This is a genomic window from Streptomyces sp. NEAU-sy36 (assembly GCF_013423905.1).
GTDB classification, from domain to species: domain Bacteria; phylum Actinomycetota; class Actinomycetes; order Streptomycetales; family Streptomycetaceae; genus Streptomyces; species Streptomyces misionensis.
Map to the genome: position 1 here is coordinate 5,534,002 of NZ_CP058977.1, position 55,021 is coordinate 5,589,022.

Annotated in this window: 52 protein-coding genes and 3 tRNA genes (2 of these 55 running past the window's edge); 27 read left to right on the forward strand and 28 right to left on the reverse strand. The window is 73.1% G+C overall.

The window, feature by feature from the left end; genetic code table 11:
- The 4 genes from HZZ00_RS24135 to HZZ00_RS24150 form a co-directional block, all read right to left on the reverse strand.
- Positions 1-238: the 5' portion of a hypothetical protein gene (locus HZZ00_RS24135; RefSeq protein WP_180328421.1), read on the reverse strand. Its footprint begins 494 nt before the window's first position; only the first 238 of its 732 coding nucleotides appear in the window; the start codon lies at positions 236-238; its stop codon lies off the left edge, out of view.
- Between the two features lies 1 nt (position 239).
- Positions 240-773: an RNA polymerase sigma factor gene (locus tag HZZ00_RS24140; protein WP_180328422.1), complete on the reverse strand. Its 534-nt coding sequence runs from the start codon at positions 771-773 to the stop codon at positions 240-242.
- Between the two features lie 370 nt (positions 774-1,143).
- Positions 1,144-1,217: transfer RNA gene (locus tag HZZ00_RS24145), tRNA-Pro, on the reverse strand.
- A gap of 84 nt (positions 1,218-1,301) precedes the next feature.
- Positions 1,302-1,853: a hypothetical protein gene (locus HZZ00_RS24150; protein ID WP_180328423.1), complete on the reverse strand. Its 552-nt coding sequence runs from the start codon at positions 1,851-1,853 to the stop codon at positions 1,302-1,304.
- A 130-nt stretch (positions 1,854-1,983) separates the two neighbouring features.
- Here HZZ00_RS24150 and HZZ00_RS24155 point away from each other — a divergent pair, with 130 nt between their 5' ends.
- Positions 1,984-2,328: a cupin domain-containing protein gene (locus HZZ00_RS24155; protein ID WP_180328424.1), complete on the forward strand. Its 345-nt coding sequence runs from the start codon at positions 1,984-1,986 to the stop codon at positions 2,326-2,328.
- Here the strand turns inward: HZZ00_RS24155 and HZZ00_RS24160 are convergent.
- Complete coding sequence (locus HZZ00_RS24160; protein WP_180328425.1) at positions 2,325-3,356, reverse strand: LacI family DNA-binding transcriptional regulator; 1,032 nt, start codon at positions 3,354-3,356, stop codon at positions 2,325-2,327. The two genes, HZZ00_RS24155 and HZZ00_RS24160, sit on opposite strands and share 4 nt — an antisense overlap.
- 130 nt (positions 3,357-3,486) lie before the next feature.
- On the opposite strand from HZZ00_RS24160, the gene HZZ00_RS24165 reads away from it, so the two are divergent.
- Together HZZ00_RS24165 and HZZ00_RS24170 are read left to right on the forward strand one after the other, a co-directional pair.
- Positions 3,487-4,638: a Gfo/Idh/MocA family protein gene (locus HZZ00_RS24165; protein ID WP_180328426.1), complete on the forward strand. Its 1,152-nt coding sequence runs from the start codon at positions 3,487-3,489 to the stop codon at positions 4,636-4,638.
- A gap of 49 nt (positions 4,639-4,687) precedes the next feature.
- Complete coding sequence (locus tag HZZ00_RS24170) at positions 4,688-5,692, forward strand: Gfo/Idh/MocA family oxidoreductase (protein ID WP_180328427.1); 1,005 nt, start codon at positions 4,688-4,690, stop codon at positions 5,690-5,692.
- Between the two features lie 40 nt (positions 5,693-5,732).
- Here the strand turns inward: HZZ00_RS24170 and HZZ00_RS24175 are convergent, their stop codons facing one another.
- From HZZ00_RS24175 to HZZ00_RS24200, 6 genes are all read right to left on the reverse strand, one after another.
- Positions 5,733-5,924, reverse strand: a complete 192-nt coding sequence (locus HZZ00_RS24175) for a hypothetical protein (RefSeq protein WP_180328428.1) — start codon at positions 5,922-5,924, stop codon at positions 5,733-5,735.
- A gap of 123 nt (positions 5,925-6,047) precedes the next feature.
- Complete coding sequence (locus HZZ00_RS24180) at positions 6,048-6,476, reverse strand: nucleotidyltransferase domain-containing protein (protein WP_180328429.1); 429 nt, start codon at positions 6,474-6,476, stop codon at positions 6,048-6,050.
- Positions 6,473-7,375 carry a sugar phosphate isomerase/epimerase gene (locus HZZ00_RS24185; protein ID WP_180328430.1) on the reverse strand — a complete coding sequence of 301 codons (903 nt, stop codon included), beginning with the start codon at positions 7,373-7,375 and terminating at the stop codon, positions 6,473-6,475. The genes HZZ00_RS24180 and HZZ00_RS24185 overlap by 4 nt, the downstream gene beginning before the upstream one ends.
- A 2-nt stretch (positions 7,376-7,377) precedes the next feature.
- A complete protein-coding gene (locus HZZ00_RS24190) occupies positions 7,378-8,277 on the reverse strand; it encodes an ATP-binding cassette domain-containing protein (protein ID WP_180328431.1) in 900 nt (299 codons plus the stop codon).
- 3 nt (positions 8,278-8,280) lie between these two features.
- Positions 8,281-9,345, reverse strand: a complete 1,065-nt coding sequence (locus HZZ00_RS24195) for an ABC transporter permease (RefSeq protein ID WP_180328432.1) — start codon at positions 9,343-9,345, stop codon at positions 8,281-8,283.
- Positions 9,342-10,361 carry a sugar ABC transporter substrate-binding protein gene (locus HZZ00_RS24200; RefSeq protein WP_180328433.1) on the reverse strand — a complete coding sequence of 340 codons (1,020 nt, stop codon included), beginning with the start codon at positions 10,359-10,361 and terminating at the stop codon, positions 9,342-9,344. Before HZZ00_RS24200 ends, HZZ00_RS24195 begins: the two co-directional genes overlap by 4 nt.
- A 346-nt stretch (positions 10,362-10,707) precedes the next feature.
- Here HZZ00_RS24200 and HZZ00_RS24205 point away from each other — a divergent pair, with 346 nt between their 5' ends.
- The 3 genes from HZZ00_RS24205 to HZZ00_RS24215 are packed head-to-tail and all read left to right on the forward strand — an operon-like array spanning position 10,708 to position 13,876.
- Positions 10,708-12,021, forward strand: coding sequence for an ABC transporter substrate-binding protein (locus HZZ00_RS24205; RefSeq protein WP_180328434.1), 1,314 nt, complete (start codon positions 10,708-10,710; stop codon positions 12,019-12,021).
- A gap of 8 nt (positions 12,022-12,029) precedes the next feature.
- Positions 12,030-12,992, forward strand: a complete 963-nt coding sequence (locus HZZ00_RS24210; RefSeq protein WP_180328435.1) for a carbohydrate ABC transporter permease — start codon at positions 12,030-12,032, stop codon at positions 12,990-12,992.
- Positions 12,989-13,876, forward strand: coding sequence for a carbohydrate ABC transporter permease (locus HZZ00_RS24215; RefSeq protein WP_180328436.1), 888 nt, complete (start codon positions 12,989-12,991; stop codon positions 13,874-13,876). Before HZZ00_RS24210 ends, HZZ00_RS24215 begins: the two co-directional genes overlap by 4 nt.
- Before the next feature lie 75 nt (positions 13,877-13,951).
- Here HZZ00_RS24215 and HZZ00_RS24220 read toward each other — a convergent pair whose 3' ends face one another.
- From HZZ00_RS24220 to HZZ00_RS24230, 3 genes are all read right to left on the reverse strand, one after another.
- Positions 13,952-15,010: a CU044_5270 family protein gene (locus HZZ00_RS24220; RefSeq protein WP_180328437.1), complete on the reverse strand. Its 1,059-nt coding sequence runs from the start codon at positions 15,008-15,010 to the stop codon at positions 13,952-13,954.
- Entirely contained in the window at positions 15,007-15,639 is a 633-nt protein-coding gene (locus HZZ00_RS24225) for an RNA polymerase sigma factor (RefSeq protein WP_180328438.1), read from the reverse strand. The genes HZZ00_RS24220 and HZZ00_RS24225 overlap by 4 nt, the downstream gene beginning before the upstream one ends.
- Before the next feature lie 115 nt (positions 15,640-15,754).
- Positions 15,755-16,774 carry a LacI family DNA-binding transcriptional regulator gene (locus HZZ00_RS24230; RefSeq protein ID WP_180328439.1) on the reverse strand — a complete coding sequence of 340 codons (1,020 nt, stop codon included), beginning with the start codon at positions 16,772-16,774 and terminating at the stop codon, positions 15,755-15,757.
- A gap of 224 nt (positions 16,775-16,998) precedes the next feature.
- On the opposite strand from HZZ00_RS24230, the gene HZZ00_RS24235 reads away from it, so the two are divergent.
- The 3 genes from HZZ00_RS24235 (at position 16,999) to HZZ00_RS24245 (ending at position 22,373) form a co-directional block, all read left to right on the forward strand.
- Positions 16,999-20,202 (forward strand): glycosyl hydrolase 115 family protein, encoded by a 3,204-nt coding sequence (locus tag HZZ00_RS24235; RefSeq protein ID WP_180328440.1) that lies wholly within the window; start codon positions 16,999-17,001, stop codon positions 20,200-20,202.
- Positions 20,203-20,219: 17 nt separating this feature from the next.
- A complete protein-coding gene (locus HZZ00_RS24240; protein WP_180328441.1) occupies positions 20,220-21,557 on the forward strand; it encodes an SGNH/GDSL hydrolase family protein in 1,338 nt (445 codons plus the stop codon).
- A gap of 135 nt (positions 21,558-21,692) precedes the next feature.
- A complete protein-coding gene (locus HZZ00_RS24245; protein ID WP_180328442.1) occupies positions 21,693-22,373 on the forward strand; it encodes a pyridoxamine 5'-phosphate oxidase family protein in 681 nt (226 codons plus the stop codon).
- A 62-nt stretch (positions 22,374-22,435) separates the two neighbouring features.
- Here the strand turns inward: HZZ00_RS24245 and HZZ00_RS24250 are convergent, their stop codons facing one another.
- Positions 22,436-22,819, reverse strand: a complete 384-nt coding sequence (locus HZZ00_RS24250; RefSeq protein ID WP_180328443.1) for a helix-turn-helix domain-containing protein — start codon at positions 22,817-22,819, stop codon at positions 22,436-22,438.
- A gap of 159 nt (positions 22,820-22,978) precedes the next feature.
- Here HZZ00_RS24250 and HZZ00_RS24255 point away from each other — a divergent pair, with 159 nt between their 5' ends.
- A complete protein-coding gene (locus HZZ00_RS24255; RefSeq protein WP_180328444.1) occupies positions 22,979-23,707 on the forward strand; it encodes an alpha/beta fold hydrolase in 729 nt (242 codons plus the stop codon).
- A 194-nt stretch (positions 23,708-23,901) separates the two neighbouring features.
- Here the strand turns inward: HZZ00_RS24255 and HZZ00_RS24260 are convergent.
- Positions 23,902-23,975, reverse strand: a tRNA-Pro gene (locus HZZ00_RS24260).
- Between the two features lie 107 nt (positions 23,976-24,082).
- Here HZZ00_RS24260 and HZZ00_RS24265 point away from each other — a divergent pair.
- Both HZZ00_RS24265 and cobF read left to right on the forward strand, forming a co-directional pair.
- The gene (locus tag HZZ00_RS24265) at positions 24,083-24,589 is read left to right on the forward strand and encodes a DUF309 domain-containing protein (protein WP_180328445.1); all 507 of its coding nucleotides are present in this window, start codon (positions 24,083-24,085) and stop codon (positions 24,587-24,589) included.
- Between the two features lie 58 nt (positions 24,590-24,647).
- Positions 24,648-25,421 (forward strand): precorrin-6A synthase (deacetylating), encoded by a 774-nt coding sequence (gene cobF / locus HZZ00_RS24270; protein WP_180328446.1) that lies wholly within the window; start codon positions 24,648-24,650, stop codon positions 25,419-25,421.
- A 9-nt stretch (positions 25,422-25,430) separates the two neighbouring features.
- Here the strand turns inward: cobF and HZZ00_RS24275 are convergent, their stop codons facing one another.
- Positions 25,431-26,267 carry a cobalt-precorrin-6A reductase gene (locus tag HZZ00_RS24275; RefSeq protein WP_180328447.1) on the reverse strand — a complete coding sequence of 279 codons (837 nt, stop codon included), beginning with the start codon at positions 26,265-26,267 and terminating at the stop codon, positions 25,431-25,433.
- A 60-nt stretch (positions 26,268-26,327) separates the two neighbouring features.
- Between HZZ00_RS24275 and HZZ00_RS24280 the strand changes: the two genes are divergently transcribed.
- Positions 26,328-27,170: a TIGR01458 family HAD-type hydrolase gene (locus HZZ00_RS24280; RefSeq protein ID WP_180328448.1), complete on the forward strand. Its 843-nt coding sequence runs from the start codon at positions 26,328-26,330 to the stop codon at positions 27,168-27,170.
- On the opposite strand, the gene HZZ00_RS24285 is transcribed toward HZZ00_RS24280, so the two are convergent.
- The 3 genes from HZZ00_RS24285 to HZZ00_RS24295 form a co-directional block, all read right to left on the reverse strand.
- Complete coding sequence (locus tag HZZ00_RS24285; RefSeq protein ID WP_180328449.1) at positions 27,167-27,946, reverse strand: sulfite exporter TauE/SafE family protein; 780 nt, start codon at positions 27,944-27,946, stop codon at positions 27,167-27,169. The two genes, HZZ00_RS24280 and HZZ00_RS24285, sit on opposite strands and share 4 nt — an antisense overlap.
- Before the next feature lie 65 nt (positions 27,947-28,011).
- Entirely contained in the window at positions 28,012-29,520 is a 1,509-nt protein-coding gene (locus HZZ00_RS24290; RefSeq protein WP_180328450.1) for a long-chain fatty acid--CoA ligase, read from the reverse strand.
- A gap of 77 nt (positions 29,521-29,597) precedes the next feature.
- Complete coding sequence (locus HZZ00_RS24295; protein ID WP_180328451.1) at positions 29,598-30,785, reverse strand: thiolase family protein; 1,188 nt, start codon at positions 30,783-30,785, stop codon at positions 29,598-29,600.
- Positions 30,786-30,927: 142 nt separating this feature from the next.
- Between HZZ00_RS24295 and HZZ00_RS24300 the strand changes: the two genes are divergently transcribed.
- The 4 genes from HZZ00_RS24300 to HZZ00_RS24315 all read left to right on the forward strand — a co-directional run bounded on the left by HZZ00_RS24300 (position 30,928) and on the right by HZZ00_RS24315 (position 33,356).
- Entirely contained in the window at positions 30,928-31,737 is an 810-nt protein-coding gene (locus tag HZZ00_RS24300) for an alpha/beta hydrolase (protein WP_180328452.1), read from the forward strand.
- Between the two features lie 105 nt (positions 31,738-31,842).
- Positions 31,843-32,319, forward strand: a complete 477-nt coding sequence (locus HZZ00_RS24305) for a DNA starvation/stationary phase protection protein (protein ID WP_180328453.1) — start codon at positions 31,843-31,845, stop codon at positions 32,317-32,319.
- Between the two features lie 42 nt (positions 32,320-32,361).
- Positions 32,362-32,712, forward strand: coding sequence for a DUF3140 domain-containing protein (locus HZZ00_RS24310; RefSeq protein ID WP_180328454.1), 351 nt, complete (start codon positions 32,362-32,364; stop codon positions 32,710-32,712).
- Positions 32,709-33,356 carry an endonuclease gene (locus HZZ00_RS24315; RefSeq protein ID WP_180328455.1) on the forward strand — a complete coding sequence of 216 codons (648 nt, stop codon included), beginning with the start codon at positions 32,709-32,711 and terminating at the stop codon, positions 33,354-33,356. The genes HZZ00_RS24310 and HZZ00_RS24315 overlap by 4 nt, the downstream gene beginning before the upstream one ends.
- A gap of 173 nt (positions 33,357-33,529) precedes the next feature.
- On the opposite strand, the gene HZZ00_RS24320 is transcribed toward HZZ00_RS24315, so the two are convergent.
- Positions 33,530-34,384 (reverse strand): Cof-type HAD-IIB family hydrolase, encoded by an 855-nt coding sequence (locus HZZ00_RS24320; protein WP_180328456.1) that lies wholly within the window; start codon positions 34,382-34,384, stop codon positions 33,530-33,532.
- 125 nt (positions 34,385-34,509) lie between these two features.
- On the opposite strand from HZZ00_RS24320, the gene HZZ00_RS24325 reads away from it, so the two are divergent.
- The 5 genes from HZZ00_RS24325 (at position 34,510) to HZZ00_RS24345 (ending at position 39,666) form a co-directional block, all read left to right on the forward strand.
- Positions 34,510-35,358, forward strand: a complete 849-nt coding sequence (locus HZZ00_RS24325; protein ID WP_180328457.1) for an SAM-dependent methyltransferase — start codon at positions 34,510-34,512, stop codon at positions 35,356-35,358.
- A 34-nt stretch (positions 35,359-35,392) separates the two neighbouring features.
- Positions 35,393-36,796, forward strand: a complete 1,404-nt coding sequence (locus HZZ00_RS24330; RefSeq protein WP_180328458.1) for a glutamine synthetase family protein — start codon at positions 35,393-35,395, stop codon at positions 36,794-36,796.
- A gap of 2 nt (positions 36,797-36,798) precedes the next feature.
- Positions 36,799-37,977, forward strand: a complete 1,179-nt coding sequence (locus tag HZZ00_RS24335) for an amidohydrolase family protein (RefSeq protein ID WP_180328459.1) — start codon at positions 36,799-36,801, stop codon at positions 37,975-37,977.
- A gap of 16 nt (positions 37,978-37,993) precedes the next feature.
- Positions 37,994-38,521, forward strand: coding sequence for an NUDIX hydrolase family protein (locus tag HZZ00_RS24340; protein ID WP_070029604.1), 528 nt, complete (start codon positions 37,994-37,996; stop codon positions 38,519-38,521).
- A gap of 347 nt (positions 38,522-38,868) precedes the next feature.
- On the forward strand, positions 38,869-39,666 hold the full coding sequence (locus HZZ00_RS24345) for a hypothetical protein (protein ID WP_180328460.1): 798 nt from the start codon (positions 38,869-38,871) through the stop codon (positions 39,664-39,666).
- Between the two features lie 74 nt (positions 39,667-39,740).
- Here the strand turns inward: HZZ00_RS24345 and HZZ00_RS24350 are convergent, their stop codons facing one another.
- Together HZZ00_RS24350 and HZZ00_RS39130 are read right to left on the reverse strand one after the other, a co-directional pair.
- A complete protein-coding gene (locus HZZ00_RS24350; protein WP_180328461.1) occupies positions 39,741-40,406 on the reverse strand; it encodes a chaplin in 666 nt (221 codons plus the stop codon).
- Between the two features lie 222 nt (positions 40,407-40,628).
- The gene (locus HZZ00_RS39130; RefSeq protein ID WP_180328462.1) at positions 40,629-42,605 is read right to left on the reverse strand and encodes an FAD/NAD(P)-binding protein; all 1,977 of its coding nucleotides are present in this window, start codon (positions 42,603-42,605) and stop codon (positions 40,629-40,631) included.
- A gap of 129 nt (positions 42,606-42,734) precedes the next feature.
- On the opposite strand from HZZ00_RS39130, the gene HZZ00_RS24360 reads away from it, so the two are divergent.
- The 3 genes from HZZ00_RS24360 to fxsT all read left to right on the forward strand — a co-directional run bounded on the left by HZZ00_RS24360 (position 42,735) and on the right by fxsT (position 48,861).
- Positions 42,735-43,043 carry a trypco2 family protein gene (locus tag HZZ00_RS24360; RefSeq protein ID WP_070029600.1) on the forward strand — a complete coding sequence of 103 codons (309 nt, stop codon included), beginning with the start codon at positions 42,735-42,737 and terminating at the stop codon, positions 43,041-43,043.
- Between the two features lie 130 nt (positions 43,044-43,173).
- Positions 43,174-44,658, forward strand: a complete 1,485-nt coding sequence (locus HZZ00_RS24365) for a hypothetical protein (RefSeq protein WP_180328463.1) — start codon at positions 43,174-43,176, stop codon at positions 44,656-44,658.
- 273 nt (positions 44,659-44,931) lie between these two features.
- A complete protein-coding gene (gene fxsT, locus HZZ00_RS24370) occupies positions 44,932-48,861 on the forward strand; it encodes an FxSxx-COOH system tetratricopeptide repeat protein (protein WP_180328464.1) in 3,930 nt (1,309 codons plus the stop codon).
- 140 nt (positions 48,862-49,001) lie between these two features.
- Here fxsT and HZZ00_RS24375 read toward each other — a convergent pair whose 3' ends face one another.
- The 4 genes from HZZ00_RS24375 to HZZ00_RS24390 all read right to left on the reverse strand — a co-directional run bounded on the left by HZZ00_RS24375 (position 49,002) and on the right by HZZ00_RS24390 (position 52,523).
- Positions 49,002-50,858: an HEXXH motif domain-containing protein gene (locus tag HZZ00_RS24375; RefSeq protein WP_180328465.1), complete on the reverse strand. Its 1,857-nt coding sequence runs from the start codon at positions 50,856-50,858 to the stop codon at positions 49,002-49,004.
- Positions 50,859-50,894: 36 nt separating this feature from the next.
- Entirely contained in the window at positions 50,895-51,059 is a 165-nt protein-coding gene (locus tag HZZ00_RS24380; protein ID WP_180328466.1) for a hypothetical protein, read from the reverse strand.
- Between the two features lie 127 nt (positions 51,060-51,186).
- A complete protein-coding gene (locus HZZ00_RS24385) occupies positions 51,187-52,248 on the reverse strand; it encodes a trypsin-like peptidase domain-containing protein (RefSeq protein WP_180328467.1) in 1,062 nt (353 codons plus the stop codon).
- 201 nt (positions 52,249-52,449) lie between these two features.
- Positions 52,450-52,523, reverse strand: a tRNA-Pro gene (locus HZZ00_RS24390).
- Between the two features lie 126 nt (positions 52,524-52,649).
- Between HZZ00_RS24390 and HZZ00_RS24395 the strand changes: the two genes are divergently transcribed.
- Entirely contained in the window at positions 52,650-53,357 is a 708-nt protein-coding gene (locus HZZ00_RS24395; RefSeq protein WP_180328468.1) for a transketolase, read from the forward strand.
- Positions 53,358-53,425: 68 nt separating this feature from the next.
- Positions 53,426-54,349, forward strand: coding sequence for a transketolase family protein (locus tag HZZ00_RS24400; protein WP_180328469.1), 924 nt, complete (start codon positions 53,426-53,428; stop codon positions 54,347-54,349).
- Positions 54,350-54,385: 36 nt separating this feature from the next.
- On the opposite strand, the gene HZZ00_RS24405 is transcribed toward HZZ00_RS24400, so the two are convergent.
- A protein-coding gene (locus tag HZZ00_RS24405) for an MFS transporter (protein WP_180328470.1) crosses the window boundary here: on the reverse strand, positions 54,386-55,021 show its final stretch. Its footprint extends 675 nt past the window's final position; only the last 636 of its 1,311 coding nucleotides appear in the window; its start codon lies beyond the right edge, outside the window; the stop codon is at positions 54,386-54,388.

Here is a 55,021-nt window from a genome sequence, read left to right on the forward strand (position 1 = left end):
GCTGCGGGTGTCCGGCCGCACTCCCGCCGGGGGACTGCGCTGGCTCCTGGGCGGCAAGCACGTTGGCGATGACCGTGAGCTCTTGGCGGAGCGTGGCGAGGTCGGCGCGGGCCGCGCGGTACTCGGACATGCGGTCCGCGTCAGGGTATGCCAGGCGGGGCATCGGTTCGTCCAGAATTGCGGCCATCAGCGGGTCCGCCTCTCCGTGGCCGTCGGCCCCCATGTTTTCGGCGGTCACGTCATACCACCTCTTCCGCGTGGAGCCGTCCTCGCAGGGCGCGGACGGCGGTGTGCAGCCGGCTCTTGACTGTGCCTTCGGGGATGCCGAGTTGTCGGGCGATCGTCCGGACGGGCAGGTCGGCGTAGAAGCGCAGGATCAGAACCTGGCGCTGGGCCTCGGGCAGTTCCTCCAGTCCCTGGGCGACGGCGAGGGAGAGCAGCCGGGTGTCCTCGCCAGAGGGGTTTTCTCCCTGCCGCAGCGAGGCCAGCCGCTCGCCGAGGCGTTCTTGGCGGTGCTTGGCGCGGTGCCAGTCCATCGCGAGGTTGGAAGCGACCACCGCGACCCATGCGGAGATGTTGCGAGGCGCCTCCTGGCCACTCGCTGCCCGCTCCAGCAGCCGCAGGCGAACCTGCTGCACTCCGTCCGGCAGATCCGCCTGCGGCACGCCACCGAGTGCGAGTATCGCCCGCACTCGGTGCTCCTGGGCCGCGTCCAGCGGATCGTCAGCGCCGTGGTCCGTCTTCTGGCTCCGGCTCGTCCTTCTGCGTAACAACACGCCCTCCCCTCCCACCTCTCCCCGCACGAATCCTCGCCTCTACGACGCCGCAGCCGTGCGGAACGTTCGACGCATCCGGCCGGAGCAGGTGGCGGTGGTGGCATCCACGGGCGTGCAGGTGGCCGGGGCGTCGCCCCTACCGAAGCCGTCCTTCGCAGCTGAAGGCGTACCGCGCCGTGTAGGCGGTGGAGAAGCCGGCTGCCTGGGAGGCGCATCCGAGGACCGCGCTTATGCGCTCGGGGAGAATCCGGGGAGGCCGTGGAAGACGGATGAGCTCCGACGCGAGGCGCCGGCAAATCGTGAGGCGGCGCCTACGGAAACGATCGAGAGGGGCCCCGAAGGACCCCTCTGATCTGCGACATTATCGTCGGGACGACAGGATTTGAACCTGCGACCCCTTGACCCCCAGTCAAGTGCGCTACCAAGCTGCGCCACGTCCCGTCGTGCTCCGCGCGGGCTGTTCCGCGTGATCACGCAGGTCAACCCTACCGTATGCGCGCGGCTGCCCGGACATCGGCGGCCGGATCACTTGATGAGGGCGTTGGCGACCACGACGACGAGGCCGAGGAGGGCGTCGCCGAGGCCCATCAGGACGGCGGACGGCCAGACGCGGGCGGCCTGGCGGGCGGTGATCAGGCCGAGGCCGAAGAGGATCAGGATGTTGAGGACGAACGCGGGGTACTCCACGCCCTTCGCCGGCCACCACCCCCAGCCCGAGCCGGCGAGCAGGAAGACGGTCGGCACTACCGCCGTGACCAGCGGCCACTCCCCGCGCACGGCGCGCAGGCCGTCCCCGCGGCGGTGCGGGGCGCGCTCGGCGATGTAGTGGGCGTAGCCGTGGGCCATGGCGGAGGCGAGCGCGGTCACCAGCAGCCAGAGGGCGTCGTAGCGGCGGCTGGCGGGCGTGGTGCCGCCGTAGCGGCTGAGGGCGGCGACCATCGAGCTGGCGAGGACGGCACCGTAGACCCCGCCGAAGAGGACGGCCTCGCGGGTGCTGTGCCCGCCGGGCGGCCGCCCGCTCGCCGCGTGCTCATGGGGTCCGTCCGGCTCGCGGGCCGCCGCGGTCGAGTCCGCCATGTCTTCCACGGTCGCCCCCGCCGCACGGCACCGCCAGTCGGCGCGGCCCGACGAAGTGTCCTGCGGCCAGGTCCGATGCCGCACACTCTGTCGACGGCGGCGGGGGTGCGGGCCCCGCTAGGGTCGGCCCATGACGCACAGCTTCGCGCTCCACATCCCCGACGCCGACCTCGAACCCGAGCCCCTCGACCCCGCGCAGATCGTCTCCGGGAACCCGGAGGTGACCGGGAAGGTGGTCTGGGAGTCGGCGGACGGCCGGCAGATACGCGGGATCTGGCAGATCACCCCGGGCGTGGTCACCGACACCGAGGCCGACGAGCTGTTCGTCGTGCTCAGCGGTTCGGCGACGATCCAGTGCGAGGACGGGCCGACGCTGCGGGTCGGGCCGGGCGACATGGCGGTGCTGCGCGCGGGCGACCGTACGACGTGGACCGTGCACGAGACGCTGCGCAAGGCGTACGCCGTCAACCTCTAGAGAGCCCCCGCGACCTCTGGGGAGCCCCCCGCCGAGGCGGCCACGGCGGCCGTCGTGCCCCGGATCTCCAGCGACGGCGTCGCCAGGTGGAGCCGCCCCGGGGTGCCCGGCCGGTCGAAGCGGTCGAGAAGGCAGTGGGCGGCCCGGCGGCCGACCTCGTTCGGGGCGGTGTCCACGGTGGTCAGCCAGACGTGCCGCAGCCGGGAGATGCTGGTGTTGTCGTAGCCGGCCACGGAGAGGTCGCGCGGGACCTTCAGGCCCAGTTCCTCGGCGGCCGAGAGGGCGCCGACCGAGGCCATGTCGTTGACGGCGAACAGTGCCGTGGGTCGCCGCGGGCGGCGGAGCAGCCGTACGGCCCCCCGGTAGCCGCCCTCCTCCGTGAGGTCGCCGGGCTCGACCAGCGGCTCGGCGCCCCGGGCCCGCATCGCCGCCTCGAAGCCGCGCCGGCGCAGCTCGCCGACGGCACCGCGGCCCGCGAGGTGCGCGATCCTGCGGTGGCCGAGGTCGAGCAGGTGTTCGGTGGCCAGGCGGGCGCCGCGCTCGTCGTCCCCGGCGATCACGTCCACCCCGTCCGGCTGCGGTTCACGGGCGCCCGCCACCACGACCGGCATCCGGCGCGCGAGCGCGCCGAGGGCGCCCGCGTCCGGGACCGTGCCGACCACCACCAGGCCGTCCACGCCGAGGTCCAGGAAGGGTTCGGCGAGATCGTGGCCCAGCCGCCGGTTGAGGCGGGCGTCGGCGAGCAGCATGCGCAGCCCGGCCGCGTGCAGCGGCGGGTTGAGGCCGTCGAGCAGGTCCACGAACCAGGGGTTGCGCAGGTCGTCCAGGAGGACGCCGATGGTGCGGGTGCGCTGTTCGCTGAGGCTGCGGGCGGCCGCGTTGGGCCGGTAGCCCAGTTCGCGCACGGCCCGCAGCACGGCCTCCCGCTTCTCCGGGCGCACCGGCCCCGAGTCCCGAAGCACCAGCGAGACCAGCGATTTCGACACCCCGGCACGTTCGGCCACGTCGCGGATGGTCGGCGGTCTCATGGGGTGGACCGTTCCATGGGGTGAGTCCCGCTGTCAAAGGGTTGACAGCCCCGCCATGTCCGAACAAAGGTGTCCCGGCAGGGAGATGGACCGGTCCAAGCCGCGGGCCGGGGCCCGGAGAGAGGCTGCCATGGTGGATGAACTGGGTGTCGCCGTCGTCGGGTTCGGCTGGATGGGCCGGGTGCACACCCAGGCGTACGCCCGTCTCCCCCACCACTATCCGCGGCTCCCGCTGCGGCCCCGGCTGATCACGGTCGCCGACGAGGTGCCGGGGCGGGCCGAGGAGGCCGCCGAGCGGTACGGGTTCGCCGCCGCGACCCGCGACTGGCGGGAGGTGGCCGCCGATCCCCGGGTGCGGGCGGTCAGCGTCACCGTGCCGAACTTCCTGCACCGGGAGATCGGTGCGGCGATGGCCGGGGCCGGCAAGCACCTCTGGATCGAGAAGCCGGTGGGGCTGACCGCCGAGGACGCCCGCGCGGTCGCGGACGCGGCCAGCGGGGCCGGGGTGCAGGGCGCGGTCGGCTTCAACTACCGCAACGCGCCCGCCGTCGAGGCCGCCCGTGAGCTGATCGCCGCCGGGGAGATCGGCACCGTCACCCATGCGCGCATCCGGCTGTTCAGCGATTACGCCGCCCATCCGGACTCCGCCCTGACCTGGCGTTACGAGCGGCGGCGCGGCGGCCGCGGAGTGCTCGGCGACCTGGCCTCGCACGGCGTCGACCTGGCCCGCTTCCTGCTCGGCGAGATCGCCGCGCTGACCGCCGACACCGCGGTCTTCGTCCCGGAGCGCGCCCGTCCCGCCGGCGCCACCGCCGGTCACACCCGCGCCGCCGGCGGGGCGCGGGGCCCGGTGGAGAACGAGGACTACGTCGGCGCTCTGCTGCGCTTCGCCTCCGGCGCCCGGGGCGTGCTGGAGGCCTGCCGGGTCTCGGTCGGCGAGCAGAACGGCTACGGCTTCGCGGTGCACGGCACCCGGGGAGCGGTGTCCTGGGACTTCAGGAGGATGAACGAGTTCAAGGTCGGCCGGGGCACGAGCTACCAGGACCAGCCGATGAGCACCGTCCATGTCGGCCCGGGCGCCGGGGAGTTCGCCGCGTTCCAGCCGGGCGCGGCCAACCCGATGGGGTACGACGACCTCAAGGTCATCGAGGCCTGCCGGTTCGTGCGCTCCATCGCCGAGGGCACGCCGTACGGCGCGACGCTCGCCGACGCGGTGCGCGCCGCGGCCGTACTGGACGCGATGGCGCGGTCCGCCGAGAGCGGCACGTGGGTGCGTCCGTAGGCGCGTTCGCCCGACCGTAACTTTCCCGACCAGTCAGGAGTGGCAACCCATGCGTATCGGAATCCTCGGCCTCGGCCGCATCGGCGCCTTCCACGCCGAAACCCTCTGCGCGCTCGACGTCGTCACCTCGCTGGTGGTCGCCGATCCGCTGGCGGACGCCGCCAAGGCCGCCGCCGAGCGGTTCGGGGCCGAGATCGCCGACTCGCCCGAGGCGCTGCTGGCCGCCGGGGTGGACGGACTGGTCGTGGCGGCGGCGACGGACGCCCATCCGGCGCTGATCCGGGCGGGTGTCCAGGCCGGTGTCCCGGTGTTCTGCGAGAAGCCGGTGGCCCGCACCATGGCGGAGGGCATGGCGGTGCGCGACGCGGTGCGCGACGGTGCGGTGCCGGTCCAGATCGGCTTCAACCGCCGCTTCGACGCGGGTTTCGCCGCCGCGCGGGAGGCCGTGCGGGCGGGCGAGCTGGGCCCGCTGCACACCGTGCGCTGCACGACGCTGGACCCGGCGCCGCCGCCGGCCGCGTACGTCGCCGCCTCCGGCGGGATCTTCCGGGACTGTTCCGTGCACGACTTCGACGTCATCCGGTGGGTCACGGGCCGCGAGGTGACCGAGGTGTACGCGGTCGGCGGCAACCGGGGGGCCGGCTACATCGGCGAGGCCGGTGACGCCGACACCGCCGGCGCGCTCCTCACCCTGGACGACGGCACGATCGCGGTGGTCTCCAACTCCCGTCACAACGGCCGGGGTTACGACGTGCGGATGGAGCTGCACGGCTTCACCGACGCCCTCGCGGTCGGTCTGGACGACAAGTTGCCGCTGCGCTCGGCCGAAGCCGGGGCGAGCTTTCCGGCCGGTCCCCCGCACGACTTCTTCATGGACCGCTTCGCCGCCGCCTACCGGGCCGAACTCGCCGCGTTCACCGAGGTCGTGGCGGGTGACCGGCCGTCGCCGTGCACCGTCGAGGACGCGCTGGAGGCGGGCTGGATCGCGGAGGCCTGCACGCTCTCGCGCCGCGAGCACCGCCCGGTGCGGCTGGCGGAGGTGCGGCAGGCCTGACGCCGCGCACCGGGGGCCGGTGGCGGTACCGGGGCGTCCGTCAGCCGCAGTACCGCACCAGCCACTCGTCCGCGTGATAGCGGTCCCGGGCCGGGTCCGGCAGGGTCGCCGGCCTGGTCTCGACCGTGTCCTCGGGGCGTATCCGCTCGGGCAGCTTGCCGAAGCGGTCCCGGCGCAGGGCCGCGTCCGCGGTGTCCTGTGCCGTCTTCCGGGGTTCCGTGCGGTGTGTCATCCTCGTCCTCCCGTCTGCGCGGGCCTCCCCCGTTTCCTTCTCCAACGCCCGCGTGCCCCGACTTGGTTCCCGGCCGCGCCGGGGGCGAATCCGTCGTGGTTGCGCAGGAACCCCCGTGCGGGGTCACGGACGGCAGCTGGCGAGCAGCGCGGCGAGGACGCCTCCGGGGTCGTGCAGCACGCGGGCGCCGTCGGTGACGACGCGGCGGGTGCCGGGGTCGACGGGGTCGGTCCGGGCCCAGTCGGGGGTGCCGATGCCGAACTCGATCTCCAGGCCGGAGGGCAGGGCGTAGCGGCGTTCGGTGACCGGGCCCCAGGCCCGGGTGCGCACGGCGTCGCCGAGGGCGAGTTCGCCGGCCCAGGCGTCGGTGAAGTAGTGCGCGGGGTCCGTCGTCAGCAGGACGAGGTCGACGTCCGAGTCGGGGTGCGCGGCACCGCGGGCGTAGGAGCCGACCAGGAGCAGGCCGGCGATGTCCTCGCGGCGTGCGGCCCACCGGGTGACGCGGTCGAGGAAGTCACCCGCCTCCGCGAGGCGTTGGGATGTGACGTTCATGCCCCGCACGACCGCAGGAAACGCCGGGTCCGTTCCGCGATCGGCAGGGGCCGGTCCGGTTCGCAGGGGTACATGTCCTGCTCCACGATGGCGAACAGGTCCACGCCCAGCTTCTGGGCCGCCTCCAGGACGGGGCCCAGGTCCGGTACGCCGTGCGGCGGTTCGCACATGACGCCGCGCTGGACGGCGGGCCCGAAGGGCAGCCCCCGGGCGACGACGTCGGCGAGGACCGCGGGGTCGACCTGCTTGAGGTGCAGATAGCCGAGGCGCTCGCCGTAGGTCTCGATCAGCCGGACGCTGTCGCCGCCGCAGTAGGCGTAGTGCCCGGTGTCCAGGCAGAGGCCGACCAGCGCCGGGTCGGTGGTGTCGAGGAAGCGCGCGACGTGGGCCTCGGTGTCGATGTGCGTGTCGGCGTGCGGGTGGACCACGATGTCGAGGCCGTACGTCTCCTTCACCTCGCGGCCCAGGCGCTCCATGCCCCGGGCGAGGTGATCCCACTGCTCGGCGGTCAGCTCGGGCGGCTCCAGGATCTCGGCGGTCTTGTCGTCCCGCCAGAAGGACGGGATCACCACCAGGTGCCGGGCGCCCATCGCCCGGGTGAGGGCGGCGACCCGGCCGACGTGCGCCCAGGTGTCGGTCCAGACGCCGGGGCCGCGGTGCAGTCCGGTGAAGACCGTGCCCGCGGAGACCTTCAGGCCCCGGCGGTCCACCTCCTCGGCGAGCCGGGCGGGGTCGGTGGGCAGATAGCCGTAGGGGCCGAGTTCGATCCACTCGTACCCGGCTGCGGCGACCTCGTCCAGGAAGCGGTCCCAGGGCACCTGCCGGGGGTCGTCCGGGAACCAGACGCCCCAGGAGTCGGGGGCGGAGCCGACCCGGATGCGGTCGAGGACGTGGGGCATGGTCAGGGGTTCCCTTCGGGGGAGGTGTCGGCGAGGTCCGGCCCTTCGGGGAGCCTGTCGGTCCCCACGTCGCGCACCTGTGCCAACTCGTGCTTGAGAGCGGTCAGTTCGGCCCCGCCGGCCATGTGGTCGGTCAGCTCTTCGAGGGTGATCTCGCCGCGGTCGGCGGACAGTTCCAGGGTGCCGAGGCGCAGCACGCTGAAGTGGTCGCCGACCAGGTAGGCGTGGTGGGGGTTGTGGGTGATGAGGACGACGCCGAGGCCGCGCTCGCGGGCGGCGGCGATGTACTTCAGCACCACGCCGGACTGCTTGACGCCGAGGGCGGCGGTCGGCTCGTCCAGGATGAGGACCCGGGCGCCGAAATGGACGGCGCGGGCGATGGCCACGCACTGGCGCTGGCCGCCGGAGAGGGTGCCGATGGGCTGTTCCAGGTCGTCCAGGACGATGCCCATGCGGCGCAGTTCCCGGTCGGCGGTCTCCTTCATGCGGGCGATGTCCAGCCGGCGCAGCGGCCAGGGGCCCCTGGTCATTTCGGAGCCGAGGAAGAAGTTGCGCCACACCGGCATCAGGGGCACGGTCGCCAGGTCCTGGTAGACCGCCGCGATGCCCCGGTCCAGGGCCTCGCGCGGGGTGCCGAAGCGCACCGGGCGGCCGTCGACCAGGAAGTCGCCCTCGGTGTGCCGGTGCAGCCCGGAGATGATCTTGATGAGGGTGGACTTGCCGGCGCCGTTGTCGCCGAGCACGCAGTTGACCCGGCCGGCCCGTACGGTGAGGTCGACGCCGTGCAGGGCGCGGACGTTGCCGTACGACTTCCCCGCCCCGCGCAGTTCGACCAGGGGCGCGTCCCCGGCGGGGGCGTCGGGCAGGACGGTGCCGTGGGTGCCGGCCGCGTTGTCGTTCATCGGTTACCTCCGCGTCGCCGTGCGCCGGACCCACAGATTGATCAGGACGGCGCCGAGCAGCATCACGCCGAGGAAGGCCTTGAACCAGTCGGGGTTCCAGCCGGCGTAGACGATGCCCTGGTTGACCATGCCGAACATGAAGGCGCCGAAGAGCGGGCCGATCGCGGAGCCGTAGCCGCCGGTGAGCAGGCAGCCGCCGATGACGGCGGCGGCGATGTAGATCAGCTCGTTGCCGACGCCCTCGCCGGACTGCACGGTGTTGAAGGAGAACAGGTTGTGCATGCCGGTGAACCAGGCGCCGAAGCCGACCAGCATGAACAGGGTGATCTTGGTGAACCGCACCGGGACGCCGACCGCGCGGGCGCTGTCCTGGTCGCCGCCGACGGCGAAGACCCAGTTGCCGTACTTGGTGCGCAGCAGCACCCAGGTGGCGAGCGCGGCGTAGACCAGCCACCACACCACGGTGATCTTCACCTGGACGCCGCCGACGTCGAAGGAGGACGCGAAGATCTTCTTCGCCTGGCCGAAGCCGTCCATGTCGCTGATGTCGTCGGTGGCGACGTTGCCGGTGACCAGCTTGGTGACGGCGAGGTTCACGCCCTGGAGGATCAGGAAGGTGCCGAGGGTGACCAGGAAGCTGGGCAGCCCGGTCCTGACCACCATCCAGCCGTTGAAGGCGCCGACGGCGAGCGAGAGGACCAGGGCGGCGATCACTCCGGTCCACACGTTCAGGGTCAGCTGGTAGCAGAGCATGCTCGTGGTGAGCGCCGAGGTGATCACGGCGACGCCGGACGACAGGTCGAACTCGCCGCCGATCATCAGCAGGGCGACCGGCAGGGCCATGATGCCGATGGTGGAGGACTGGTAGAGGACCGTGGCCATCGAGCCGCCCTGGCGGAGCGACGGCGCGGCGATCAGGAAGAAGACCAGGACGGCGGCGGCGCCGAGAAAGACGCCCACCTCGGGCCGGGCCAGCAGCCGCAGCGCCGGCGGGCGGCGTGCGGTGCGTCCGTCCGCCGCCCGGGGGCCGGGTGCCGGCGGTGCGCCGACGGTCCCCGGGCCCGTCACCGGGTCCCCTTCGCGGCGAACCCGGCGACCTTGTCGACGTTGGACCTGTCGACGAACGCCGGGCCGGTGAGCACCGGCTGGACCCCGCCGCCGCTGTAGTTGCCGTTGTACTTGTAGAGCCAGAGCGAGTCGACCGCCAGATAGCCCTGGAGATAGGGCTGCTGGTCGACGGCGAACTCGACGCTGCCGTTCTGCACGGCCTTGACCAGGTCTTTGTTGAGGTCGAACGTCGCGACCTTCGCCTTGCCGCCGGCGTCGCCGACCGACTGCGCCGCGGTCGCGGCGAACGGGGCGCCGAGGGTGACGACGGTGTCGATGGCGGTGTCCTGCTTCAGTTTCGCCGTGATGGTGGCCCGCACGGAGGGCATGTCGGTGCCGTTGACGTACAGCGTCTCGGTGGTGCCCTTGAAGGTCTTCTTCACCCCGTCGCAGCGCTGGGTGAGGCCCACGTTGCCCTGCTCGTGGATCACGCAGACGACCTTCTTCGCACCCGTGGTGTTCAGCTTGTCGCCGAAGGCCTCGCCGGCCACGCTCTCGTCCTGCCCGAAGAACTCCGTCAGCCCGAGCTTCCGCCAGTCCGCGAGCCCGGAGTTGAGGCCCACCACCGGTATGCCGGCGCGCTCCGCCCTGCCGAGCACGCTCTTCATCGCGTCGGGCTTGGCCAGGGTGACGGCGATGCCGTCGACCTTCTGGTCGACCGCGTTCTGGACCAGGTTCGCCTGGTTGCCCGCGTTCGGGTCGGCCGAGTAGACGAGCTTGATGTTGTCCTTGGCCGCCGCGGCCTCGGCGCCCTTGCGCACGGTGTCCCAGAAGGTGTCGCCGGGCGCCTGGTGCGTGATGAGGGCGACGGTCATCCGGGGGGTGTCCGCCTTGCCCGCGGAGGCGTTCGCGGCGGCCTGTTCGGCCTTCTTGCCACCGTGGCCGCTGGAGCAGCCGGTGAGGGCCAGCGCCGCCGCGGCGGCCACGGCCACCAGCGGAACCAGCCTGCGGGGGCCCGGACGGGAAGAGCGGTCCATCGTTGCTTGCACCTCGCTGTGCGTGCGACGGGAAAGGGCGCTGTTGCGTCGGGAGGCGATCCAAGTCCTTGCCGGACCCCCTGTCAAGAGTTTGTCCAGACATAGGTTCACCAGTAAGTCCGGATGTAAGGACAAGTCGCACCGCGAAGCCGCGCGTGACGAACGGCGGCGGTCACGTTTCGGGCAAGACAACTCCCGTTGTGCACCCACCTCTTGACGCCCCCACACCCCCGCGGCTGTGATGACGGCCACACTGTTCGGTCGAGTTGGTTTATGAGCGGTTTCGACAAGTCCGCGGCGATCGACTCACCCCCGTGGCCGAACCCTGTATCCCTCGGGAGTCGCCATGCGTCCGTCCCACCCCGGTCCGTCCGTCCCGTCTCCCAGCCGTCGCTCCGTGCTGCGCGGTGCGGGCTCCGCCGCGCTGCTCGCCGGGGCCGGCACCCCGCTGCTCGTCGCCTGCGGCGGCAGCGGTTCCGCCGCCGACCCGAAGACCGTCACCGTCGGCTCCAACGCCTCCGACGCCGTCCCGAAGAAGGCCTTCGAGAACGTCTACGCGGCCTTCCGGAAGCAGTCCGGGATCACCGTCCGGGTGAACACCAAGGACCACAACACCTTCCAGGAGCAGATCAACTCCTACCTCCAGGGCACCCCGGACGACGTGTTCAACTGGTTCGCCGGGTACCGCATGCAGTTCTTCGCCGCGAAGAAACTGGCCGCGCCGATCGACGACGTGTGGGCGCGCATCGGGGACGGCTTCCCCGACGCCATGAAGAAGCTGAGCAAGGGCGAGGACGGCACGTACTACTTCGTGCCGATGACCACCTATCCATGGGCGGTCTTCTACCGAAGAAGCGTCTTCAGCCGGTACGGGTACGAGATCCCCGGCACCTGGGACGAGTTCGTCGCCCTGTGCAAGCGGATGAAGAAGGACGGCCTCGTCCCGATCGCCTTCGGGGACAAGGACGCCTGGCCCGCGATGGGCACCTTCGACCAGATCGACTTCCGGCTCAACGGCTACGACTTCCACGTGCGGTTGATGGCGGGCAAGGCGTCCTGGACCGACCCGAGGGTCAGGGCCGTCTTCGACCACTGGGCCGAGCTGCTCCCCTACCACCAGGACGGCTTCATGGGCCGTACCTGGCAGGACGCGGCCCAGTCGCTGGCCGCCCGGAAGGCCGGCATGTACCTCCTCGGCTCCTTCGTGGCCCAGCAGTTCACCGACAAGACCGCCCTGGACGACCTGGACTTCTTCCCGTTCCCGCAGATCGACCCCGCCCACGGCCTGGAGACGGTGGAGGCGCCCACCGACGGCTTCATGGTGAGCAGGTCCCCGAAGAACCACGCGGGCGTGGTGAAACTGCTGGAGTACCTCGGCACCCCGGGCGCCGAAGAGCTGTACCTCAGGACCGACTCCAGCGTGGTGGCCGCCTCCGGCAAGGCCGACACGTCCGCCTACTCGCCGTTGCAGAAGAAGGCGTTCGCGATGATCAGCGGCGCCAAGAACCTCACCCAGTTCATGGACCGCGACTCCCGGCCCGACTTCACCTCCACGGTGATGCAGCCAGGACTGCAGAAGTTCCTGCAGAATCCCAAGGGCGTGGACGGCCTGCTGGCGTCCATCGAGCGCCAGAAGAAGACGATCTTCGCGTCCTCGTGAGCGCCCCCATGACGAGGAAGCCGCCGCAGGCGGCCACCGCGCCGCCTCCCGGCACCCCGCGCGCGAGCCGCACGACGGGAAAGCGGCAGTTGCTGACCCGCCGGGACCGGCTCGTCCTGGCCCTGATGGCGGGCGTGCCCACCGTGCTGCACGTGGCCCTCGTCTGGGTCACCGCGCTCGCCTCCATCGCCCTTGCCTTCACCACCTGGGACGGCATCGGGTTCGGCTCGATCAGCTGGGTGGGCCTGGACAACTTCCGCCAACTCTTCGCGGACAACCCGCAGTTCTGGCCGGCCGTCGAGCACAACGTCGTCTGGTTCGCCGTCCTCATCCTGATCCCCACACCGCTCGGCCTGTTCCTCGCCGTCCAGCTGGACAAGCGGATCCGGTTCAGCCGTGTCTACCAGACCGCGTTCTTCCTGCCGGTCGTCATCTCCATGGCGTGCATCGGCTTCGTCTGGCAGCTGGTCTACAACCCCGACACCGGGCTGATCAACAGCATCATCGGGGCGAACAAGCCCGGCCACTACATCGACTGGATCGGCGACCCGCACCTGAATCTGTGGGCCGTCCTGATCGCCGCGTCCTGGCGGCACACCGGCTACATGATGATCCTGTACCTGGCCGGGCTGAAGAGCGTCGACCCGTCGCTGCGCGAGGCCGCCGCGCTGGACGGCGCGAACGAGTGGCAGGCGTTCAGGAACGTCGTCTTCCCCACCCTGCGGCCGACCAACACGGTCGTCCTCGTCGTCACCATCATCGAGTCGCTGCGCGCCTTCGACCTGGTCTTCGTCTTCAACAAGGGCGCGCAGGGCACCGAGTTGCTGTCGATCCTGGTGACCGACAACATCATCGGCGAGTCCAGCCGCATCGGGTACGGCTCCGCGATCGCCGTCGTCCTGCTGGTCGTCTCCCTCGCCGTGATCATCCCGTATCTCATCGCCACCTTCCGCAAGGAGCGCCGGTCATGAGCGCCTCCACCCTCCCGCAGGGGCGCCGCGCCCCCGTCCGCCCGGCCCGGGTGGTGCTGCACGTCTTCCTCGCCGGCACGGCGCTGGCGTGGCTGGCACCGCTGCTGTGGGCCGTCTTCTCGGCGCTGCGGCCCTACGCCGAGACCAGCGCCAAGGGCTATGTGTCCTGGCCGGACCGGCTGACCTTCGAGAACTTCACCAACGCCTTCCGCCAGGCGGACATGCCGCACTACTTCGGCAACACCCTGGTGATCGCCGTACCGGCCGTGCTGCTCACACTGTTCCTGTCCTCCTGCGTGGCCTTCTACGTCAGCCGCTTCGACTTCCGGCTCAACCTCGCCCTGCTGCTGGTCTTCACGGCCGGCAACCTCCTGCCGCAGCAGGTGATCATCACCCCGCTGTACCGGCTGTACCTGCTGACGGACCTGCCGGGCATCACGGCGAGCGGCAAGCTGTACGACTCGGCGCTCGGCCTCGTGCTGATCCACGTGGCGTTCCAGTCCGGGTTCTGCGCCTTCGTGCTGAGCAACTACATGCGCTCGCTGCCGCACGAGCTGACCGAGGCCGCGCTGGTCGACGGGGCCTCCGTGTGGCGGCTGTACTGGCAGATCACGCTGCCGCTGTGCAAACCCGCGATGGCGGCGCTCGCGACCCTGCTGTCCATCTGGATCTACAACGACTTCTTCTGGGCCCTCGTACTGATCTCGACGGGTGCGAACATGCCGGTCACCTCGGCCCTGAACAACCTCTCCGGCCAGTACTTCACCGACCCGAACCTGGTCGCCGCCGGCTCCCTGCTGACCGCGATCCCCACCCTGGCCGTGTACTTCGCGCTCCAGCGGCAGTTCGTCAGCGGGCTGACGCTCGGCTCGAACAGGGGGTGACCGCCGGGCCCGGAGATCCGCTCTCCGTGCGCTCCCCCGCCCCGGCCGGGGCGGGGGACCGTCGGCGGCCGGTCGTCAGGCGGTCCGCGTACCGTCCGCGTCGGCGGGCCTGAGTCCCGCCTTGTCCACGACGGCGTGGGCCAGTTCGGCCGTGCCGGACAGCAGGGTGCCTGCCTCCCCGTAGGACGTGTCCCTGATCAGGAAGGTGCGGGCGCCGAGGAAGGAGTAGTCCTTCGGGTCGAAGACCCACTCGGTGCGTACGCCGTAGCGCGTGTCGTCGCGGACGATACCGAGGCCCTGCCTGCCGATCACGTCGCGTGCCTCCAAGGTTCGGCGGACGCCGGGGATCTCGGCGGCGGCCCGGTAGAGGGCGGCGGCCGTGCGGGGCGGCATCATCCCGCCGAGCAGGCTGCCGATCTGCTCGAACACCGCCTGGTCGCGCTGGCGTCGCTCGGCCTCGGGCGTCTTGGCGTACAGGTAGTCGAGCAGCCGTCCGGGGTCGGTGGGCAGCGAGCCGAGCCAGCGGTAGGTGGGGCGGCCGAAGCCCGCCGGGGTGCCTTCGGTGTCGCCCAGCTCGGCGTTGAGGGGCAGGGTCTCTCCGTCGACCCGGGACAGCCCGAGCCTGTGCAGCGGCCCGGGCTCCTGCGCCAGCCACGTCTCCTCGTCCTCCAGCGGGCCGACGACGGCCTTGCCGCTGGTCAGGTCGGCCCCGCGGATCTTCTCCCGGGTGTACACGAACTGGTCGTCGCGCACGGTGAGCGTGTCGTGCCGTGCCGCGGCGGCGGAGATCCGGTGCAGCAGGGCCGCGGCGGGCCGCGTGTCCGTGGCCGCCGTCGTGGTGCCGCCGTGGGTCCGCCCGTCGGTGCCGGTCATGGCGATGCCCGCGGTCAGCGCGCCGGCCAGGGCCAGCGCGGCCGCCGACGCGATGAGTACGGGCCTGCGCCGCGGGGTGCGCCGGGCGGGCTCCGCGGCCGCGGTGGACGCGGCGCGGTCGTGGTCGATGTGCTGCATGAGCAGTTCCTTGTGCCGTAGGTGCTGCTCGCGCGTGAGGTCCCGGTCGTCCGGGGCCGGCAGCAGACGGGCGATCTCGTCGCGGTCGTCGGGCCGGTTCCGGGCAGCGGTGCTGTCGGTCATGTGAGTTCCTCCCGCACGGGCAGGGCCGCGAGCGCGGCCGCACTGGTTGTCTCTCCGCGGCGAACGCCTGGTTCCCGGCCGCTCTCGTCGGCGAGCCGGGCGAGCTTCTTGCGGGCGCGCGACAGCCGGGACCGCACCGTGCCGACCGGGATGCCCAGTGCCTCGGCCGTCTCCTGGTAGTCCAGGCCCGACCACACGCACAGGACCAGCACCTCCCGTTCCGGCCGCCGCAGCCTGCCCAACGCGGCCTGGACGGCGTGCAGCCGGCGCGCGTCGTCGATCCGCCCGGCCGTCCGGGCGGCGAAGTCCTCCACCGTGCCCGGGGACTGGCGCGCCAGGAACAGCTGCCGCCGCCGGGCGCCGCGGCGCGCGTTGTCCGCCTTGTGGGTGGCGATGCCCAGCAGCCAGGGCAGCAGCGAGCCGCCCTCCTCCTGGACCCGGTCACGCGAGCGCCACGCGGTCAGGAAGGTCTCGGACATGACCTCTTCGGCCGTCGACCAGTCGCCGGTCAGGCGCAGCGCGTGGTTGTACACGGCCCGGGCGAAATCCTCGTAGAGCTGGGCGAACGCCTCGCGGTGCCCCTCGCGCACGCGCCGGCGCGTGTCGTTGTCTGACTCGTTCACACCCATTTCTCTCCGCACGGACCGGGCGGTTCCCGTGTCCCGCGTCACACCGTTGGGGCCGGGTGACGCGCACGCGGGGACGGTTCGCGCGGACGCGACGGGCGTCGGGCCGGGCCGGGGGTCAGCGGGGCGCGGGGCCGGTGCTGCTGCGGACCACCAGCTGGGTGGCGAGTTCGATGTGCGGGCTCTCCAGGGTCTCGCCCTGGATCAGCCGCAGCAGCGTACGCGCGGCGACCTGCCCCATCTCGTCGAGCGGCTGGCGGACGGTGGTGAGCGGCGGCGGGGACCACTGGACCTGCGGCAGGTCGTCGAAGCCGACCACACTGAGGTCGTCCGGGATGCGCAGCCCCTGCTGCCGGGCCGCCTCGTAGACGCCGAGCGCCATCTGGTCGCTGGACGCGAAGATCGCGGTCGGCGGGTCGGCGAGGCCGATCAGCTCCGTGCCGGAGGCGAAGCCGGCCTCGTGGGAGAAGTCCCCCTGCCGGACGAGCCGGTCGTCGATCCGCACGCCGGAGGACTCCAGCGCGGCCCGGTACCCGTCCAGGCGGGCCCGGCTGCACAGCAGCGTCGGGGGCCCGGTGATGACACCTATGCGGCGGTGCCCGAGGGCGAGCAGGTGCTCGACGGCGCTGCGCCCGCCGGCCCAGTTCATGGCGCCGATCGTCGGATGGCCGTAGGTGGGCACACCGGCCGGGTCGACGATGACGGTGGGCACGCCCAGGCGGCGCAGCTCGGCATGGAGTTCGGGGGCCAGGTCCGAGGTCACCAGGATGACGCCGTCCGAGGCCCGCGCCCGTAGGTTGACCAGCCACTGCCGGGCGGACGTGCTGCGGTGGTGCACCGCGGAGACCACGGTGCCCAGCCCCGAGGCGTGCGCCACGTCCTCCACGCCGCGCAGGATCTCCACGGCCCAGGGGCTGTCGAGGTCGTTGAAGACCAGGTCGATCAGTTCGGCACGGCCGGCGGCCGGCGCGGCGCGCCGCCGGTAGCCGTGCCGGGCCAGCAGTTCCTCGACCCGGCGGCGGGTCGAAGGCGACACGTCGGCGCGCCCGTTGAGCACCCGGGAGACCGTCGGCAGGGACACGCCCGCCTCCCGGGCGATGTCCGCGATCGTGACGCGCCCCGCGTCCTGTGCTGCCATCCAAGCCTCCTCGCCTGCGCCCCTCAGCATAGGCAATCGCCCCTCCCGGCCCGCGGGCGTGCCGGGCCGGGCCGTCACCGCCGCCAACCCGTCGGTCTGACGTGGCAGTTGGTGCCGCGAGTATTGACGGCCGGTCGGCCCGTCCCTAACGTTTCGCGACAACTTCCGGAAAGTTTCCGGAAACACTATCGGCGAAGGGGCTCGCGGGCCCCACGGAGGGCGGCATGGATTCTGCGCGGCGCGGGCCCCACCCGACACGACCCGGCACCGGCATGAGCCGGCGAACGGCGCTGGCCCTGGGAGCCGGTCTCACCGCCCTGGCGACCCCCGCCGCCTCCCTGCTGGGCACGGCCGGCGCCGCCTGGGCGGGCACGACCGCGAGCACGGTGCGGCCCACCGACCCCGGCGCGTACATCACCACCTCGCGCGGGCCCGGCACCTTCCCGCTCGTCGAACGCGGTGCGGCCACCCCCCTCGTGGTCAGCGCCGCCGACCACCCGGGCGTCGTGCGCGCGGCCGGTGACCTCAAGGACGACCTCAAGCGGGTCACGGGCGTCGAGCCGGGTCTGTCCCACACCCTCCCGGCGGGTCGGCGCGAGGTCGTCCTCATCGGCACCATCGGCAAGAGCCCCCTGATCGACGCCCTGGTGGCCGCGGGCAAGCTGGACGTGACCGGGACAGCGGGCAAGTGGGAGACCTCCCTGGAGCAGGTCGTGGAAGACCCGATGCCCGGTGTCGACCGCGCCTTCGTGATCGCCGGCAGCGACCAGCGCGGCACCATCTACGGCATCTACGACGTCAGCCGGGGCATCGGCGTCTCCCCCTGGTACTGGTGGGCCGACGCGACCCCGAGCCACCAGGACCTGCTGCACGTCCGGCCCGGCCGGCACACCCAGGGCACGCCCGCGGTGAAGTACCGCGGCTTCTTCATCAACGACGAGAACCCCGCGCTCGGCACCTGGGCCCCGGCCCGCTTCGGCCCCGGCCTGGCCCCCAGCCACCCCGACGGCTTCAACCACCTCTTCTACGCCAAGGTCTTCGAGCTGATGCTGCGGCTGAAGGCCAACTACCTCTGGCCCGCGGTGTGGGGGCGCGCCTTCGCCGAGGACGACCCGGAGAACCACGCCACCGCGACGGCGTACGGCATCGTCATGGGCACCTCCCACGAGGCCCCCATGATGCGCGGCATCGAGGAGTGGAACCGGCACGCCGTACCCGCCGTGCGCGACGCCCAGGGCAATGTCGTCACCCCGGGCAGCGACCCCTACGGCGGCACCGGCGAGTGGAGCTTCCGCCACAACTCCGAGGCGCTGAAGGCGTACTGGACGGAGGGCATCCGCCGCAAGGTGCGCGAGGGCTTCGAGGGCGTGGTGACCCTCGGCATGCGAGGCAACGGCGACACCGCGCTGCCCGACGGCGACGGCATCGAGCTGATGCGCGGCATCGTCTCCACCCAGCGGCAGATCATCGCCGACGTCACCGGCAAGCCGCTGTCCGAGACCCCGCAGGTGTGGACGTTCTACAAGGAGGTCCAGCGCTACTGGGAACAGGGGCTGCGGGCACCCGACGACGTGACGGTGGTCTTCACCGACGACAACTGGGGCAACCTGCGCCTGGTGCCGAGCCCGTCGCTGCCGCCGCGCGAGGGGGGTTACGGCCTCTACCACCACTTCGACTACGTCGGCGCCGGCCGCAACTACAAGTGGGTCGACACCGCCAACCTGGCCAATGTCTGGGACCAGCTGAACCAGGCCTACACCTACGGCATCCGGCAGCTGTGGATCGTCAACTCCGGCGATCTCAAGAGCAACGAGCTGCCCACCCAGTTCTTCCTGGACTACGCCTGGGACCCCGCGCGATGGCCGGTGGAGAACGTCACCGAGTGGCTGGAGCACTACGCCCGGCAGAACTTCGGGCCCGAGCACGCCGGTGCCATCGCCGCCGTGCTGGGCACGTACGGGCATCTCCAGGCCCGCCGCAAACCGGAGTTGCTCAACCGCAGGATCACCGTGGACCCGGACAAGGACCTGGCCACCGACCCCTCCGCCGTCGTCTACGACGACCAGGCGACGCCGTTCAGCATCACCAACTACCAGGAGATGGAACGGGTCACGCAGGAGTGGCGGGAGCTGTCCGCCGCGGCCGAGCGCATCGAGTCCGCCCTGCCGGCGGACCGGCGGGACGGCTTCTACGAGCTGGTGCTGTATCCGGTGAAGGCGACCGCCAACCTCTACGCCCTGCGCCAGGCCCAGTTCACCAACCTGCTCTACGCCGCCCAGGGCCGGACCGCCGCCAACTCGCTCGCGTCGGCCGCGGAGTCGTACTTCCGCACCGACAAGGCGCTCGCCGACCGCTTCAACAACACGGTGGCCGACGGGAAGTGGAAGGGTTTCCAGACCCAGCCGCACATCGACTACGGCGATGTCGCCCGGTACGGCCCGGACGCCCCCTGGCAGCAGCCGCAGATCGACAACGCGGCCATCCCCGACGTGATCTTCCCCGCCGTCAAGCGGATCACCCCGGCCGCGGGGTCCCGGATGGGCGTCGCCGTCGACGGCTCCGACCAGGCGTGGCCCGGCTCCACGGCCGACTGCGTGCTGCCCGCGCTCAGCCCGTACGCCACCGGACCGGCCCCGTACATCGAGATCTTCAACCGGGGGACGACGCCCTTCGACTACCGGATCAGGACCGGCGTCCCGTGGCTGACCGTCGACGCCACGCGGGGGCGGGTCGACAGCCAGGTGCGGGTCACCGTCCGGGCCGACTGGGCCCGCGCGCCCAAGGGCAGGCGCGATGTGCCCGTCACGGTCACCGGCCCCGGCGGCGAGCGGGTGACGGTGCGGGTCCCGGTGGACAACCCGGACGTGCCCCGGCACAGCCTGACCGGCTTCGTCGAGGCGGGCGGCTTCGTCTCCATCGAGGCCGATCACTACGGCAGCGCCCACGGCGGGGGCGTCGTCTCCTGGCGGCGCATCCCCGGCATCGGCAGGACCGGCTCGGGCATGGAGCCCTTCCCGGTCACCGCGCCCCGGCAGACCCCGGGCGGCGACGGCCCCCGGCTGGAGTACCCCGTCACGCTCTTCACGACCGGACCGGTCACGGTGTCCGCGTACCTGTCGCCCCGGAACAACATCCTGGCGAGCGACGGCCTCACCTACGCCGTCTCCTTCGACGACGACCGGCCGCAGCCGGTGAACATCACCAAGGTCACCGGCTCGGACGACGGCACGATGAACATGCAGTGGCAGCGGAACACCTCGGACAACGTCAACGTCACCACCACCACCCACCGGATCACCCGGCCCGGGCTCCACGTACTGAAGTTCTGGATGGTCGACCCCACCGTGGTCCTGCAGAACCTCGTCGTGGACACCGGCGGACTCAGGCCCAGCTACCTCGGCCCGCCCGAGAGTCTCCGGCTGCGCTGAAGGAGGGAACACAGGTCATGGCCCGAACATCCGCACTCCTGGTGAGCCTGGCCGCCGCGGCCGTGCTCACGGTCACCGGTGTCGCCACGTCCTCTGCGGCCGGCGGTGCACGCGCGACGAGCACGGCCCAGGTCGCCGCGGCCGGACACTGGGTGAACACCTGGACCTCGATGCCCCAGCTGACCGAGCCGGGCAACATGCCCCCGGCGCCGTTCACCCAGCCGGGCCGGGTCCTCGCCGACAGCACGGTGCGCCAGACCGTGCACGTCTCGGTCGGCGGTACGCATCTGCGGCTGCGCTTCTCCAACGCGTTCGGCGGCGCGGCGCTGCCCATCACCGCCGTGTCGGTGGCGCTCCCGGACGGCGGTCGTGCCGGGTCCGGTGCCGTCCAGGCGGGCACCACCCGGAAGGTGACCTTCGACGGCCGCTCCTCGACGGTGGTCCCGGTCGGCGCGGAGGCCGTCTCCGACCCGCTGGACTTCGACCTGCGGGCGGGCTCCAACCTCACGGTGACGCTCTATCTGGCCGACGGCCAGGCGTCGGACGACATCACCTCGCACCCCGGTTCCCGGACCACCTCCTACCTGGTGAACGGGGACCACGTGGACGACGAGGACCTCGGCGGGGCCGCCACCACCGCCCACTGGTACTTCCTGAGCGGGGTGGAGGTCTGGTCGAAGAGCACCACCGCGGCGGCCGTCGTGCTGGGCGACTCGCTGACCGACGGCCGGGGTTCCACCACCGACGGCAACGACCGGTGGACGGACCAGCTGCTCGCCCGGCTGCGGTCCTCGCCCCGCACCGCCGGGGTCGCGGTCCTCAACCAGGCGGCGGGCGGCAACCGGGTGCTCAACGACGGCCTCGGACCCAATGTGCTGGCCCGCTTCGACCGCGATGTGCTGGCGCAGAGCGGGGTCCGATGGCTGATCCTGTTCGAGGGCGTCAACGACATCGGCACCGCCGCGCCCACCGAGGCCGCACAGCGGCAGACCACCGAGGATCTGCTCGCGGCCTACGACCAGATCGTGGTCCGGGCGCACGCGCAGGGCATCCCCGTGTACGGCGCCACGCTGACGCCCTTCGGGGGGAACACGGGCTACGACGACCCGAACGGCTACCGCGAGGCGGCCCGGCAGGCGGTCAACCGCTGGATCCGCACCAGCGGCCGCTTCGACGCCGTCCTCGACTTCGACCGGGCGGTCCGCGACCCCGGCCAACCCCGCAGGCTGCTGCCGTCGTTGGACGTCGGCGACCATCTGCACCTGAACCCCGCCGGGTACCGGGTGCTGGCCGACGCGGTGCCCGCCCGGCTGTTCGGACCGGACCGTCCGGCCCCGGACTTCGGCCTCCACTGACCCGGCCAGCACAAGGGATCTCGTCGCCTCAGCCCTCTCTTCCGACGATTTACGAAGATCCATGGCGTTTCTTCGGCGGAATCAGTACTCTTCCCCGTCGTCATCATCTCGCCATGCCCCGGAAGGGAAGCGCCCATGAACTCCGGTACCCCCGAACGGCAGTTGCCGGTGACCGAGCGCACCCGGCACCGCCGTCTGCGGGAGCAGGGAAGCCTGGACCGGGACCGGCTCGACGCCATCCTGGCCGCGGGCTTCGTCTGCCACCTGGGCGTCGACGTCGAGGGGACCCTGATGGTGGTGCCGACCGTCTACGGGACGGACGGCACCACCCTGTACCTCCACGGCTCGGTGGCCGGCCGCAGCATGCTCGCCTCCCCCGCCGCCACCGTCTGCGTCACCGTCACCCACATCGACGGACTCGTGCTGGCCCGCTCCGTCTTCGAGCACGGGGTCAACTACCGCAGCGCCATGATCTTCGGCACGCCCCGCCTGGTCACCGACCCCGACGAAAAGCTGGCCGGCCTGCGCTGCCTGACCGAGCACGCCGCCCCCGGCCAGTGGTACTACGCCCGGCGCCCCAGCCGCAAGGAACTCGCCGCGACGGCACTGCTGGCCCTCTCCCTGGACGAGGCCTCCGTCAAGATCCGCGAGGGAGCCCCGGACGACGGCACCGGTCCCGACGCCGAACTCGGCCTGTGGGCGGGCGTCCTCCCCCTGCACTCCACCTGGGGCGAACTGCGACCGGACCCCCTCCTGCCGAACGACGTCGAGGCCCCCGCGCATCTGACGAGCCGGGTGGGGACGGCGGCGAACTGAGGAAACAGGGTCAGGGCCGGTCTCACGTCGGGACGGCAGGATGTGCGGGCTCGGTTGGAGCCCTACTCGCCCAGGCGGGCGTCATACGCGGCGCGGGCGGCGTCGATGTGCGCAAGGTGCGTGGTGCTCCACTCCAGTAGGGGCGCGGTGGCTTGGCGAAGGGTTCTGCCCATCGGAGTGAGTTCGTAGCTGACGTGCGGCGGCATGACGTTGCGGACGGTCCGCGTGAGGATTCCGTCACGTTCCAGGCTGCGCAGGGTGACGGTGAGCATGCGCTGGCTGATTCCGTCGATGGCTCGCTTGAGTTCGGTGAAGCGGCGCGGTCCCTGGCTCAGGTTGCGTACGACCAGCAGTGACCATTTGTCACCGACGATGTCGAGCACTTCGCGGGTCCGGCACGGGTCTTCCTGCCGTGCCGGCCGCGGCTCGCCAACGGCTGCGTCCATGGTTACCTCCGTGGAACTGGGGCACCGAAATGTGCCTTATTGCCCGTGGTGCGGCAGGTGCATCACGATGGCCTCGGTTCCCAAAGAGTACCGAGGCACGAGCCGGAACCGTGATGTCTCCGCGCCTCCGCTCCCTCGAACAGGAAGGCCGTTTCAACGATGTCAACATTCCTGCTGGTACACGGCGCTTGGCACAGTGGCCGGTGCTGGGAGCGGGTGGTCCCGCTGCTGGAGTCGGCCGGGCACCGCGTGTTCACGCCGTCGCTGACCGGCTACGGCGACAAGGCGCACCTGCTCGGTCCCGAGGTGGGGCTCGACACACACGTCGAGGACGTCATCCGGCTGATCCATGAGGAAGACCTGACCGAGGTGGTACTCGTGGGCCACAGCTACGCGGGGCTGGTCGTCTCGTCTGTGGCCAACGAGATCCCGGAACGGATCGCACACCTGGTCTACCTGGACGCGATGGTCCCGGAGCACGGTGAGACCGCCGTCGACGTCCAGCCCATGACCCGGAACCTGATCGACCAGGCCGCGAGGTCCGGCAGCGCCTGGCGTGTTCCACCGCTTCCCGAGAGGCCCGCGCCCTTCGGTCTGTTCGGGGTCACAGAGCCGGCCGACGTCGCGTGGCTGCGCACGATGCTCTCCGACCAGCCGGTGCGCTGCCTTGTGCAACCGGTCCGGCTGGACAACCCGGCCGTGGATCTGATTCCCCGTACGCATATCCACTGTGTCGGCGTGGAGCCGGAAGGGATCACGCGGCGGCCCGTACCCGCGACACAGCCCGATGGCTCTCCGGCACGGGTGTGGGAACTGCCGACCGGACACGACTGCATGATCACCATGCCGACAGAGCTGAGCGAACTGCTGCTGAAGCTCGCTTTCTGACAGCGTCCGGCCGTCGAACGCCGGGCGCGGCCGGAGACCTGCCGAAACCGTCGTCTGCCGCCGGACGGAGACGACCCCAGGCTGAGCCGGACCACCCGGCACGGCACGGCGCCGGTCCCCAACGGTCCCCAAGAATGATCAGGGGCCGGTTTCGGATACCTCCGAAACCGGCCCTGATCGGCGACTCTCTCAAGTCGGGACGACAGGATTTGAACCTGCGACCCCTTGACCCCCAGTCAAGTGCGCTACCAAGCTGCGCCACGTCCCGATGCGTCGACTCGCGGTGACCCGCGTCATCACGCGAAGAGCACTTTACCGCACGTGCGCGGCTGTGCCGAAAACGGGCCGGGGGCGGGGCGGGGGACAATCGGTCGTATGACGAACGCGGACGGGTCGGCGGGCCGGGACCGGGACAGGGAGGGGCGGGCGCGCAGTGCGCGGCCCCGGGACGGACTCGGGCGGCCGTTGGCGTACGGCGCGCCCGGGGTGCCGCGGCAGCCGGAGGGTGTCGTGCGGGCGCCGCGGGAGACGGTGGCCGAGGCGCAGGCCCTGCTGGACGCGGGCCGGCCGTTCCACGCCCACGAGGTGTTCGAGGACGCCTGGAAGTCGGGGCCCGAGGAGGAGCGCACGCTGTGGCGGGGGCTGGCCCAGCTGGCGGTGGGCCTCACGCACGCGGCCCGGGGCAACGCCGTGGGCGGGGCCCGGCTGTTGCGGCGGGGCGCGGGGGCGGTCGAGGAGTGGGAGCGGGGGCGGGGCGAAGACCGGCCGTACGGGCTGGATCTGGCCGGGATCGTGCGCTGGGGGCGGGAGCTGGCCGGGCGGGTGGAGGCGGGCGCCGGGCCCGTGGACGCCGTGGCCGAGGCGCCCCGGCTCGGCCCCTGAGCCGCCGCGTCCGGAGGCGGGGGGCGCGTTGTCGGTGGCATACGGCAGACTCGGTGGCGTGCGAAAGATTCATGTCATCGGTATCGGTGCGGGCGACCCCCAGCAGCTGACCTTGCAGGCGGTCGGTGCGCTGCGCGGCACGGACGTGTTCTTCCTGCTCGACAAGGGCGAGGCGAAGAGCGATCTCACCCAGCTGCGCCGGGACATGCTGGACGCGCACCTGCCCGCGGGTTCCTACCGGGTGGTCGAGGCCCGGGACCCGGAGCGGGACCGCGCGGCGGGCGGGTCGGCCTACTCGCCGGCCGTCGGGGACTGGCGCAGCGCCCGCGCCGGCATCTACGAGCGCATGATCGCCGACGAGTTGGGCGAGGACGAGACCGGCGCCTTCCTGGTGTGGGGGGACCCGGCGCTCTACGACAGCACGCTCGGGATCCTGGAGGAGGTGCTGGAGCGGGGCGCCGTCGCGTTCGAGTACGACGTGGTCCCGGGGGTGAGCAGCGTCTCCGCGCTGGTCGCCCGGCACCGCACGGGGCTGAACCGGGTCGCCCGGCCCGTGCAGATCACCACCGGGCGCAGGCTCTGCGAGGGCTTCCCGGAAGGGGTGGACGACGTGGTCGTGATGCTCGACGCCCACCAGGCGTTCCGGCGGTACGCGGACGAGGACATCGACATCTACTGGGGCGCCTACATAGGCACCCCGGACGAGATCCTCATCTCGGGACCGCTCGCCGAGGCAGGTCCGAAGATCGAGCGGGCGCGCGCCGAGGCCCGCGAGCGCAAGGGGTGGGTCATGGACACCTACCTGCTGCGCAGGAACCCCGGGCAGCAGTAGGCGGACCGCTCACGCCCGGTCCACGGCCAGCCGGTGCAGCACGGCCGGTACGTCCGCGACCGCCGCGACGCCCGGCGGCAGCGGCGGGCGGCGCACGACGACCACCGGCAGGCCCAGTTCACGTGCGGCCGTGAGCTTCGCGGCCGTGGCCTCGCCGCCGCTGTCCTTGGTGACCAGGACGTCGACGCGGTGGGTGCGCAGCAGGGCGCGTTCGCCGGTGAGGGTGAAGGGGCCGCGGGCCAGGAGCACTTCGGTGTCCGGGGGCAGCGGCGGGTCCGGCGGCTCCACCGAGCGCACCAGGAAATGGTGGTCCGTCAGGTGTGCGAAGGCGGCCAGGCCCAGGCGTCCGGTGGTGAGGAACACCCGGCCCCCCAGGCCGGGCAGTGCCTCGGCGGCCCCGGCCAGGGAGGGGACGTCGTGCCAGCGGTCGCCGGGCACCGGTCGCCAGCCGGGGCGGCGCAGCACGATCGCCGGCACCCCGGTGGCCGCCGCCGCGCGGGCCGCGTGCGCGGTGATGGTCTCGGCGAAGGGGTGGGTGGCGTCGACCAGGGCGTCCACGTGGTGGGCCCGCAGCCAGTCGGCGAGTCCGTCGGCCCCGCCGAAGCCGCCGGTCCGCGTCTCCCCCGCCACCGCGTCCGGCCGGGTGGTCCGGCCGGCCAGGGAGGTCGTCACCCGGATCCCGGCGGGGTGCGCCACCAGCGCGGCCGCGAGCCGGCGGGCCTCCGCGGTGCCGCCGAGGACGAGGACGTGCCGGGGCCGCTCGCCCGGCGCGGAGCGCGGGGCCGGTGGCGGCGCGGCGGGCCGGGCGGGCGGCCCGGGCCGCGGTTCGGTGGGCTGCGAGGACATGGGGGTGAGCCTACGAGGTGGCGGGGGGCGGCGGGGCCGTCGGGCCGTTACCGTCGAGGCATGCAGTCCGAGGAGTCCGTACGGCCCGCCGGGGCCGGGGCCGGGTCCCTCGCCTCCGTGCGGGCCCTGCTGGTCGACATCGACGGTGTGCTCACCGTGTCCTGGCGGCCGCTGCCGGGTGCCGTGGCGGCGCTGCGCCGGGTCCGGGCGGCCGGGCCGGAGGTGGCCCTGGTCACCAATACGACGTCGCGGACCCGGGCGTCCATCGCCGGGACGCTGGCGCGGGCCGGGTTCGAGGTGGGCGAGCGGGACGTGCTCACCGCGCCGGCCGTGACCGCCGCCCATCTCGCCGAGCACTGGCCGGGCGCCCGCTGCCTGCTCCTCAACAGCGGGGACATCGCCGCGGATCTCGCGGAGGTCGCCTTGGTGGAGGACGATCCCGAGGTGGTCGTACTCGGCGGAGCCGGCCCGGAGTTCGACTACACCGCGCTCAACCGGGCCTTCGGGCACCTCCAGCGCGGCGCCCGGCTGGTCGCCATGCACCGCAACCTGTACTGGCGCACCGACGCCGGCCTGCAGCTCGACTCGGGAGCCTTCCTGCTGGGACTCGAACGGGCCGCCCGCGTCGAGGCCGAGGTCACGGGCAAGCCGTCGCGGGCCTTCTTCGAGGCGGCGCTGTCCCGGCTCGGCGTCCCGGCGCGGCACGCGCTGATGGTGGGCGACGACGTCGAGACGGACGTCCTCGCGGCGCAGCGGGCCGGGCTCACCGGGGTGCTGGTACGGACCGGCAAGTTCCAGCCGGACGCGCTGGAGCAGGCGAGCGGCACCCCCGACCACGTCGTGGACTCCTTCGCGGACGTACCGGCGCTGCTGGGACTCGGCAACGGCGCGAACGAGTCCTAGCCCACCAGCAGTTGCACCCCGCCGACGACCGTCGCCGCGATCACCAGCTGCTCGAAGAGCCGCTGGTTGATCCGGTGGACGGCCCATCTGCCGAACAGGGCGCCAGGCACGACGAAGGGCACGAGGGCGGCGTCGAGGAGCAGCGAGCGGCCGTCGATCAGGCCGAGTCCCGCGCTGAAGGGGACCTTGGAGACGTTGACGATCAGGAAGAAGAACGCCGAGGTGCCGAGGAAGCCCAGTTTCCGGAAGCCCGCGGAGAGGAGGTACAGCGACATCACGGGGCCGCCCGCGTTGGCGACCATCGTGGTGAACCCGCCGAGCACGCCGTAGGAGCGGGCCTTGAGCCGGCCGGAGCGGGTCGTCACCGCGTCCGGCGCCTGTTCCCCCGCGCCGCCCTCCCCGCGCCGCCGCCACAGCGTGACCCCGGCCATCAGCAGCAGGATCGCGCCGATCGAGGTCCGTACGATCCCGTCGTCGGCCCACAGCAGGAACAGCGTGCCGACCACCACGCCGACGGCGACGGCCGGGAACAGCCGCCACAGGGTGGGCCAGTGGGCGTGCCGCCGGTAGGTGAGGACGGCGAGCACATCGCCGGCGATCAGGACGGGCAGCAGGATGCCGGTGGAGGCGCGGGCCGGCAGGATCGCGGCGAAGACGGCGAGGCTGACCGTGTTGGCCCCGCTCACCGCGGTCTTGGAGAAGCCGACGAGCAGGGCGGCGAGGGCCAGGGCGGCGAACTCCCAGCCGGATATGTGCCAGAGCGTCATCATGTTCATGCGGAGACCGATGCTAGGGCCACGCATCGGTCCCGCGTCGGTGATTTCCGGCGGGGGCCGGGCGGTCAGTCCGTGAAGCGGGCCCGCAGTTCCCGCTTGAGGACCTTCATGCTGGGGCCGAGCGGCAGTTCGTCGGTGAACTCCACGCGCCGCGGGTACTTGTGGCGGCCGAGGTGCTCCTTGGACCACTCGGTGAGGGCGGCGGCGTCGGGGGCGGCGCCCGGCACCGGGACGACGACCGCGCAGACCTCCTCGCCGTGCAGTTCGTCGGGCAGGCCGATGACGGCGACCTGGGCGACGGCGGGGTGCCGTACCAGGACCTCCTCCACCTCGCGCGGGTAGACGTTGTAGCCGCCGCGGATGATGACGTCCTTCTTGCGGTCGACGATCCGCAGGAAGCCCTGCTCGTCCTTGGTACCGAGGTCGCCGGTGCGGAACCAGCCGTCGACCAGGGCCTCTTCGGTGGCCTCAGGGCGGCCGAGGTAGCCGGAGAAGACGTTGTGGCCGCGGATGACGACCTCGCCCAGCTCGCCGGGCGGCAGCAGCTCGATCCGGCCCTCCACCTCGGCGCGCGCGATCTCCGCGTCGACACCCCACAGCGGGTGGCCGATGGTGCCGACCTTGGTGCCGAACACCGGCTGGTTGACGGTGGCGGTCGGCGAGGTCTCCGACAGCCCGTACCCCTCGTAGATCCGCGCGCCGAACGCGGCCTCGAACCGCTCCAGTACGGCGACGGGCAGCGAGGCCCCGCCGGAGATGCACACGCGCAGTTCGGGCAGCACGTCGGCGTCGGCCGCGGCGCCCGCGAGCGCGACGAACATGGTGGGCACGCCGTGGAAGGTGTTGACGTCCTCCTTCACCATCAGTTCGATGGCGCGGGCCGCGTCGAAGCGGGGCAGCAGCACCAGCGTGGCGCCCGCCCGCCAGGTGGAGTTGAGCGAGACGGTCTGGCCGAAGGCGTGGAACAGGGGCAGCGCGCCGAGGGCGATGTCGTCGGACCGGATGTCGTTGGCGTCGAAGGCGCACACGGTCGCGTTCATCACCAGGTTGAAGTGGCTGAGCACCGCTCCCTTGGGCACGCCGGTGGTGCCGCTGGTGTAGAGGATCACGGCCGGGTCGTCGGCGGCCCGGGTGGCGTACGAGGCCGGCGGTTCGGCCTCGGCGGCGAGCCGGTCGAACTCCTCGCCCAGGGTGACCACCCGGACGCCGACGGCGTCGGCGGCGGCGCGTCCGGTCCCCGCCTGCGCCGGGTGGACGAGGAGCAGCGAGGCCCCGCTGTCCTTCAGGACGTGCTCGACCTCGCCTGCCGACAGCAGCAGGTGCACGGGGACGACGACACCGCCGGCCGCGGCGATCGCGTAGTAGGCGAGTGGGAACTCCGCGGTGTTGGGTGCCATGAGGGCGACCCGGTCGCCCGGCCGTATGCCGAGGCCGGTGAGCGCACCCGCCTGGGCCAGCGCCGCCTGCCAGGCCGCGCCGAAGCTCAGCCGCCGGTCCCCTTCCACGAGGGCGGTCTTGGCGGGGCGGCGCCTGGCGTTCTCGGCCAGGATGGCGGCGACGGACAGGGTTGCCATGGGGTGCTGCTCCGTTCCTTGCTGCGGCCCGGGAGGGCCGACGGTGGTACCGATCCCTTGACGGGAAGCGTGGATCTCTACGGCCTCTCGACCAGCATCGCGGTGCCCTGCCCCACGCCCACGCACATGGTGGCGAGCCCGCGCCGTGCGCCGGTGCGGCGCATGCGGTGCAGCAGGGTGGTCAGGATGCGGGCGCCCGAGCAGCCGAGGGGGTGGCCGAGGGCGATGGCGCCGCCGGTCGGGTTGACCAGGCCGGGGTCGATGCCGAGCTGGTCGACGCAGGCGAGGGCCTGGGCGGCGAACGCCTCGTTGAACTCGGCCTCCTCCAGGTCGCCGATCTCCCAGCCGGTCCGGGCGAGCGCCTTGCGGGTGGCGGGGACCGGGCCGAGGCCCATCACATCGGGGTGGACGCCCGCGGAGGCGCCGGCGACGTAGCGGCCGAGGGACTCCAGCCCCAGCTCGGACAGGGCCTCCTCGCTGACCAGCAGCAGACCGGCGGCACCGTCGTTCATCGGGGAGGCGTTGCCCGCGGTGACCGTGCCGCCCGCGCGGAACACCGGCTTGAGGCGGGACAGCTTCTCCAGCGAGGTGTCCTCGCGGACGCACTCGTCCTGCTCGACGACGACACCGTCGGGCCGTTCGACGGGGAGGAGTTCGTCGTCGAAGTGGCCGTTCTTGCGGGCGGCGGCGGCGAGTTGGTGGCTGCGCAGCGCGAACTCGTCCTGCCGGGCACGGGAGATGCCGTGCCGCTCGGCCACCTCCTCGGCGGTCTCCCCCATGGCGAGCAGTCCGTGCAGCTCCTTCATGGCGGGGTTGACCAGGCGCCAGCCGAGCCGGGTGTCGAAGGTCTCGATGCGCTGCGGCAGGGCCTCGTCGGGGCGCGGCAGCACGAAGGGGGCGCGGCTCATCGACTCGGAGCCGCCGGCGATCACGATGTCGGCCTCCCCCGCGGCGATGGTGCGGGCGGCGGCGGTGACGGCCTCCAGGCCGGAGGCGCACAGCCGGTTGACGGTGGCGCCGGGCACGGACTCGGGCAGCCCGGCGAGCAGGACGGCCATCCGGGCGACGTTGCGGTTGTCCTCGCCCGCCTGGTTGGCCGCGCCCCAGTAGACGTCGTCGATGCGGGCGGGGTCGAGCGCGGGCACCTCGGCGACCAGGTGACGGATCACGGTCGCGGCGAGGTCGTCGGGCCGCACCGACGACAGGGCTCCGCGCAGCTTGCCGATGGGGGTGCGGCGGGCGGCCGCGAAGTGGACGGGACGCACGGGTTCGACTCCTGACCTACGACGCTGTGGATCAGCACGACCGGGACAGCACTTAATTAGCACTGCTAGTTTTGGACTATAGACCCAGGGACGGCCCCCTGGGAAGATCCTCCGGAGAGCTACCGAGGCCGCAGGAGGAGAGATGCCCCACGTCCGCGCGCACACCCTCGACGGCACCCGTGGGGAGCTGGCGGTCCGCGAGTGGCCCCATCCCGCGCCCCGCTTCCTCGCCCTGCTGGCGCACGGGTACGGGGAGCACGCGGGCCGCTACGACTCGCTCGCGGCGGTGCTCACGGGCCACGGAGCCGCCGTGTACGCGCCCGACCACATGGGGCACGGCCGGTCGGCCGGCGAGCGGGTGCTGATCGAGGACTTCGAGGACGTGGTCACCGATCTGCACGCGGTGGCCGAGCTGGCCGAGTCCGCCCATCCGGGGCTGCCGCTGGTCCTGGTCGGCCACTCCATGGGCGGGCTGATCGCGGCCCGCTACGCCCAGCGGTACGGCGCGCGGCTGCGCGCGCTGATCCTGTCCGGGCCGGTGATCGGCGCCTGGGAGCTGCCGGGGCGGCTGCTGGCGCTGCCGGAGATCCCGGACACGCCGGTCAGCCCGTCCGCGCTCTCCCGCGACCCGGCGGTGGGCGCCGCGTACGCCGCCGATCCACTGGTCTGGCACGGCCCGATGAAGCGGCCCACGCTCCAGGCGTTCGTCCGCGCCCTGGACGCCGTCGCCGAGGGCGGTGCCGTGTCCGGACTGCGGCTGCTGTGGCTGCACGGGGACGACGACCGGCTGGTGCCGCTGCCCGGCAGCCGGACCGGCGTCGAGCGGCTCAGCGGCGGCGATCTGACCGAGCGGATCTTCCCCGGGGCGCGGCACGAGGTGTTCCACGAGACGGTGAAGGACGAGGCCTTCGCCGAGACCGTCCGCTTCCTGGACCGGGTACTGCCCCGCTGAGCTGGGCTGTTTGCGCGCCCCGACGCTGGGCACCCGCCCTTTCGGACGAGATCGTACGGAGGATTCGAAAGCCGTACGACGCTGACGAAAGGGGACGCAGGCACCATGACCGTGGTGAAGAGCACGCTGTCCGAGAAGGCGCTCGGGGTCACCGGGCCCGCGCTCCAGGACACTCTGGTCGATCTGCTCGGCCTGTCGCTGGTCGGGAAGCAGGCGCACTGGAACATCGTCGGGCCCCGGTTCCGCTCGATCCACCTCCAGCTGGACGAGGTGGTCGCGACGGCGCGCACCCACTCCGACACGGTCGCCGAGCGTGCCGCCGCGCTGGGCGTGCCGCCGGACGGCCGGCCCGAGACGATCGCGGCCACGTTCGCGCTGCCCGGCGCGAAGGAGGGCTGGCTGCGCGACACCGAGGTGGTCGAGCTGATGGTGTCGACGCTGGAGGCGGCCATCGGCCGGCTGCGCGAGCGGATCGCGGCGACCGAGGAGGCGGACCCGGTGACCCAGGACCTGCTGATCGGCATCACCGCCGATCTGGAGAAGGAGCGCTGGATGTTCGAGGCGGAGAACCACCCGCGCTGACGGATCCCGCCACCGACAGTTCCCGTACGGAAGGAAAGCACCATGGCCGACGCCCTGGAGACCGAGGCGCTGTGGGAGGACTTCCACCGCGTGGTCAACATGACCTCGGCGGAACTGGCGGCCTGGCTCAGGGTCCGGGACGCCGAGGAGGCGGCGGAGCCGCTGCCCGACCAGGCCGGCACCGAGACCGGGCGGCATGTCCTCGCGATCCTCCAGAAGCGCCGCACCGACCTCACCGACGACGACGTCCGGGTGATGTACGAGGTCGTCGACACCGTCGGTGACCTGGTGGACCTGGAGGACGAGCCGGAGCCCGAGCGGGCGCCGGAGGACACCCGCCGCAGGCACCGGTTGATGACGCTGGGCCACGATCCGCTGAAGCCGGGGCCGTGAACCGCGACGAGCGGGTGGTGCGGGAGCTGGTGTCCGCGTACGGGCGGACCTACGCCGAGGAGGCGGGCATCCGCCTCGCGGACACCCCCCAGCCGCTGTACCGGCTGCTGGTGCTGTCGCTCCTGCTCAGCGCCAGGATCCGGGCCTCGGTGGCGGTGGCCGCCGCCCGCGCCCTGCACGAGGACCGGCTGGACAGTCCGCGCCGGATGGCCGCCGCGGACTGGCAGCAGCGGGTCGACGCGCTTGGCCGGGGCGGCTACCGGCGCTACGACGAGCGCACGGCGACCCAGCTGGGGGACGGAGCCGAGCTGCTGGACGAGCGCTGGGGCGGCGATCTGCGCCGGCTGCACGAGGAGGCGCACGGCGACACCGGGGAGCTGAAGCGGCTCCTCCAGGAGGAGCCCGGCATCGGCCCGGTCGGCGCGGACATCTTCCTGCGCGAAGCCCAGCGCGTCTGGCGGGAGCTGGGCCCGTACCTGGACGGCAAGGCCCTCTCCGGTGCCGAACGCCTCGGTCTGCCGAAGGACCCCGCCAAGCTGACGAAACTGGCGGGAGACACCGAACCCGCCGTCCTCGCCGCCGCGTTGGTGCGGGCGGCACTCGACAAGGGCGTGGCGGAGGACTGCCTGCAACGGGCGTCGTGACCACGCCCCGCGGCCGCCGCGATCGCGGCCGCGGCATCCGCCCCGCCCCCGTCGCCTCCCGTATCGACGCGCACCCCCGTCGACGCCGGCGAACGCGCCGCCGTCCGAGGGTTGCCGCGGGAGGCTTCGTTTGTGCCCCGCGGGGGCGGCTCGTGCACGCCGGGCAGGCCGCTTTACAGCCCCAGCACCCGGGCGATCGTCCGCAGCACCCCGTTGTCGTTGTTCGACGGCGCCAGGTGGCGGGCCCGGCGGATGACCTCCGGGTGGGCGTTGGACATGGCGAAGGACCAGTCGGCGGCGTCGAGCATCTCGAGGTCGTTGAGGTAGTCGCCGAAGACCATGGTCTGGGCCGGGATGATGCCGAGGGCGCGCTGGAGCCCCCGCAGGGCGGTGCCCTTGTTGGCGGTGCGGTTCATCACGTCCACCCAGTGCTCGCCGGAGACGACGACCTGGTGGGTGCCGGCGAACGGGGCGAGCGCGGGGGCGGTGGAGCGTTCGGCGGAGCCGAAGTCGAAGACGGCGACCTTGATGAAGTCGTCGTCCACCGCGGTGACGTCGTCGACGACGCGGTGCTCGACGTAGTAGCGGCGCACCTCCGCCAGGAACGCCTCGTCGGTCCGCTCCACGTACGCGGCCCGCTTGCCGCAGACGACGGCGCCCGCGTCGCCGCCGTCCGCGCCGAGCCGCCGTACCGCCCGGGCGACCCCGGCCGCGACGGATCGGTCCAGGGGGTCCGAGCTCAGTTCGGCGCCGTCGCGCACGACATAGGTGCCGTTCTCCGCGATGAACACCATGCCGTCGGCGACGTCCTCGAACTGACGTGCCAGCGTGGCGTACTGGCGCCCGCTCGCCGGGCTGAACAGCACCCCGCGCCGGCGCAGCTCGGCGAGCATCGGCCACAGGCCGTCCGGTATCCGTTTGGCGTCGTCCAGCAGGGTTCCGTCCATGTCGGTGACGACGAGGCGGATGTCCACGGGACCGGCGGGCAGACCGGGGATGTCGAGGAGGGGCGTGGGCGTGACGGGCATGGCCTGCTTCCGGACGGGGGTCAGGGTACCCACCCAGTGTCCCCCATGGGGCGAAACGTCCCCCGGCTGCCCCGAACCGCCGACCGTGCGCGGATCCCGGGACAGGGCGATCACCCCACGGCACAATGACGGCGGGCCATCCGCACGGGAGAGGGGCGAGTGACGTGACCGACGGTGACGCCGTGACGAGCGGACCGGCGAGGCTGGACACCTCCGTGGCGCACAACGCCCGGGTGTGGAACTACTGGATCGGCGGCAAGGACCACTACGAGGTGGACCAGCGGGTCGGCGACCAGGTCGCCGGGATGTTCCCGGTGATCAGGGAAGTGGCCCGCGCGGACCGGGAGTTCCTGGCGCGGGCGGTGCGCTTCGTCACCGCCGAGCAGGGCGTACGGCAGTTCCTGGACGTGGGCACCGGCCTGCCCACCGTGGAGAACACCCACGAGATCGCGCAGCGCATCGCGCCCGAGGCACGGGTGGTGTACGTCGACAACGACCCGATCGTGCTGGTGCACGCCCGCTCGCTGCTGACCAGCTCCCCCGAGGGCGTCACGGACTACGTGGACGCCGATGTGCACGACCCGGACGCCATCCTCCGGCGCGCCGCCGACACCCTGGACCTGGACCGGCCGGTCGCGCTCATGATGCTGGGCATCCTGAACTTCGTCCTGGACGCCGAGGAGGCCCGGGACATCGTGCGGCGGCTGATGGCGGCGCTGCCCTCCGGCAGCCATCTGGTGCTCACCCACCCCACCACCGACCCCGGGGCGGGCGGCGAGGGAAACGCCGCCGCGATGGAGTTCTGGAACGCCCACGCCACCCCGCCGATCACCGCCCGCGGCCGCGCCGAGATCGCCTCCTTCCTGGACGGGCTCGACGTGGTGGAGCCGGGACTGGTGCCCTGCTCGCAGTGGCGCGCCGGGCCGGGCGCCGAAGCCGTGCCGCAGCTCGGCGCGGTCGCCGTGAAACCCTGACGCGCCTGACGGGCCGAGCCCGCGGAGGAGACGCATGACCACGCTTGCCGACCCCGTGCCCGGCGGGCGCCCCGCCGATCTGTGCCGGGTCGCCCCGCTCACCGCCGCCCTCACCGCCCAGGGGGTGCGCGGCATCGTCCTGGCCTATGTCGACACGGCCGGCGTCACCCGGGTGAAGACGATCCCGACGGCCCGGCTGGAGTCCGCCGTCTCCTGGGGCGTCGGGATGTCCCCGGTGTTCGACACCTTCCTCGCCGACGACTCGGTCGTCACCACCGACGTCCTCGGCTCCCCCGACGGCGACCTGCGGCTCTACCCGGACCTCGACCACCTGGTGGTGCTGGCCGGACAGCCCGGCTGGGCGTGGGCTCCGGTGGACCGGATCACCCAGGAGGGCGACCGGCACCCCGGCTGCGCCCGCACCTTCCTGCGCCGCACCGTCGCCCAGGCGGCCGAGCGGCACGGGCTCGCCTTCAAGGCGGCGATCGAGGTCGAGTGGGCGGTCGGGCTCGGCTCGGCGCCCACCGGGGAGTTCGTGCCGGCGGTGTCCGGACCGGCGTACGGCGCGATCCGGCAGGTGGAACTGAGCGACTGCCTTGCCGACCTGCTGGCCGCGCTCGCCGCCCAGGGCGTGGACGTCGACCAGGTCCACCCCGAGTACGCGGCCGGGCAGTTCGAGCTGTCCACGGGCGCGCTGGACCCGGTGGCGGCGGCCGACCGCAGCGTGCTGGTGCGGCAGACGATCCGGGCGGTGGCCGGGCGGCACGGCCTGCGGGTGTCGTTCTCCCCGGCGGTCCTCGCCGGGAGCGTCGGCAACGGCGGCCATGTGCACCTGTCCTGCTGGCGCGACGGGGTGAACCTGCACGCGGGCGGCGAGCGCCGGTACGGCCTGACGCCCGACGCGGAGTCCTTCGCGGCCGGCATCCTCGCCCGGCTGCCCGCGCTCACGGCGGTCACCGCGCCCAGCCCGGCCAGCTACCTGCGGCTGCGCCCCTCCCAGTGGGCGGGGGTGTTCACGGCGTGGGGCCGCGAGACCCGGGAGGCGGCGCTGCGCCTGGTCACCGGCACCACGGGCCGCCGGCACCAGGACGCCAACCTGGAGGTGAAGCCGGTCGACCTGGCCGCCAACCCGCATCTGGCGCTCGGCTGTCTGCTCGCCGCCGGACTCGACGGACTCGCGGCCGGTCTGCGGCTCCCCGACGAGATCACCGGCGACCCGGCCCGCTACGGCGCGGACGAGGCGGCGGCGCTCGGGGTACGGCGGTTGCCCGCGTCGCTGCCCGAGGCGGTGCGGGAGTTCCGCGGCGACGAGGTGCTGCGGGCCGCGCTCGGCCCGGTCCTCGCGGACGCGGTGAGCGCCGTGCGGCTCGGCGAGGCGGCGGCCGTCGAGGGCCTGGACGAGGCTCAGGTGGCGGCGGCCTACCGCTGGACGTACTGAGCATGGCGCCCACCGGGCCGGTCCACGAGGCGCTGGCCGAGCTGGAACTGGTGGATCACCACTGCCACGGCGCGGTGACCGCCGACCTCGCCTTCCACGAGTTCGAGTCCCTGCTCACCGAGGGCGAGGCATGGCCCGGCGTCTCGCCCTTCGACAGCCCGGTGGGCATCGCCGTACGACGGCATGCGGCACCCCTGCTGGACCTCCCCCGGCACGCGCCGCCGGACGCGTACGTGGCCCGGCGCGCGGAGCTCGGCGGACAGGAGGTGAACCGGCGGTTCCTGTCCGCCGCGGGGGCCGGGACGTTCTGCGTGGACACCGGCTACGCCCCGCACCCCGTCACCTCCCCCGCCGAACTGGCCCGCGCGGCGGGCGCGGTGGCCTGCGAGGTGGTACGGCTGGAGCAGCTCGCGGAGGCGGTGGGCGCGCGGGGCGTGGAGGCCGGCGAGTACGCGGCCGCCCTCCGCGCGGCGGCCGAGGCGGCGGTGCGGCGGCCGGGGGTGGTGGCGGTGAAGTCGGTCGCCGCCTACCGCACCGGGTTCGCCCTCGACCCCCGGCGGCCCGCGGACGCGGAGGTGACCGTCGCCGCCGGCCGCTGGCTCGCCGCCGGCGGTGGCCGGCTGGCGGACCCGGTCCTGGTCCGTCACCTGCTGTGGACCGCCGTCGACCTGGGTCTGCCCCTGCAACTGCACACCGGGTTCGGCGACGCGGACGTACGGCTGCACCGGGCGGACCCCGCGCTGCTCACCGACTGGCTGCACCGCGTCGCCGGCACCATCCCCGTCCTGCTGCTGCACTGCTGGCCGTACCAGCGTCAAGCCGCCTACCTGGCCGCGGTGTTCGAGCGGGTGTACCTGGACGTGGGGCTGGCCCTGCACCACACCGGTCCGGCGCGGGCCCGGGCGGTGCTGGAAGAGGCCCTGGAGATCACCCCGTTCCGCAAACTGCTGTACAGCTCGGACGCGTACGGGCTGGCCGAATTCCACCACCTGGGCGCCCTCTGCTTCCGCCTGGGCCTGGCCGAGCTGCTGCAAAGCCGGGTGGACGCCGACGAGTTGACCCTGCCCGACGCCCTGCGGATCGCGTCCTGGACGGGCCGCGACAACGCCCGCAGGATCTATGGACCACCCGTGTCCGAACCGGTCCGCGATCCCCGCGGCCGCCCCACCCGGAAAGTATGATCAAGCAATGTCTGACATGACCGAGACCACACCCGGCTGGCTGACCACGGACGAGCTGGAGATGGCCAGGGCCCGGATGCCGATCCTGTATGTCGAGGCCGTGCCCGTACGGGTGGACGACAGCGGCGAAGTCACCAGCATCGGGCTGCTGTTGCGCATCGGCCCGGACGGTACCGTCAGCCGGACCCTGGTCTCCGGGCGGGTGCTGCACCACGAGCGGGTCCGTGACGCGCTGCTGCGCCATCTGGAGAAGGACCTCGGCCCGGTGGCCCTGCCCCGGGTGCCCGCCTCGCTCCAGCCGTTCACGGTCGCCGAGTACTTCCCGACGGCGGGCATCACGCCGTACCACGACCCGCGCCAGCACGCGGTGTCCCTCGCCTACGTGGTCCCCGTCACCGGTGACTGCCGTCCGCGTCAGGACGCCCTGGACCTGGTGTGGTTCAGCCCCCAGGAGGCCGCGTCGGCCGCCGTGCAGAACGAGATGCCGGGCGGCCACGGCGTACTGCTGAAGCAGGCCCTGGCCCACGTGGGCCTGGCCTTCTGACACCACCGGTGCCGGACCGCCCACCCGGTCCGGCACCGGCTCCCCGTGCGCGCGAGGTTCCCGCACGGGGCCGAGAGCGCACCCGCTCCGGGGCCGGCGCGCCGAAGGTCGTGTTCCCCGGTTCGGAGGTGCTGCGCGCGCTGGTCGCCGCGCACTCCTTGGGCCCCCTCCGACGGCTGAACCGACGATCTTCACCCGGCTCGCACCCCTGCGACCAGGGGTTTCGGTGACGCTTTCAGGTTGTGTTCAGGTTCGCGGGACGCTGGGGCAACGGCTGCACCAGAAGCCCCAAAACAATGGCAAAGGGGGCTGGGGGGCGGGCGGTCGCGCGTGCGAAGGTGCGGGGCATGAGCACAGAGCACGTCCTCGACCGGCGGCCCGCCGGACACGCACGCGCGCGCATACGCGAGAGCGCGAGCAAAGTGCCGGAGGTCACCGTCTACTTCTGGATCGTCAAGGTCCTCACCACCGGCATGGGCGAGACCGCCTCCGACCTCCTGGCACGGGTGCTGGGCCCGATCCCCGCGGTCGGTCTCGGCGGCGTCGCCTTCGTCGCCGCGCTCGTGCTCCAGTTCGCCGTCCGCCGCTACGTGGCCTGGATCTACTGGACGGCCATCGTCATGGTCAGCGTGTTCGGCACCATGGCCGCGGACGTGCTCCACGTGGGCCTCGGCGTGCCGTACACCCTGTCCACCCCACTCTTCCTCGTCGCCCTGGCCGCCGTCTTCGCGCTCTGGTACGCCACCGAGCGGACCCTGTCGATCCACACCGTGCGCACCCGTCGCCGCGAGTGCTTCTACTGGGCGGCCGTGCTCGCCACCTTCGCCCTGGGCACCGCGGCCGGTGACCTCACGGCGAGCATCGGACTGCGGTACCTGGGTTCGGTGGTCCTGTTCGCGGTGGCCATCTGCGTCCCGGCCGTCGCCCACCGCGGTGGCGTGCTCGGCGCGGTGGCGGCCTTCTGGACCGCGTACGTCATCACCCGCCCGCTGGGCGCCTCGCTCGCCGACTGGATGGCCCTGCCGACGGGCCGCGGCGGCCTCGGCTGGGGGCTGGGCCCGGTCACCCTGTCGTGGACGGTGGCGATCGTCGCGTTCGTGGCGTTCCTCGCGGTGTCCCGCCGGGACAGCCGGGCCGTCCTCTGATCTTCCCCGACGACGGACGGGAAGGCCCCGTGGGACGTGTCCCACGGGGCCTTCCCGTTGCGCGGTGGTGCGGATCAGCGCGACGCGCCGGGGCGGAAACGCCGGTACAGGGCCGCGCCGCCGATCAGGGAGGCGGCGCCGGTGACGGCGGCCGTGAGGGTGCCGTCGGCGCCGGTCTGGGCGAGCGTGCCCGTCGGCTGGTGCACGGCCACGGACGGCGCGGGCTCCGGCACCGAGGGCGCCTGGGGGCGGGCCGGGGGCTCGGAGTGCGCCGGCGGGGTGCTCCGCGGGGGTGTGACGGGCGGGGTGGAGTGGGTGCTCGACGTGTTCTCGGAGTGGTTCCCGAAGACGGGGTTGCCGATCCCCACCACGTCCACGGTGTTGCCGCTGACGTTGACCGGCAGGTCGACCGGCAACTGGATGCCGTTGCCGGAGACGACACCCGGCGAGCCCTTCTCCACTCCGGCGGCCGTGGCCCCGCCCCCCGTCGTGGCACCGCCCTCGTGGCCCTTGGTGGCGGTGCCGCCCTTGTTGGCGCAGCTGTTGCCCATCGCGGGGTTGAGGAGCCCCACCACGTTCACGGTGTTCCCGCACACGTTCACCGGGACGTGCACCGGAAGCTGGATCCCGTTGCCGGAGATCAGCCCGGGCGAGCCGACCGCGGCCCCGTCCGCCGTGGAGTCGGCGTACGCCGTCCCGGCCAGAGCCATCGCGCCCGAGGCGGCCGCGAGGGCGATCACACCGTTTCGGGTAACCCGTTTCATAGGTTCCCTGCCTTCCAGACTTGATCGCGGGCGCTCGCCCGCGTGAAGGTAAACGCAGGGAAAAACAGGTGAGTTATGGCTTGTCAATCTTTCGGCCGGTATATGCCACGATCGCTGGCCGGTATGTGACGTCCGGCCGAGGGCGGAGCCGCGCCCGGCGCCCCTTCCGAGGCGCCCCGCAACATGTGCCGCGGCCCCTCAGAGCAGCCCCCGTTCGGTGAGCAGGGCGTGCACCGCGCCCGCCGACTCGGCGGGGGTCCGCCGGTGGGTCTCCAGCCGCAGTTCCGGGCAGTCCGGCGGCTCGTACGGGTCGTCGGCCAGGCCGGTCACGCCCGCCGCGCCGGCCGGTGCGCCCGCCGCCCGCCGGGTGTGGGGACTTCCGGCCTCCCGGGTGGCGCGGGCCGCCACGGGCGCGGCGACATGGACCTCCAGGAACGGGACGCGGGCGAGGTCGTGACGCAGCCGGACGCCGTCCCGTGCGCCGCGACCGGGGTCGCGGTCCGGCACCAGGACGATGACGCCGTTGCGCGCGAGCACCTCGGCGACCATGCCGACCCGCCGCACACGCGCGTCCCGGTCGTCGCGAACGGAGGCGGGCCCCGCCGGCAGGTCCGCGCCGATCTCGTCACCGTCCAGGACCTCCACCCGGTGGCCCTCGGCCCGTATGCGCGCGGCCAGTTCGGCGGCGATGCCGCTCGTACCCGCGCCGGGCAGGCCGGTGAGCCACACCGTGGCCCCCGGCCGGGCGGGCACCGGCACCGGACGCGCGCGCTCGGCACGCGCGATCGCACGTGTGGCCGTCGAACGGGACTTCAGCAACGTCCGCGCCAACGCGGCGGCCTGCTCCCGGATTTCGGGTACGGCGGTGCTCTCCCAGAGGTCGCCGCGCCGGTGTGCGCCCAGCGTCCACAGCGGCACGACGGCTCCGTCCCGGGCCCGCAGCCGCCCCTCGGCGGTGGTGGCGAGCCCGATCCCGAGCGGGCCGGGCAGGGCCAGCCCGGAGGAGAGCAGGCAGGACAGCAGGGGGTCACGGGACTCGGCGACCCGCAGGCCCTGGCCGGTGCAGTCCACCACCCAGCCCGCGCCGAGTTCCCGGGAGCCGGTGACCGTCACGGTGAGCGCGTCGCCGTCCCGCCGGGCCGCCGTGACCTCGCCCGTGTGCAGACGCAGCCGCCCGGCGGTGCGCAGCCGGGTGACGGTCTCGGCCGTCTCGGGCGCCATCCGGTGCCGGTGGACCTCCCAGAGGTGGCGGTGGCTGCGCAGGAACTCCGCCCGCTCCTCGTCGTCGAGTCCGGCCCACAGCCGGGAGACCAGCGGGCGCAGGCCGTCGAACGCCGGCCGCCAGTCGCCCAGCTCGTCCGTGACGCGCCGGATGTGCCGCAGCACGGCCGGGCGCAGCTGGCACAGCGGCAGCCCCGCCAGCGGCTCGGCCGGGGCAACCGGCGGCAGGGGGACGAGGGCGTGGCGCCGGGGCAGTTTTCCGTGCCGGGACAGGGCGTGCACGGTGCGTCCCGGGCGGTCCAGGGCGAGGGCGACGTCCACGGCGGTCAGGCCCGCGCCGACCAGCAGGACGTCCCGGCCGTCCGCGAGCGGTCCGTCGAGGGCGCCGGGCGCCCAGGGGTCGGAGACGAACCGTCCGGACTCCCGCAGCTCTGCGGGCGCCCAGGGTGCCCGGCCGGCCGGCGGGCCGGTGGCGATCACCACGGCGTCGGCGGTCAGCCGCGCCCCGTCGGACAGCCGTACCCGCGCCCGTCCCCCGTGCACCGAGCAGGCCACGGCACGGGCGGACCGGCGCCGGAAGGCGAGCGGGCCGCGGGCGTGTTCGACGCGGGCGGCGAGGGTGGCGAGGAGGTAGTCGCCGTAGTGGCGGCGGGGCGCGAAGGTCCGCCCGGTCGCGGTGGGCATCCGCTCGCGGACCAGCCAGCGGACGAAGTGGTCGGGCCGGTCGGTCAGGCAACTCATGCCACCGGCCGGCACGTTGAGCAGGTGGCGCGGATTCCCGGTGGAGAACGCCACGCCCGCGGCGTCCTGCGGACCGGGGTCGACCAGCGTGAGTTCCACCGGCGCGCGGGTCCGTGCGGCCTCCTCGGCGACATGGACGGCGGTCAGGATCCCGGAGGCGCCCGCCCCGACCACGACCAGCTTCAGAGGCTCACGTCCGTGCGCGTCGACCATCCGTACCTCCGCGGGTTGTCCACCGAATCGGTGGATTATAGGGCGAGCGGTCACGGCGGGCCGGTGCGCCGCCGCACACGGTGCCGTTTCGGCCTGCGCGCACCACCGGCACGCCGATAGGATCGCCATGTGATCGAACTCGCTGAAATGATCCGGGAGTTGAGCCAGCAACTGGACGCCGCCCTGACCCAGGGACCGACCGGTGCGGTGCGGTTCGAACTCGGACCGGTGGAGATCGAGGCGGACGTCGTGGTGGGCCGCAAGGGCGGGGCGAGCGGCAAGGTGCGCTTCTGGGTGGTCGAGGCCGGGGCCGACGGCCGGTTGGAGACCTCGCGCACCCAGCGGATCCGCCTCACCCTGCACCCGAAACTGGTCACTCCGGACGGGACACAGATAAAGGTGCTGATCTCCGGGGAGGAAGACGAGGGGGAGCGCTGACCGGATCGCCGGGGCGGCGCGTACGCCGTGCGCCCCCAACACCCTGACGTGGCGGGAGCAGTGGCCGTACGCTGGTCGGCACCGTCACCGGGTACGGACTGGCGGCTGGTGGCGATCGGAGGTCACGGGGGTGGAAGGACGGAACCCCGCGCGGGTTCGCAACGAATTGGTGGCCGGTGTCGTCGACGTGCTCCAGGAATCGGCCACCCTGCGGCATCCGGCCAGTGCCGAGCTGCTGGTGACCATGCTGAGCCAGGAACTGGGCACATCCGTCGAGCCGTTGGGGAACGGGACGCTGCGCCCCTATCTGCTGCGCCTCGTGGAGAGCTGCGCGGGGGTCCCCGACGGACTGCCCTGCCTGGTGCGCTGCCTCGGTTATGTGGAGCAGCAGTCCGTCACCGTGCTGGCGCTGCGCCGCCTGGTGGACGAGTGGGAGGCGGTCGACTTCTTCGACGGCGCCGATCTGCACCCGCTCCGCCCGGACCTGCTGGAACTGCGCTCCGCGGCCACGCTGGCGGCGATGGCGCGCCGGGCCAGCCGCTCGCGCACCCAGGAGCTGCCCCCGTGGTGCGACACCGGCTGGGCGGTGTTCTTACGCCTGGCCGGAGGCAACTCGGCGGCGCGGGAGCTGCCCGTGAGCATGGCGTTCCTGTCACTGGCCGCCGACCAGCTGGTCGAGGACGGACAGCGGGAGGCAGCCGAGCGGCTGCGCCGCTGGAACCGCGCCCAGGCCCGCGTCTGGAATCTCGAGGACCAGATGGCCGAGTGGCAGCTCGGGGGCGTCGCCGAGCCGCAGACCACCCCGATGCCGGCCTATCTGATGATCCAGTTCGAGCCGGACGGGGTGGATCCCGACCGGTACTACCTCTCCCACTGGCGGCAGTCGGACGCCGAGGGCTGGCACCCCGTTCCCGGACAGACGCTGCACCTGCACCGCGACGAACTGCCGGCCAAGGTCGACACGCTCATCGAGCAGACCGAGGAACGCTGGTCGGATCTGCGGCAACCCGTCGTACTCGAATTCATCCTTCCGTGGGAATTGCTGGGGGAGCCGGTCGAGTGGTGGCACAAGGAGGCGGACTCCGGCTCGCCCACCCCGCTGGTGATGGACTACACGGTCCTCGTCCGCAGTTTCGAACGCCTGCGCAAGGCCGCGTGGCACCGCCCCTGGCACAACAAGTGGCGCCAGTACAAGGAGCGTCCGGCGGACACCCACTCGTACTGGAACCGCCCCGGCCACTCCCACTTCCATCTGGAACGGGAGTTGAAGGAGGACGAGCAGGCCGTCTGCCTGGTGCTCAGCGAGCCGCCGGGCGCGGACTCCGGGGCCGGCCGGCAGGAGTACCTGGCGGCCCTGCGCGCGGGCGTGCCGGCCATGATCTGGCACCGCGGCGACTGCTCCGACCCGGCCTTCAAGGAAGCGGTGGCCGACATCGTGCAGGACCGGGGACTGGCCGGGCTGCTGGAGCGGACCGGACGTTGGCGCAAGGAGGCACTGGCCATGGGGCCGGAGGGGTGGGACAACCATGTGGGACGCCATCTGGCGATCCTGTTCGACGATCCCGAGCGCAAGCCCGAGCCGCCTGGTCCCGCCCACGCGCCGGTGAAGCCGTGACGCGGCCCGCCGGGCCCCGGCGGCCTTCGCCCGTCCGCGCGTCGTGAGTGGGGGTGCCCGACATGCACCAGCGTGAATCCACCGGCCCCGGTCCCTTCCGCGTCCGCCTTCCTGCTCCCGCCGTGCCGTGGCGTGCACCGCGCGGGAGCCTCCATGCGTCCTTGCTTCGGAGGTGCCCGCGCTGCAAGGCTTGGTCCGTGGATGTCACGCATGCCTGGAGTCTGCGGGACTCCACCGCACTCTCACCGTCACTTCGGCGCCTTGAGAGCACTCATGCACGATGACGACGAACAGCGACCGGAACGGGCCCGCCGGGAGGCCGCCCGTGTGCTGAGCCGGCTCGGGCGGGAGGCCGCCGAGGCGGTGCTCGTCGTCGACGCGCATCCCACGATGCGGGTGTGGGACCAAGCGGTCGAGGACGATCTGGTCCGGGAACTGGAGCGGGCGGGGCGGTTCGGCCGGGTGCGGGTGGTGCGGCTGCTCGGCACCGACGAGACGGACCCGTCGCAGGTGTGCCCCGAGGAGCCGCTCGGCCCGGCGCCCGCGGACGCGCCCCGGTTGGTGCTGGTGCTGACCGACGGCATCGCCACGGGCTGGCGGCTGGGCACGGTGCATCCGCTGCTGCGCGACTGGGGGCGGGCGCAGCCGGTCGCCGTGGTGCAGATGCTGCCCCCGCACCTGTGGTTCCGCACCGGCCTCGACGTGTACCGGGTGCGCATCCGGGCCCCCCGCCCCTGGGTGGCCAACGGCGCCTGGTGCTGGGCGGAGCGGGAGGCCCCGGCGGACGCGGCGGGCGTGGCCGGCACCGGGACGGAGGGGGCGGCCCCCGTCGTCGTCCCCGTGCTGGCCCTGACCGAGCGCTGGGCCGCCGCGCTGGCCCGGCTGGTGTCCGGCGCCGAACCGGAGTGGCTGGACCTGTCCGCCGTACCGGCGCGGGAGTGGAAGAGCAGGCCGGACGCGGCCCGCGCGCTGCCCTGGGCGCAGGACGTGCCCGATCCGCACAGCCCCGTGCCCGCCGCCGACCGGGTCTCCGACTTCCGGGCCGCCGCCAGCCCCACGGCGTTCACCCTCGCCACCCGGCTGGCCGCCGCACCGCTCAGCCTGCCCGTCATCCGGACCGTGGTCGCGGCCACCCCGGACGCCGGCCCGGTGCACGTCAGCGAGCTGCTGATGAGCGGTCTGGCCCGGCCCGTCCCGGCGAGCGGCGACGGCCCGGCCGACGTGCTGTTCGACTTCGCCCCCGATGTCCGCGAGGAACTGCTCGCGCTGGGGCGCCGCAGCGCCACCGCACGAGTGCTGTACGACGTCCGGGGGTTACTGGCGGGGGACGGGACGGACCGTGCCCTGCTGCCCTCCCCGGACGAACCACTGGACACCCTGGCGATGCCCCGCGTCAACAGCCGCAACATCGCCTTCCTCCGTGTGGAGCTGACCGCTCTGCGCGCGCTGTCGGGGCGCTACGACCAGCGTGCCGCCATGTTGGCCAAGGTGTTGAGCTGGCACGATCGGCGATACGCAGTCAGCCTGGAAAAGCCGTTACGCACGTCCACGGGATCCGCGCCCCCCGCCTCGGCCTCCCCGGCGGCAGGACACGCCGTCGAGCCGGAATCCCGGACCGTTTCCGAAGGAGCCACATCGATGCCGACACCGCACCAGGAGACCGTGGAGGGGGAGCGCACCGCGCAGCCGCGCGTCTGGGGGAATCTGCCGCCGCGCAACCCCAACTTCACCGGACGCGACGCCCTGCTGGAGCTGCTCGACCAGCGGCTGCGGGAGGGCACCACCACGGTGCTGCCGGAAGCGATCCACGGGATGGGCGGCGTCGGCAAGACCCAGCTCGCGATCGAGTACGCCTACCGGCACCAGTCCGAGTACGACGTCGTGTGGTGGATCCCCTCCGAGCGACCCGGGCAGATCGGCCGGGCCCTGGTGGAACTGGCGCAGCGGCTGGGCCTGGTGACGACCACCGAGGCCAACATCGCCGGACCCGCCGTCCGGGAGGCGCTGCGCGAGGGCCGGCCGTACGCCCGCTGGCTGCTCATCTTCGACAACGCCGACAACCCCGAGCAGGTGCGCCACTACTTCCCACAGGGCGGCCGCGGCACCATCCTGGTGACCTCCCGCAACCGGCGCTGGGGGCAGGTGGGCGGCTCCCTCGAGGTGGACGTGTTCACCCGTGAGGAGAGCAAGGAGCTGCTGCGCCGCTCGGGGCCGCCGCTGCGGGACGAGGAGGCGGACGCGCTGGCCGAGGCGCTCGGCGACCTGCCGCTCGCCCTCGAACAGGCCGCGGCCTGGCGGGCGGAGACCGGGATGCCCGCCTCCGAGTACCTGCGGCTGTTCGAGAGCAAGCGGATGGAACTCCTCGAGGTCGCCCCGCCGCCGGACTACCAATTGCCCGTCGCCGCGGCCTGGAACGTCTCCCTCGACCACCTGGAGACCCGCAGCCCGGCCGCGCTGCGGCTGCTCCAGCTGTGCTCCTACTTCGCGCCCGACCCGATCTCCCGGTCGATCTTCTCCGGCCTCGGCAACAGCAGCATCTTCCCCGAGCTGGACGCCGCGCTGAACGACCCGATCCGGCTGGCCCGCGCCATAAGAGAGGTGAACCGCTACTCGCTGGCCCGGATCGACCACCGGACCAACTCCATCGAGATGCACCGCCTGGTGCAGCTCGTCCTCAACAACCGGATGACACCCGAGGAGCAGGCCCGGATGCGCCACGGGGCGCACACCCTGCTGGCCGCCGCCGACCCCAAGGCTCCGGTGGAGCCGTCGAGTTGGCCCCGGTACGCGGAGCTGTACAGCCATGTCATCGCCGCCGGCGCGATCCGCTCCGACCAGCCCTGGGTACGGCAGCTCGTGCACAACATCGCCAAGTACCTGTACTGGTGGGGCGACCACGACGTGTCGCTGGACTTCTCCGAGCAGGCGTGGCGGGCCTGGCTGGAGATCTTCGGCGAGGAGGACCAGCAGACGCTGCTGATGGGGCAGTGGCTGTGCTTCATGTACTGGGTGGTGGGCCGGTTCGACGACGCGGCCCGGCTGGTGCTGCACCTCAGGGAGGTGTACGAGCGCACCGCCCCCGCCGACGGCGAGGACAACCGCGAGGACGCCCTCGACGCGCTCCAGCTGGAGGCCGCCGTACGCCGGGTGGAGGGCAGGTTCGCCACCGCGGCGGAGCTGGACCGGACCGCGTACGAGCGGGCGCACCGGGCTTTCGGCGAGGACGATCCGACCACGCTCAACATCGCCCACAACCTCTGCGTGAGCCTGCGCCTGGTCGGTGATTTCAAGGGGGCGCTCGAACTCGACCGCAGGACCCTGGCGCTGAAGCTGCGGCTGTACGGCCGGGAGGACCGGCGGACGCTGCACTCCGAGATGCACGTGGCCATCGACGTGCGCGAGAACGGCGATTACGTCGGTGCGCGCGCGCTGCACGAGTCCATGCTCAGCGCCTATCAGAACGTGTTCGGCCAGGGCAACCCCGCCACCATCGAGGCAAAGCGGCAGCTCAGCGAGTCCTCCCGCAAGGCGGGCGACCACGCGCGGTCCCTGGAGCTGGCCACGGACGCGTACGCCCAGTTCACCCGCCGGTACGGCGAGACGCACCCGCAGTCGCTGGCCGCGGCGCTGGCGCTGTCGATGGCGCTGCGGCAGAACGGCGATCTCCAGGCCGCCCGCACCCGGGGCGTCAAGGCGTGTGAGGGCTACCGGCAGATCTACGACCCGCACCACCCGCACGTCCTGTCCGCCGACGTCGACCTCGCCGTCACCCTGCGGCTGCTCGGACAGCCCGAGGAGGCGCGGCGGCTGGACGAGGCGGCGCTCGCCTCGCTCGCCGACGGGCTCGGCGCGGGGCACCCGCTGGCCCTCGTCTGCGCCATCAACCTGGCGAGCGACCTCGCCGCGCTGGGCCGGCCCGAGGAGGCACGGCGCCGGGGCGAGGACACCCTGGCCCTGTGCCGGGTCGCGTTCGGCGAGGACCACCCGACGACGCTGGCCTGCGCGGCCAACCTGTCGCTGGACCTCCTCGCGGTGGGCGAGGACGCCGCGTGCGCGGCGCTGCGCGAGGACACCCTGGCCCGCATGGAACGGGTGCTGGACGCCCCCCGCCTCCAGTCCGACTCCGGCACCCGCCACCCGGCCACGGTGCAGTTCCGCGACCGTCAGCGAGCCAACTGCGACATCGACCCGCTGCCGTTGTGAGCCCGCGCGGGGCGGCGCCCCGCCGACCGGCGTGACGGAGGCCGGGTACGGTCCCGGACCGCGCCCGGCCCCGGTGGTCACGGCGCGCCGCCACGCGGCCGGGGCTCGCCCGAGCCGGGCGGCCACGCGCGCGGAAAGCGTCAGCCGCCCAGCCAGGTCGCCAGGCGTACCGGGTCCACGCGGTGGCCGGCCGGGGATCGCAGGGCGTCGTGGACGGCGCGGGCGCGTTCGGGGTGGAGCAGGAGCAGCCGGGCGGCGGCCTGGTGGGCCGGGTCGTGCGCGAGGGCTCGGCCCAGGCCGGGCCAGGCGGACACGGGCGCGTCCCCGCCCGACAGCCGGGCGGTGAAGGCGGCACGCGCCCCGGTGTGGTCGTCGCGGGCCAGCAGTACCTCGGCCGCGTCGGCTCCCGCCACCGCCCCGGCTCCCCCGGGGTCGCGCCAGGCCCCGTCCGGATCGCCGAGCCGGTGCCGGGCCAGGACGGCGGCGCCGTCCATGAAGCGGACCGCGGTGTCGGGGACCAGCAGGGGCGGGGCCGCGAGGGCGGACGGCGGACGGGGATCGCCGCGGTGCCAGGCGCGGACCGCCGCCTCAACCGCCTCGGCCGGGGGGCGCAGATGGTGGGCCCGCCAGCGGGCCCGGTGGTCGTCCGCGGCCTCCCGCGCCAGGCGCAGCTCCGTCGCGGGCACCTCGTCGGCCATCCACTCGGCACAGCGTTCGGTCAGGCACTCGACCACGTACCGCCCGAGCGGGGTCAGCCGCTCGTGTCCGCGCACCGTGGTCAGCGCGGCCCACACCTGGGCGCGCCACAGCGCGAACTCGAAGTGCGCGAGGGGCGCGTAGGCCGGGTCGGCGCTGTGCCGGTGGGCGCGCCAGAAGCGGGTGACGCCGAAGAAGGCGTAGATGCCCTGGAGCAGTCCGCCGAGCGGGCGCGGGTCGTCGCGCCAGGGGGCGTAGAGCAGGGTGTCCGGCCCCTCGGGGTCCGCCGCTTCGCTCAGCGGCTCCAGGTGCGTGAGAGCGCCCAGCTTGGTGTGCTGGAACTCGTGCACCAGAGTCGCGGCGAGCTGGGCGGCGTCGTCCGGCCGGGACGCCGTGACCCCGCCGAACGCGTCACCGGCCGTGCTGCTGTACGGCCGAAACCTGTCCCTCATGGGGGTCGGCGCCAGCGACATCAGGCCGGTCCGCATCGCCTCGACGCTCCGCGGTTCGTCGTGCAGCAGCATCCGCCAGGCCTCGGCGAGCAGAGACTCCCAGTAGGCCGCCTCGGTCGGGGACAGCAGGCTGGGCTCGCTCGGGTGGGGGAACGTCCGGTAGGGGTCCAGCTCCTCCAGCACCAGGGTCTTGGCCCGTGCGCCGGTCTCCAGCGTCGTGCGGCGCACCGGTATCCAGTTCGGTTTGTGCCCCTCCCGGTCGGCGGGGACCTCGACCTCGTCGGCCGCCCCGGTGACCCACAGCCGCCCCTCGCGTCCGGTGACCCGTGCGGTGCCCCAGGGCTCGGGCGCGTCCAGCACCGCGCAGCCCAGGGTGGGCAGCGGCACCAGTCCGCGCCGCACCGGCACGGTGATGGAGAAGTCCAGCCCGGCCCGTGCCGCGACGGCCGCCGCGAGCGCCGCCAGATGGCCGAGGACCACCCAGTGCGGCGCGTCCTCGTAGGGCCGGCCCCTGATCCGGCGCACCGCGAGCGAGACCCACATGCCGGTGTTCGGGGACATCAGCACGTCCTCGCACACCTCGGGGGCCTGCCGCTGGGCGTGTTCCAGCAGGTCCCAGGCCTCGGCGAACCAGGCCAGGTCCTGCGGTCGCGCGCCGCCCCCGTCGAGTCCGTTGCGCAGCGCCCTCAACAGCAGGAGCCTGCGGCTGCGTTCCGCGCGCAGCAGTTCCGCGATGACCGCGCCGTCGCCCTCGCCGTGGGCGAGGGCCCGGACGCCTGCTGCCGACAGCCGGTGGAACGGGAGGCGTTCCCCCGTCGGTTCCCCCGTGCTCGTGGCATCAGCGGCCACGTGTCCCCCACAGCACCCTGCTGATCACCTCGTCGCTCAGTCGAAGCGGGGCGGGCTGTATGACACCGTGATGGCCTGCGGGCCGTCGATGTGGTGCAGCAGCTGCTCCAGGGACTCGGTGAACGTGCCGCCGTCCATGGAGCGCAGTGTTTCGAGGGAGATGCCCGAGAGATCGACGAGGCCGGACTCGATGGCAGGCATCGGATGCTCCACTGCTGCCAAGTCCCCTCCCGCACCTACGAGTTATGCATTACCGATGTCTCGACCAGCATGACCCAGCACCGCACGGCCCGCAACCCTGCGACCTGTCGGGGCCCGCGAGTTCGAGTCAGCCGCAGCGCCGGGCGAGCCGGGCGGCCGCGTCGTCCACCCGGTCCATCTCGACCGAGGGGCCTTCCAGCAGGCGTAGGGCCTCCAGGAGTTGATCGAGGGTGCCGGGATAGCGCAGACAGGTACGCACGATGCCGTAGACGTCCATCCGCAGCCGGGGGTCGCGGGGGCTGTTGGCCGCCACCCGGTCGCTGATGCCGTCCAGGACGAGCCCCATGCCGTTGCCGCCGCGCAGTACCGGTACCGCCGTCAACGCGTCCACCAGCTCGGCCAGTTCACGCAACGGAAGATCGGGGGGCAGCCCCGCGAGGCCGGTCACCGGGCGGCGTCCCGTGCTCCCGTCGGCGGTGCCGAGCGCCTCGCGCGGGGGCAGGCCGGCACAGCGCCGGAGCAGGGCCAGTTCGGCCGGGTCCAGCGCGTCGTACCAGCGCTCCACCCGGCCCGCCGCGAGCCTGCCCAGGCCGTCGGACCGGTGGTGCGCGCTCACCATGCCGATCACCGCGCCCCCGCACCACACGAGCGCGCCCGACATGCCCTCCCAGGGGGAGCGGTGCGGCTCGCTGTCGCCGGGCGGCACCGCGACCGCCAACTCCAGTGTGCCTTCCCGGCGGTTGGACAGCACGGAGACCGAGCCGGCGACATGGCAGGAGTCCCGGTACCGGCCGGGCGCGCCGTCCCCGGCGTCCTCCCGCAGCTTGAAGCGGGGGAACCCCATCGCGCTGAAGGCCAGCACCACGTCCGCGTCGGGCACGGCGGCGTAACGGGGCGGCTCGACGGCGCCCCGCCCGTCCGGTACGGCCATGATCTCCAGCAGCGCCACATCGGCGGCAGGGGCGCACAGCACCACCCGGGCGTCGGCGTCCCACTCCCCCGGCAGGTCCGCGTCGAACCTGACCCGCACCGCCGCCTCCCGCCCCGCCACGACATGCGCGGCCGTCAGCACCCAGCGGTCCCCGACCCGGTACCCGGACCCACGCCGCCCCGGCGGGCCGTCCTGCCCCGCCACCAGGACCTCCGCGACCCGCGAGGCCTCCAGCCCCTCTTCCCCCGCTGCCCTCACCCCCGCTCCCCTACCCCGCATGCCCCGGCGCTACGCGACACCGCCGCGACGCCGGAAGCGGCACCACCCCGCGTCCACGCGCAGCCGGGTGGCCTGTCCCGGCGGCACGACCGGACCCGCGCCCGGCGAACGGGTCCGGACACGATCAAGGGCCGGCCCCGGATGTCTCCGAAGCCGACCCTGATCTACGACTCTGCCGAGTCGGGACGACAGGATTTGAACCTGCGACCCCTTGACCCCCAGTCAAGTGCGCTACCAAGCTGCGCCACGTCCCGGTGCCCGTTTGACCTGGGGTTTCCCCTGGCGAAACGCGCAGGGAAACAATACCGCACTCGGGTCGGTGATCGCGCACGACTTACGGTGTTGACCTCAAGCTTGGTCGAGGTTGCAGGCTGGGACGCATGACGATCACAGCGCACGACCACCGCGCCCACGGCTACGACGACCTGACCGGACTGATGGGTCTGATGACCGGGGACGAGAAGCACGGCCCGGCTGCCACCTCCACGCTCGATGTGCTGTGGGTGCTGTACGACCGGGTGCTGCGGGTCACGCCGGAACGGATCGCGGACCCGGAGCGGGACCGGTTCCTGCTGAGCAAGGGGCACGGGCCCATGGCGTACTACGCGGTGCTGGCCGCCAAGGGGTTCGTGCCGGTCGACTGGCTGCCCGGGTTCGGCGCGTACGACTCCCCGCTCGGCCACCACCCGGACCGCGTGCTGGTGCCGGGGGCCGAGATCGGCAGCGGCTCGCTCGGGCACGGGCTGCCCATCGCGGTGGGCACCGCGCTGGGGCTGAAGGCCCAGGGCCTCACCGATCCGGCGGTCTGGGTGCTGATCGGGGACGCCGAGCTGGACGAGGGCAGCAACCACGAGGCCATCGCCTTCGCCGGGCCCGCCGCACTGGAGAGGCTGCACACCGTGGTGGTGGACAACGCCTCCGCCAGCCACGCCCGGCCCGGCGGGATCGCCGCCCGGTTCGAGGCCGCGGGCTGGTCCGCGGTGACCGTCGACGGGCGCGACCACGCGGCCCTGTACGACGCCTTCACCGCCCCGCATCCGGGACGGCCGCACGCGGTCGTCGCCCGGGTCGAGCCGAAGAACGCCTGAGCCGGGGCCCGGCGACCGGCGCCGGCCCGCCCACCACCCTCCGAGCACCTCGAAAGGGCGACATCTCCATGGACACCATGCGCGACCGTTTCGCTCCCGTCGTCTCCCGCCTCCTGGACGAGGACCCGCGGGTCGCGGTCGTCCTCGCCGAGATCGGCAAGGACGCCTTCCACGACACCATGGCCCGGCATCCCGACCGGGTGATCAACGTGGGCATCCGGGAACAGCTGCTGGTGGGGGCGGCCGCCGGGCTGGCGCTCACCGGGCTGCGGCCCGTCGTGCACACCTTCGCCAGCTTCCTGGTGGAGCGGCCCTTCGAACAGGTCAAACTGGACTTCGGGCACCAGGGCACCGGAGCGGTCCTGGTCAGCGCCGCCGCCTCCTACGACTGGCCGGCCGGCGGGTTCACCCACATGGCTCCGGGCGACGTGGCGCTGCTGGACACCCTGGACGGCTGGACCGTCCATGTGCCGGGCCACCCCGACGAGGCCGAGACCCTGCTGCGCCGCGCGGTCGCCGCGGGCGACGACCGGGTGTACGTACGGCTGTCCGTGCAGTCCAACCGGCAGGCGCGGCCGGTCGACGGCGCGCACCTCGTCACCGTGCGCGAGGGCCGCTCCGGCGTGGTGATCGCCGTCGGACCGCTGCTGGACGCGGTGCTCGACGCCACACGGGACCTGGACGTGGCCGTCCTGTACGCGACGACCGTACGGCCCCTCGACGTCCCGGCGCTGCGCCGGGCCACCGAGGCGGCGGGCACGGACGTGGTCCTGGTCGAGCCGTATCTCGCCGGAACGTCGACGGCCGCGGTCAACGACGCCCTGTCCGACCGCCCGCACCGCGTCCTCGGCCTCGGCGTGGGCCGCCGCGAGCTGCGCCGGTACGGCACGGTCGAGGAGCACTCCGCCGCCCATGGCCTGGACGCGCGCGGGCTGCGGGGGCGGATCGACGGATTCCTGGGGTCCGGGCGGCAAGCCGCGGCCCGGGTGTGAGCGCAGATGCCGCGGCCCGGGTGTGAGCGCCGGTGCCTAGGGTCCGGGCGCGAGGGCCGGTGCCGGGTTCGCGTCCGCCCGCACCAGGCCGCGTATCGCGGGGACGGCGAGCAGGAAGACGACGACGACCAGACTGGTCGCGGCGGAGACCAGCAGGACTCGGGAGGCGCCCAGCGCGCCGGCCGCCGGGCCCGCGATGGCCTGGCCGACCGGCATCATGGCGAGGGAGCCGGCCACGTCGTAGGCGTGGATGCGGTTGAGGACGTCGGACGGGACCTGCGTCTGCACGGTGGTCGCCCACATGACGCTCCAGAAGGACATCCCCGCCCCGGCCAGCGCCGCCCCCGCCGCCACGGCCGGCACGCCGAGCCCGAGGCCCACGGCGCCCGGGAAGCCGAAGAAGAGGAACAGCGAGAGCGCGCCCGCCCTGAGCATCCGGCGCGGGCGCAGCCGCAGGGCGAGCAGACCGCCGACGACGGTGCCCGCGCCGAGGGCCGAGTTGATCAGGCCGTAGGCGCGCGGGCCGTGGTGCTGGACCACCTCGGTGGCCACCAGCGGGGTGGTCGGACCGGACACGGCGATCATGTACAGACCCCAGATGACGATCACGCCCCAGAGCCAGGTCCGGGACCTGAACTCCCGCCAGCCCTGCACCAGATCGGCCCGGAAGGC

Bases quoted from the DNA above. Each gene is read 5' to 3' on its own strand.
- HZZ00_RS24150 (WP_180328423.1), bottom strand. From the start codon at position 1,853: ATGGCGGACTCGACCGCGGCGGCCCGCGAGCCGGACGGACCCCATGAG.
- HZZ00_RS24155 (WP_180328424.1), top strand. From the start codon at position 1,984: ATGACGCACAGCTTCGCGCTCCACATCCCCGACGCCGACCTCGAACCC.
- HZZ00_RS24160 (WP_180328425.1), bottom strand. From the start codon at position 3,356: ATGAGACCGCCGACCATCCGCGACGTGGCCGAACGTGCCGGGGTGTCG.
- HZZ00_RS24165 (WP_180328426.1), top strand. From the start codon at position 3,487: ATGGTGGATGAACTGGGTGTCGCCGTCGTCGGGTTCGGCTGGATGGGC.
- HZZ00_RS24170 (WP_180328427.1), top strand. From the start codon at position 4,688: ATGCGTATCGGAATCCTCGGCCTCGGCCGCATCGGCGCCTTCCACGCC.
- HZZ00_RS24175 (WP_180328428.1), bottom strand. From the start codon at position 5,924: ATGACACACCGCACGGAACCCCGGAAGACGGCACAGGACACCGCGGAC.
- HZZ00_RS24180 (WP_180328429.1), bottom strand. From the start codon at position 6,476: ATGAACGTCACATCCCAACGCCTCGCGGAGGCGGGTGACTTCCTCGAC.
- HZZ00_RS24185 (WP_180328430.1), bottom strand. From the start codon at position 7,375: ATGCCCCACGTCCTCGACCGCATCCGGGTCGGCTCCGCCCCCGACTCC.
- HZZ00_RS24190 (WP_180328431.1), bottom strand. From the start codon at position 8,277: ATGAACGACAACGCGGCCGGCACCCACGGCACCGTCCTGCCCGACGCC.
- HZZ00_RS24200 (WP_180328433.1), bottom strand. From the start codon at position 10,361: ATGGACCGCTCTTCCCGTCCGGGCCCCCGCAGGCTGGTTCCGCTGGTG.
- HZZ00_RS24205 (WP_180328434.1), top strand. From the start codon at position 10,708: ATGCGTCCGTCCCACCCCGGTCCGTCCGTCCCGTCTCCCAGCCGTCGC.
- HZZ00_RS24210 (WP_180328435.1), top strand. From the start codon at position 12,030: ATGACGAGGAAGCCGCCGCAGGCGGCCACCGCGCCGCCTCCCGGCACC.
- HZZ00_RS24215 (WP_180328436.1), top strand. From the start codon at position 12,989: ATGAGCGCCTCCACCCTCCCGCAGGGGCGCCGCGCCCCCGTCCGCCCG.
- HZZ00_RS24220 (WP_180328437.1), bottom strand. From the start codon at position 15,010: ATGACCGACAGCACCGCTGCCCGGAACCGGCCCGACGACCGCGACGAG.
- HZZ00_RS24225 (WP_180328438.1), bottom strand. From the start codon at position 15,639: ATGGGTGTGAACGAGTCAGACAACGACACGCGCCGGCGCGTGCGCGAG.
- HZZ00_RS24230 (WP_180328439.1), bottom strand. From the start codon at position 16,774: ATGGCAGCACAGGACGCGGGGCGCGTCACGATCGCGGACATCGCCCGG.
- HZZ00_RS24235 (WP_180328440.1), top strand. From the start codon at position 16,999: ATGGATTCTGCGCGGCGCGGGCCCCACCCGACACGACCCGGCACCGGC.
- HZZ00_RS24240 (WP_180328441.1), top strand. From the start codon at position 20,220: ATGGCCCGAACATCCGCACTCCTGGTGAGCCTGGCCGCCGCGGCCGTG.
- HZZ00_RS24245 (WP_180328442.1), top strand. From the start codon at position 21,693: ATGAACTCCGGTACCCCCGAACGGCAGTTGCCGGTGACCGAGCGCACC.
- HZZ00_RS24250 (WP_180328443.1), bottom strand. From the start codon at position 22,819: ATGGACGCAGCCGTTGGCGAGCCGCGGCCGGCACGGCAGGAAGACCCG.
- HZZ00_RS24255 (WP_180328444.1), top strand. From the start codon at position 22,979: ATGTCAACATTCCTGCTGGTACACGGCGCTTGGCACAGTGGCCGGTGC.
- HZZ00_RS24265 (WP_180328445.1), top strand. From the start codon at position 24,083: ATGACGAACGCGGACGGGTCGGCGGGCCGGGACCGGGACAGGGAGGGG.
- HZZ00_RS24275 (WP_180328447.1), bottom strand. From the start codon at position 26,267: ATGTCCTCGCAGCCCACCGAACCGCGGCCCGGGCCGCCCGCCCGGCCC.
- HZZ00_RS24280 (WP_180328448.1), top strand. From the start codon at position 26,328: ATGCAGTCCGAGGAGTCCGTACGGCCCGCCGGGGCCGGGGCCGGGTCC.
- HZZ00_RS24285 (WP_180328449.1), bottom strand. From the start codon at position 27,946: ATGAACATGATGACGCTCTGGCACATATCCGGCTGGGAGTTCGCCGCC.
- HZZ00_RS24290 (WP_180328450.1), bottom strand. From the start codon at position 29,520: ATGGCAACCCTGTCCGTCGCCGCCATCCTGGCCGAGAACGCCAGGCGC.
- HZZ00_RS24300 (WP_180328452.1), top strand. From the start codon at position 30,928: ATGCCCCACGTCCGCGCGCACACCCTCGACGGCACCCGTGGGGAGCTG.
- HZZ00_RS24305 (WP_180328453.1), top strand. From the start codon at position 31,843: ATGACCGTGGTGAAGAGCACGCTGTCCGAGAAGGCGCTCGGGGTCACC.
- HZZ00_RS24310 (WP_180328454.1), top strand. From the start codon at position 32,362: ATGGCCGACGCCCTGGAGACCGAGGCGCTGTGGGAGGACTTCCACCGC.
- HZZ00_RS24320 (WP_180328456.1), bottom strand. From the start codon at position 34,384: ATGCCCGTCACGCCCACGCCCCTCCTCGACATCCCCGGTCTGCCCGCC.
- HZZ00_RS24325 (WP_180328457.1), top strand. From the start codon at position 34,510: ATGACGGCGGGCCATCCGCACGGGAGAGGGGCGAGTGACGTGACCGAC.
- HZZ00_RS24330 (WP_180328458.1), top strand. From the start codon at position 35,393: ATGACCACGCTTGCCGACCCCGTGCCCGGCGGGCGCCCCGCCGATCTG.
- HZZ00_RS24335 (WP_180328459.1), top strand. From the start codon at position 36,799: ATGGCGCCCACCGGGCCGGTCCACGAGGCGCTGGCCGAGCTGGAACTG.
- HZZ00_RS24340 (WP_070029604.1), top strand. From the start codon at position 37,994: ATGACCGAGACCACACCCGGCTGGCTGACCACGGACGAGCTGGAGATG.
- HZZ00_RS24345 (WP_180328460.1), top strand. From the start codon at position 38,869: ATGAGCACAGAGCACGTCCTCGACCGGCGGCCCGCCGGACACGCACGC.
- HZZ00_RS39130 (WP_180328462.1), bottom strand. From the start codon at position 42,605: ATGGTCGACGCGCACGGACGTGAGCCTCTGAAGCTGGTCGTGGTCGGG.
- fxsT (WP_180328464.1), top strand. From the start codon at position 44,932: ATGCACGATGACGACGAACAGCGACCGGAACGGGCCCGCCGGGAGGCC.
- HZZ00_RS24380 (WP_180328466.1), bottom strand. From the start codon at position 51,059: ATGCCTGCCATCGAGTCCGGCCTCGTCGATCTCTCGGGCATCTCCCTC.
- HZZ00_RS24395 (WP_180328468.1), top strand. From the start codon at position 52,650: ATGACGATCACAGCGCACGACCACCGCGCCCACGGCTACGACGACCTG.
- HZZ00_RS24400 (WP_180328469.1), top strand. From the start codon at position 53,426: ATGGACACCATGCGCGACCGTTTCGCTCCCGTCGTCTCCCGCCTCCTG.